The following is a 54253-nucleotide window of genomic DNA, read 5'->3' as shown; positions in this document are numbered from 1 at the left end:
CCCGTTTGCTTTTGTGCCCGGTCATGGCAGCAAGGGGATATGCTGATCCTGCTGAACAAACCCTATGATGTCCTGTGCCAGTTCTCGCGCGACGGGGATAGGGCGGTGCTGGCGGATTACGTAGCCCGGAAGGGGGTCTATCCGGCGGGGCGGCTGGACCGGGATTCCGAGGGGCTGGTGGTGCTGACCGATGACGGGCGCTTGCAGGCGCGGATTGCGGATCCGAAGTTCAAGCAGGAGAAGACCTATTTCGCGCAGGTCGAGGGGGTGGTCGGCGAGGATGCGCTGGAGAGGTTGCGCCTGGGGCTGCTGCTGAACGACGGGCCGACCTTGCCCGCGAAGGCGAAGGCTGTGGCGGAGCCGGGGTGGCTCTGGCCCCGGACGCCGCCCATCCGGGTGCGCAAGTCGGTGCCGGACGGGTGGATCGAACTCACCATCCGCGAGGGGCGGAACCGGCAGGTGCGGCGCATGTGTGCGGCGGTGGGGCTGCCCTGTCTGCGGCTGATCAGGTGGCGCGTGGGGGACTGGACGCTGGAGGGGCTGGCCCCGGGGCAGTGGAGGGAAGCATGAGCGCAGAAGCGATCATCGCGCAGCTGGGCTTGCGGCCGCATCCCGAGGGTGGGTGGTACCGGGAGACATGGGTCGGGCCGGAGGTCGCGGGCCGGGCCTCGGGCACGGCGATCCTGTTCCTGCTGCGCGCGGGCGAGCAGTCGCATTGGCACCGGGTGGATGCCGACGAGATCCGGCTGTGGCACGCGGGCGCGCCCCTGGTGCTGTCGCTGGGAGAGACGGCGGCGCGGGAGGTGCGGGTGCCGGGTGACAGGTCTGCGTCCGGGCGGGGCAAGCGACGGGCGCGCGTGAGGCCCTCAGGACCGCCTGGGTGACGCGGTCGGATGCCTCCGGCGGGAGTATTTCGGAAAAGAGCAAGATGCCTTGGGGCGCGGGGCCGGGATTGTGCGGGGCACAAGATCGGGGTGGTTGTCGGCGGGGGCTTTGGATAGGCAGAGGGCATGAGCGATACCCCTGCCCTGCCCCGCCCAGATGCTGTCCCGGGGGCGACGACCGGTGACAGCCTGTCCGGCTTTCTTTATGCCCTGACGGCTTACCTCATGTGGGGCTTTCTGCCGATCTACATGAAGGCGCTGGCGCATATCCCTCCGGTCGAGGTGATCGCGCACCGGGTGGTCTGGTCGGTGCCGATTGCCGTGGCGGTGATCGCATGGCTGGGGCGGACGGCGGATCTGAAGGCGGCTTTGCAATCCCCGAGGATGCTGGCGATGGGCGCGCTGACGGCGGCGCTGATCAGCGTCAACTGGGGGATCTATGTCTGGGCCATCGGGTCGGGGCATGCGCTGGATGCCGCACTCGGGTATTACATCAACCCCTTGTTTTCGATCTTCCTGGGCGCGGTTCTCTTGGGCGAGCGGATGGGGCGGATGCAGGGGGCGGCGATCGCGCTGGCGGTGGTGGCGGTGGGCATCCTGACCTGGGAGGCGGGGCGGTTGCCGGTGGTGGCGCTGGGACTGACGCTGACCTGGGGGGTCTATGCCTACCTCAAGCGGCGGCTGCCGATCGGGCCGAACCAGGGCTTCACGCTGGAGGTGCTGATCCTCTTGATCCCGGCGCTGGGGTATATCGGCTGGTTGCAGGCGCAGGGAACCGGGCACTTCCTGCAAGGCGTTGCCTGGGACAATGCGCTTCTGCTGGGCTGCGGGATCGTCACGGCGGTGCCCTTGATGATCTACGCCAACGGGGCCAAGCGGCTGACCCTGTCGACCATCGCGATCATGCAATACATCGCACCGACGATGATTTTCCTGACCGCGGTCTTTGTCTTCGGCGAGCCGTTCAGCGGGGTGAAACTGGCGGCCTTCAGCCTGATCTGGGCCGCGCTGGTGATCTATTCGCTGCCGATCCTGATGGCGCGGTTCAGTCGGGCCGGCTGATCTGCCCCCCGCCGACCAGCGCGGGTGCCCCGGTGGTATCGGGGCCCGAGGTCGCCATCTTGCGCAGGACGCGGACCGCAAGGAAGGCGAAGGCCTGCGCCTCCAGCATGTCGCCGTCGAGGCCCTCGGCCTCGACCGGGTCGATCCGCACCGAAATGCGGCGGCGCAGCTCGGCCATCAGCACCGGGTTGTGCCGCCCGCCGCCGGTGACGAGGATGCGCGTCACCGGCGCGGGGAAATGGATCGGGGCGGCGGCAACCGAGGCGGCGGCGATGGCGGTGAGGGTTGCTGCGGCATCGGCGTCGGACAGCATTTCCAGCCGGTCGATCAGGCCGTGAAAATCGTTGCGGTCCAGCGACTTCGGAGGCGGGGCATCGAACCAGGGGGCCTTGAGGACCGAGGCGACGAAATCCTCGTCCACCTCGCCCTGGGCGGCCAGCCGGCCGCCTTCGTCGTGATCGAGACCGAGGCGGTCCCGCATCAGGTCGTTGATCGGCGCGTTTGCGGGGCCGGTGTCGAAGGCCAGAAGCGCACCGGGGTTCTCCGGGCCGGGGGCGGTCGGGTCGATCCAGGTCAGGTTGCCGACCCCGCCGAGGTTGAGAAAGGCCAGCGGCTGTGTTGCGCCGATCCGGCGGGCAAGCGCGAAATGGTAGAAGGGTGCCAGCGGCGCCCCCTGCCCGCCTATGGTCACGTCGGCCGAACGGAAATCCCAGACCGTGGGCAGGCCGAGAAGCTGGGCCAGGACCCCTCCGTTGCCGCATTGGTGCGTGCCCCGGCCCGCGGGGTCATGCGCCAGGGTCTGGCCATGAAAGCCCAGCACCTCGGCCCCGGTGAAGCGGGCGAGAACTTCGGCATGGGCGGTTTCGACCACCTCGGCGGCGGCCAGGGTTTCCGGATCGCCCGGCCAGTGGCCGAGGGCTGCGCGAAGGATCGCCTGTTCCTCGGGCGTGTAGGGGCGATAGGCCGAGGGGCCGAAGGCAAAGACCGCGTGACCGTCGGTCTTTATCATCGCGGCGTCGACGCCATCGAGCGACGTGCCCGACATCGCCCCCAGCGCCCACAAGGCCCCGTCCTTCCGCATCTTCCCTTGCGCCCCTAGCGAAGCTATACCCGCGCGCATCCTAGACCGAGGCGGCCATGCACTACCATCCGAAATCTGACTTCATGCGCGTGATGTTCGAGCGCGGCTTTGTTGCCGATTGCACGGATTATCAGGCGCTTGACGAAGCATTGTTGAAGGGTGTGGTGCCGGGCTATATCGGCTTCGACGCGACGGCCACCTCCTTGCATGTCGGCAGCCTGATCCAGATCATGATGCTGCGCTGGCTGCAGAAGTCAGGCGGAAAACCCATCGTGCTGATGGGCGGGGGCACAACCAAGATCGGCGATCCGTCCTTCCGGGCCGAGGAGCGGCCCCTGCTGACGGATGCGCAGATTGCGGCGAACATCGAGGGCATCAAGCGGGCGTTCTCGCCCTATGTGCGGTTTGGCGAGGGCGCGACCGACGCGATCATGGTCGACAACGCCGAATGGCTGGACGGGCTGAACTACATCGGCTTCCTGCGCGACATCGGGCGGCATTTCAGCGTGAACCGGATGCTGAGCTTCGAGAGCGTGAAGTCTCGGCTGGATCGGGAACAGTCGCTGTCCTTCCTGGAATTCAACTACATGATCCTGCAGGCCTACGACTTCCTGGAGCTGTACCGGCGCCATGGCTGTCTGTTGCAGATGGGCGGGTCGGACCAGTGGGGCAACATCGTCAACGGGGTGGATCTGACGCGGCGGGTGATAGACGGCGAGGTTTACGGGCTGACGTCTCCGCTTCTGACCACGAGCGACGGGAAGAAGATGGGGAAAAGCCAGTCCGGCGCGGTCTGGCTGAATGGGGACCTGTATTCGCCCTACGAATTCTGGCAGTTCTGGCGCAACACGACGGATGCGGATGTGGGGCGGTTCCTGAAACTCTACACCGAGCTGCCGGTGGATGAGTGTGATCGGCTGGGCAGCCTTGGCGGGTCGGAGATCAACAGCGCGAAGATCGTGCTGGCCAATGCGGTCACGACGCTTCTGCACGGGGCCGAGGCGGCGGCGGCGGCGGAAGCCACGGCGCGGGAGGTGTTCGAGAAGGGCGGGATCGGCGAGGACCTGCCTACGGTCAGGCTGGATGTGTCGGAACTGGCCGAGGGGGTGGGGATCGTGCAGCTGTTCGTGCGGGCGGGGCTGGCGGCCAGCGGCAAGGACGCGAAACGGCTGATCGCCGAGGGCGGGGCGAAGGTGAACGACGAGATCGTCACCGACGCGGGCCTGCGCTTCGGGGCAAGCCATCTGCTCGAGCCGATGAAGCTGACGGCGGGCAAGAAGCGCCACGCGCTGGTGGTGATCGGGTAGGTAGGGTGGGCAGATTGCCCACCCTACGCATGTCACTCCTGGACGGTGACCCTGGTCATCACGTCGGGGGCACCGGACACTTCGCCATTCCGGCCGTCGCCGCGCTTGATCGCATCGACGACCTCCATCCCCGAGACGACGTTGCCGACGATGGTGTACTGACCGTCGAGGAAGCTCGCATCGCCGAAGGTGATGAAGAACTGGCTGTTGGCGCTGTTCGGATCCTGGGCGCGGGCCATGCCGACGACGCCGCGCTGGAACGACAGCGCGTTGGTGAACTCGGCCGGAATATCGGGCATCGCCGAGCCGCCCATGCCGGCCATCGACAGGTCCCCGCCGGCCTTGCCGTATTGCACGTCACCGGTCTGGGCCATGAAGCCGTCGATCACCCGGTGAAAGACCACGTTGTCGTAGGCGCCCTGCCTGGCCAGAGCGACGATCTGCGCGACGTGCTTCGGCGCGACCTCGGGCAGCAGGTCGATGACCACGGTGCCATTGGCCTGTCCCGCAATCTCTATCACGAGGTTCGGGCCGGGGCCATCTGCGGCCTGGGCCTGGGCCGGGCCGGTCTGGCTGATGCCGTAGCCGACGACGACGGCGAGACCGGCGGCGAAGAGGCCGCCTGCAAGGATGCGATCAAGCCTGGACATCGGCGGCCACCCTGACAGAGATCATGCGGTCGGGGTTGGCCGGCGGCTCGCCCCGGGCGATCTTGTCCACGTGCTCCATCCCGCTGATGACCCGGCCGTAGACGGTGTACTGGCCGTTCAGGAAATGGTTGTCGCGGAAGTTGATGAAGAACTGGCTGTTGGCCGAGTTCGGGTTCTGCGACCGCGCCGCGCCCAGCGTGCCCCGGTCATGCGGCAGCTTGGAAAACTCGGCCGGAAGGTCCGGGTACTGCGACCCGCCCGTCCCCGCCCGGCGCGGGTTGTAGTTGGGAGAGGCCATGTTTGCGTTCTCCACATCGCCGGTCTGGGCCATGAAGCCGTCGATCACCCGGTGGAAGGCCACATTGTCATAGGCCTTGTCGCGGGCAAGCTGCTTCATCCGTTCGGTGTGCTTCGGGGCCACGTCGGCGAGAAGCTCGATCACCACTTCGCCGTCCTTCAGCGTGAGGATGATCGTGTTCTCCGGGTCCTTGATGTCGGGCATCGGGGTCTCCTTGGTTTTCGTCGGGCGCGACCGTAGCGGCGGCATCCGGCCAAGGGAAGCGCAAAGCGCGAGAAGCGGTTGACGTGGGCGTGATCCCCGCGCCAAAAGCGATGTGCACCCCAAAGGATGGAGAGACGCGGATGGCCTGGAAAACGCTGGACGACATGGAGCTTGGCGGCAAGACCGTTCTGGTGCGTGTGGATATCAACGTGCCGATGGAGGCGGGCCGTGTCACCGACATGACCCGGATCGACAAGATCAGGCCGACGGTCGACGACATCGTGGCGAAGGGCGGAAAGGTCGTGCTTCTGGCGCATTTCGACCGGCCGAAGGGCAAGGTGGTGCCGGAGATGAGCCTTTCGCATGTGGTGGACGCCTTGGCGGGCTCGCTGGGGCGGAAGGTCGTCTTTGCGGCGGATTGCGTGGGGGATGTGGCGGCCGCGGCCATTGCCAAGGCGGGGCCGGGCGAGGTCGTGCTGCTGGAAAACACCCGCTTTCATCCGGGCGAGGAGAAGAACGACCCCGACCTGGCCGCACAGATGGCCAAGCTGGGCGATGTCTATGTGAACGACGCGTTTTCGGCGGCGCACCGGGCGCATGCCTCGACGGAGGGGCTGGCTCGGTTGCTGCCTGCGGCGGCGGGCCGGTTGATGGAGGCCGAGCTGCGCGCGCTGGAGGCGGCTTTGGGCAATCCGCAGCGGCCGGTGGTGGCGGTGGTGGGCGGCGCGAAGGTTTCGACCAAGATCGAGCTTCTGGCGAACCTCGTGACCAAAGTCGATCATCTTGTGATCGGCGGGGGGATGGCGAACACCTTCCTTGTGGCCGAGGGGATCGAGGTGGGCCGGTCCCTGGCGGAACGCGAGATGGCGGAAACCGCGCGCGAGATCCGGCACCGGGCGCAGAAGGCGGGCTGCCAGATCCACCTGCCGGTGGATGTGGTCGTCGCGCGCGAGTTCAAGGCGGGGGCCGAAAGCCAGACCGTCAGCGTGCACAAATGCCCGCCGGATGCGATGATCCTGGATGCCGGGCCCGAGACGGTGGCGCGGCTGGAGGCAGTCTTTGCCGAGGCGCGGACGCTGATCTGGAACGGGCCCCTCGGCGCCTTCGAGATCAAGCCGTTCGATGCCGCGACCAATGCGGCGGCGCAGGCTGCGGCGCGGTTGACGCGCGAGGGCAAGCTGATCTCGGTGGCGGGCGGGGGCGATACGGTAGCCGCGCTGAACGCGGCGGGGGTGGCTGAAGATTTCACCTTCATCTCGACGGCTGGCGGGGCCTTCCTGGAATGGATGGAAGGCAAGGAATTGCCGGGCGTGAAGGCCTTGATGGGCTAGGCCGCAGGGTCTATGCCAGCACGGACAGTCGGGAGACGGACATGACCAACGCGAAGATGACCGAACAGGTGCGCAACGGGCGGGGCTTCATCGCCGCGCTGGACCAGTCGGGCGGATCGACCCCCAAGGCCTTGAAACTTTATGGGATTTCGGAAAGCGAATATTCCGGCGAAAACGAGATGTTCGACCTGATCCATGCGATGCGGGCGCGGATCATCAAGTCCCCCGCCTTCACCGGCGACAAGGTGGTGGGGGCGATCCTGTTCGAGCAGACGATGGACCGCACCATCGACGGCATCCCCACGGCGACCTACCTGTGGGAAAAGCGCGGCGTGGTGCCGTTCCTGAAGATCGACAAGGGGCTGGAGCCGGAAGCGGACGGGGTTCAGCTGATGAAGCCGATCCCGGGGCTCGACGCGCTTTTGGACCGCGCGGTGAAGGCGGGGATTTTCGGCACCAAGGAACGGTCGGTCATCAATGCGGCGAACCGCAAGGGGATCGCCGCCATCGTGGCGCAGCAGTTCGAGATCGGCCGGCAGGTGGCGGCGCATGGGCTGATGCCGATCCTCGAGCCGGAGGTCACGATCTCGATTCCCGACAAGGCCGAGGCCGAGGCGATGTTGCAGGAGGAAATCCTGAAGCATCTGGAAGGGCTTGACGGCCAGGTGATGCTGAAGCTGTCGCTGCCCACGGTGCCGGATTTCTACCAGCCGCTGGTAAGGCATCCGAAGGTGCTGAAGGTCGTGGCGCTGTCGGGCGGCTATTCCCGCGACAAGGCGAACGAGATCCTGGCGCAGAACCACGGGATCATCGCCAGCTTCAGCCGGGCCTTGACCGAGGGGCTGTCGGCCCGGCAGTCGGATGCCGAGTTCGACCGCGTGCTGCAAGGCGCGGTGGACGGGATCTACGCGGCCTCGATTACCTGACGGCTTCGGGCGGACGGCATCGGGGGCCCTAGGCCCCCTGTTCGATCAAGCCTTTGAAGGCTGTGCATTTTCGGGATTCACAAGCGATTCGGTCTGTGCCATGATTCGACGCAGGTCCCCGGCAGAGGGGCCGGAGTAGGGCGCATGTCGGCAGCACACACGCAACGCGGTTATGGCGGGCTGGTCTATCTGGCCTTCGCCATGGTTCTTGGGGTCTATTTCACCTTTGCCGCAGTGCAGGGCGATTACGGCATGTTCGCCCGCGTCGCGATCAAGGCCGAGGCGGCTTCTCTGGAAGCGGAGCGGGACCGGCTGACGGCGGAACTGGCCGAGATGCAGAACCTGACGCACCGGCTGTCGGACACCTATCTGGACCTCGATCTGCTGGACCAGCAGGCCCGCGACGTGCTGGGCTACATGCGAGCGGATGAGATCGCCATCCGCTAAGCCCCTGCGAACGCTGCCATAATCATCGGAACCGGCGCGGACTTCGGCGAATTTCCGGCGTCTGCAAGGCCCATGAGGTCCATTCATGCGCGCGCAGGCGCGATCCGGTGTTGACTTTGTGAGGCGGATCGCATCCCCAAGCCCTGCCCGCCGTGCATGGGTGCCATGTCGCGCGCTGCCAACCTGGCCGCGAGATTTCTTTTGACCCAATAAACACCGATGCTGTATGGATGGTTTAACGCTAAACTATTTTCTGCACCTGCAAAGCCCCAGGGAGGAGCCCGATGGCCAAGAAGCCCGACGCGAGACCGAATGTCTCGAAGGACGACCTGCTGAAATATTACCGCGAGATGCTTCTCATCCGGCGGTTCGAGGAGAAGGCGGGGCAGCTTTACGGCATGGGCCTGATCGGCGGATTCTGCCACCTTTATATCGGGCAGGAAGCGGTGGTCGTCGGCCTGGAGGCCGCCGCGAAAGCGGGCGACAAGCGCATCACGAGCTACCGCGACCACGGACATATGCTGGCCTGCGGCATGGACCCGAAGGGGGTGATGGCAGAACTGACCGGCCGCATCGGGGGCTATTCCAAGGGCAAGGGCGGTTCGATGCACATGTTCTCGAAAGAGAAACATTTCTACGGCGGGCACGGGATTGTTGGCGCTCAGGTGCCGCTGGGGGCCGGGCTCGCCTTTGCGGACAAGTATCTGGGCAACGACAACGTGACCTTCACCTATTTCGGCGACGGCGCGGCCAACCAGGGCCAGGTCTACGAGACCTACAACATGGCGGAGCTGTGGGACCTGCCGGTGATCTTCGTCATCGAGAACAACCAGTATGCGATGGGGACCAGCGTGAAGCGGTCCACGAAATCGACGACGCTGTATGGCCGGGGCCTTGCCTATGGCATCCCGGGCGAGCAGGTGGACGGGATGGACGTGCTGGCGGTGAAGGCGGCGGGCGAGAAGGCCGTGGCGCACTGCCGGGCCGGCAAGGGCCCCTATATCCTGGAAATGATGACCTATCGCTATCGTGGACACTCGATGTCGGACCCGGCGAAATACCGCACGCGCGAGGAGGTCGAGAAGATCAAGACCGAGAAGGACTGCATCGAGCATGTCCGGGACCTGCTGACGCAGGGGGGCCTCGCCTCGGATGAGGAGCTGAAGGCCATCGACAAGGAGATCAAGGCGATCGTGAACGAAAGTGCGGAATTCGCCAAGGAAAGCCCGGAGCCGGACCTGTCCGAGCTTTGGACGGATATCACGGTGTAAGGGGGGAGAGAGACATGGCAACCGAAGTTCTGATGCCCGCGCTGTCCCCCACGATGGAGGAAGGCACGCTGGCCAAATGGCTGGTGAAGGAAGGCGACAAGGTCAAGTCGGGGCAGATCCTGGCAGAGATCGAGACCGACAAGGCGACGATGGAGTTCGAGGCGGTCGATGAGGGTGTCGTCGGCAAGCTCCTCGTGGCCGAGGGCACGGCGGGGGTGAAGGTGAACACGCCGATCGCGGTGCTGGTCGAGGAGGGCGAGTCGGTGTCGGATGCACCGAAGCCTGCGGCGGCAGCCGCTGTGGCGGTGGCGGCGGCGGCCCCGGCGACGGTTGCGGCGGCCCCGGTTGCGGCGGCACCTGCCCCGGTGGCGGCGGCTGGATGGCCGCACACCGACCTGCCCGAGGGTCCGACGAAGACGATGACGGTGCGCGAGGCCCTGCGCGAGGCGATGGCCGAGGAGATGCGCGCCGATCCGACGGTCTTCCTGATGGGGGAAGAGGTCGGCGAGTATCAGGGGGCCTACAAGATTTCCCAAGGGTTGCTGGACGAGTTCGGGCCGCGCCGGGTGGTGGACACGCCGATCACCGAGATGGGCTTTGCCGGGATCGGGGTCGGGGCCTCGTGGGGCGGCCTCAAGCCGATCGTCGAGTTCATGACCTTCAACTTCTCGATGCAGGCAATCGACCACATCATCAACTCGGCGGCCAAGACGCTGTACATGTCGGGGGGCCAGATGGGCAGCCCGATGGTGTTCCGCGGCCCGAACGGGGCGGCAGCGCGGGTGGGTGCGCAGCACAGCCAGGACTTCGCAGCCTGGTATGCGGCGATCCCGGGGCTGAAGGTCTGCATGCCCTATACGGCGGCGGATGCGAAGGGCCTGCTCAAGACCGCGATCCGGGACCCGAACCCGGTCGTGTTCCTGGAGAACGAGATCCTCTACGGGCGGTCCTTCGAGGTGCCGGTGGACGGCGATTTCACCATTCCCTTCGGCAAGGCAAGCATCCTGCGGCCAGGGACGGATGTGACGGTGGTGTCCTTCGGGATCGGCTGTTCGCATGCCATGGCGGCGGCGGAAGAGCTGGCGAAGGAGGGGATCAGCGCCGAGGTCATCAACCTGCGGACGCTGCGGCCCATCGACTATGACACGGTGCTGGCCAGCGTGATGAAGACCAACCGCTGTGTGACGGTCGAGGAGGGCTTCCCCGTGGGGTCGATCGGCGACCATCTGGCGTCGACGATCATGCAGCGGGCGTTCGATCATCTGGACGCTCCGGTCGTGACCTGCACGGGCAAGGATGTGCCGATGCCCTATGCGGCGAACCTGGAGAAGTTCGCGCTGATCACCCCGGCGGAAGTCGTGACCGCCGTCAAATCCGTCTGCTACCGGTGAGGTGAAGCCATGGCGACCGAAATTCTGATGCCTGCGCTGTCCCCGACGATGGAAGAGGGGACGCTGGCCAAGTGGCTGGTCAAGGAGGGGGATGTGGTCAAGTCGGGCCAGATCCTGGCCGAGATCGAGACCGACAAGGCGACGATGGAGTTCGAGGCGGTCGACGAGGGGGTCGTCGGCAAGATCCTGGTGGCCGAGGGGACTGCGGGGGTGAAGGTGAACACGCCCATCGCTGTGCTGCTGGATGAGGGAGAGGATGCTTCGGCTGCGGTCGCGGCGCCCAAAGCCCCCTCGTCCGCCGTTTCGGCCGGGGCCTCGTCGGGCGGCGCGTCGGCACCGGCCCCGGTGGCTGCGCCGGTCGCGGCCCCTGCCCCGGTTGCGGGTGCTGCGCGCGTCTTCGCCTCGCCCCTGGCGCGGCGGATTGCCCGGGAGAAGGGGCTGGACCTGACGACGGTGAAAGGCTCGGGCCCGCATGGGCGGATCGTGCGGGCGGACGTCGAGGGCGCGGTCCCGGCGGCGGTGCAGCCTGCGGCGGCGGCGGCGGTTGCCGAGGCTCCGAAGGCGGCCCCTGCCCCGGCGGCGGCTCCGGCAGCGGCGGCGACGGCGATGCCTGCGGGCATGGCGGCGGAGACCGTGCTGAAGATGTATGCGGATCGTCCTTTCGAGGAAGTGCCGCTGGACGGGATGCGCCGGACCATCGCGGCGCGGCTGACCGAGGCCAAGCAGACCATCCCGCATTTCTACCTGCGCCGCGAGGTGCGGCTGGATGCGCTGATGGCGTTCCGCGAGCAGCTGAACAGGCAGCTGGAAGGGCGCGGGGTGAAGCTGTCGGTCAACGACTTCATCATCAAGGCCTGCGCGATGGCCTTGCAGGCGGTGCCGAATGCCAATGCCGTCTGGGCGGGCGACCGGATCCTGCGGCTGAAGCCCTCGGATGTGGCGGTGGCGGTCGCGGTGGACGGGGGCCTGTTCACCCCCGTCCTGCGCGATGCGGAGAAGAAGTCACTGAGTGCTCTGTCGGCAGAGATGAAGGACCTGGCCGCCCGCGCGAAGTCGAAGAAGCTGGCGCCGCACGAGTATCAGGGCGGGTCCTTTGCGATTTCGAACCTTGGCATGATGGGGATCGAGAATTTCGACGCGGTCATCAACCCGCCGCATGGCTCGATTCTCGCCGTGGGCGCGGGCGTGAAGAAGCCAGTCGTCATGGCGGACGGGACCATCGGGGTGGCGACGGTCATGTCGATGACGCTGTCGGTGGATCACCGGGTGATCGACGGGGCCTTGGGGGCCGAGTTCCTGAAGGCCGTGATCGAGGCGCTGGAAAACCCGATGGTGATGCTGGCCTGAACCGGCGGAGCGGGGGTTTCACACCCCCGCACCCCCGTGGAGTATTTCCGAAAAGAGCAAATGGGGGCCGGAAGGTCCCCTTTTTCTTACCGCGACTTCAGCTTTTCGATGAGGGTCGAGGACCTGCGGAGGATCGTTGCTGCGGTGCCAAGGGCGACGATCCAGAGCGTGACGGTCAGGATCCGCTCGCTGGCGAAAAGTGCTGCGAGGACAGTGCCTGCGGTGAGGATGGCCATGCGCTGCGGCTTGGCGAGGGGGCCGGAGAAGTCGGGCGGGAAGCCCTCGGCGCGGCCAAGCTCGCGGATGTAGGCGGTGGCGATGGCGAGGCTGGCGACAAGGAGGCCGAGGGAGGGGTGCCCGGCGGCGAGGCCCGCGCCGGCGAAGAAGAGGAAATCGGAGACGCGGTCCGGGGCCTCGTTCCAGAAGGGGCCGTCCCTGGCGCCGCGGCCGCCCTCGATGGCGACCATGCCGTCGATCAGGTTGCAGACGAGGCGGGCCTGGATCGTGGCGGCGGCGACGATCAGGAAGACGGACTGTGTCAGCCCGGCGACCTGCGTGGACAGTGCATAAAGGAAGAAACCCGCAGCGGCGAAGCCCATCGAGGCCTGGGAGATCCGGTTCGGCGCGATCCCCCTTGCCACGGCCCGGGAGGCGAGGCGGGCGGCCCAGGCGGAGTTGCGCGAGGTGAGCGGGCGGCGGTTCTGGTCGCTCATGTCGTGGACCAGACCCAGCGGGTGACGTGGAAGAAGATGGGGGCGGCGAAGATCACAGAGTCGAGCCGGTCAAGGAAGCCGCCGTGGCCTGCGATGAGGTGGCCCCAGTCCTTGATCCCCCGGTCGCGCTTGATCGCCGACATGACGAGGCCGCCGAAGAAGCCCATGAGCGTGATGAGGAGGCACATGCCTGCGGCTTCAAGGGGCGAGAACGGGGTCATCCAGTAGAGCGCGGTGCCGATGGCGGTGGCCGAGAGGGTGCCGCCGATCAGGCCCTCCCAGGTCTTGGAGGGCGAGAGGGTCGGGGCGACACTGGTGCGGCCGAGGAGCTTGCCCCAGACATATTGCAGCACGTCCGAAAGCTGCACGACGAAAATGAGGTAGGCGATGAGGATGACGTTGCGGCCCTCGAACCCCGGGATCTGCAGGTAGAGGAGCGCGGGGACGTGGCTGGCGCAGTAGACGCAGATCATCAGCGCCCACTGGGTTTCCGAGACGCGGATCAGGAAATCCCGGGTGGAGCCGCGCAGGGCAGAGGCGACCGGCAGAAGCAGGAAGGCGTAGACCGGGATGAAGATCGAATACATCCCGTACCAGTCCGTGGCGATGAACCAGTACTGCAGCGGCAGGATCAGGAAGAAGCAGGCGACGAGCGACCAGTGGTCGGCGCGGTTGTGGGTGGTCAGCGTCATGAACTCTCGCAGCGCGGCGAAGGAGCAGAGCGCGAAGAGGAGGACGACGCCCGGCTTGCCTGCAATGAAGGCAAGTGCCAGGCAGATCACCATCACCCACCAGGCATTGATGCGGGCGTTCAGGTTCTCGATCACCGGGTTTTCGCCGGCGGGGGAAAGACGGAGGCGGAGGATCTCTCCGATCACCGAGGCGAGGACGAGGATCGTGCCGACGCCGGCCAGAAGCCAGAGGAGATGAGGGGAGGTCATGCCGCCGCCGGGGGGGTCAGGGCGAGAAGCGCCCGGGTGGCGCGGGCGAGGAAGGCGTCCCTGGTCTCCTCGGGCTCGACATGGATCGGAGCGCCGAAGGTGAGGGTGCAGATCAGGGGGACGGGAATGATTTCACCCTTTGGCATGACGCGGTTGAGGTTCGCGATCCAGACAGGGACAAGGTCCACCTGGGGCCGCGCCCTGGCAAGGTGATAAAGGCCTGACTTGAAGGGCAGAAGCGGCGCGTCGGAACTGTTGCGCTGGCCTTCGGGAAAGATGATGAGCGAGGAGCCCTGGTCGAGGGCGGCGACCATCTGGGCGACCGGGTCCTCGGTCCGGGCCTCGGGTCGGCGGTCGATGAGGACCGCGTTGAAGACATCGCGCCCGATGAAGGCGCGAAGGGGCGAGGTCAACCAGTAGTCAAGCGCGGCGACCGGCCGGGTCTGGCGGCGAAGGGGGCTGGGAAGTGCGGTCCAGAGCAGGACGAAATCGCCGTTCGACGCGTGATTGGCGAAGTAGACGCGCTGGCGCGGCACGGGTTCGATCCCGTGCCAGATGGCCCGGGGCGCCGTCATGAAACGGGCAAAGGTCGAGATCGCCAGACCGGTCAGTCTTGCCGCGAAGGAGCGTAGGGACGCGATCATGCCTGGACGGTCATTCGGCCTTCAGGATCTGATCCATGTTGAGTGCCGGCTGCGCGCATCCGGCCTTGCCGACCACGCGAGCCGGAACCCCGGCCACGGTGGTATTGCACGGCACGTCTTCCAGAACCACCGACCCGGCTGCGATCCGCGAGCACTGCCCGACCCGGATATTGCCCAGCACCTTGGCCCCTGCCCCGATCAGGACACCGTCGCCGATCTTCGGGTGCCGATCGCCGTCCTCCTTGCCGGTTCCACCAAGGGTGACGGAATGCAGCATGGACACGTTGTCGCCGACCACGGCGGTTTCCCCGATGACGATGGAATGGGCGTGGTCGATCATGATCCCCTTGCCGATACGGGCAGCGGGGTGAATGTCGACGCCGAAGACCTCGGACACCCGCATCTGCACGAAGTAGGCGAGATCGATGCGGCCAGTCTGCCAAAGCCAATGGCCGATCCGGTAAGCCTGGACGGCCTGGTAGCCCTTGAAGAAAAGCAGCGGTTGCAGGAAGCGGTGGCAAGCCGGGTCACGCTCGTACACGGCCATCAGGTCGGAGCGTGCGGCTGCGCCGATCCCGGGGTCGGCATCATAGGCCTGATCGGCGATTTCGCGGAGGATCTGCTCGCTCATCTCGCCCGAGGCGAGTTTCAGCGAAAAACGGTAGGCCAAGGCGCGTTCCAGCGACGAATGGTGGAGAAGCCCGGAATGGATGAGCCCGCCAAGCAGCGGTTCATTGCGGATGGCTTCGACCGCCTCTTCGCAGACGCGCCGCCATACCGGATCTACCGCGGCAACTCTTGGTCTGGTCTCAAGCATGGCGACGTCTCCGATTGTGGCATAGTCATACCACATCGGTTGCGACATTCGAGATGCATTTCCGTGACCCCAGTCATCACAGCCGGTGATGGAGGCCGGACGACATCCGTCAGCCAAGGTCGTTCACGCTGCGCGGCGGCGGCAGGCCTTTTCAAAACAGCCTGCCGCCTTGCATTTCCCAGGTCCTGGCTGCGGCACTACACGACGACGTTGACCTGTCTGAAAGGCCCCGGCCCGAAACTTGACGACAGCTGGGCGACCGACAGCTGGAACGGCCCGGCAACCATGTCAGCTGCCCGCATCGCGGCAGTATAGGTGAAGGACGGCTGACTGACCGAATATTCTGCCATGGTGGTCGTCCCTTGCAGAACCCGCACCAGATAGCCTTCGGTCTCCTCGCCCAAGGGCACTTCCGAGGATTGCCAACTGTCACCGTCGATCCGTGTCCTGCGTTTCCATGTCAAGGTCACGTCACCGGCAAGGACCGTCGGGCGGAGATGGGCCACCGGATAGGGCCGCAACCCGATCCCGTCGAAGGCCTCGACCCTCAGGACGGTGTTGACATCATCGTAGCCGCGCGACGCCGCCCCCACGCGATAGTAGCGGGCAAGCCCGCGGGCAGAAGCGGCAAGGTCAAGCTGCGAAAGGGCAAGGTCCAGCAGGACCACCGTACTTCCAGTGGGCCAGATGGACGGCATCACGCCGTCCGTGCCAAGCTGCCCACGCAGCCTTTCGGACAACTCATAAGTATCCGGCCCGACGAGATCTGCCGTTCGGAACTGGAAAACTTCCCAGTTGGCGCCGCTGCCATCGCCGATGGCCATCGCATTGGCACCATTCAGCACCGACACCGCACTGGCAGACGTCAACTCTCCTCCGACAAGCCTGACCCGGAGCGGCGGCCCACGGTCCCAGAGCCCAGGCCGGTGTGCTGTCATCGGTGACTCGGTGACGCCAATCACGGCCGAGGCCGCGACAAGGCGGTTGATCTCATACCCTGCATCTTCCGCAGACGACCAGATGGCCACCGTGCCGGGCCAGGGTTGCGCGGCCACGGCGACATGTGGCGCATGGGGGACCTCGGTTCCCGTCAGAAGCGGAAGATCCAGGAACACCGGAACAACCGGGACCGGCGCCGAGAACGCGCGAACCGAGATCGTCTCGTCGATGCGGTCCGAGGGCAGATAGACGCCCGGTTCGACCCGAACGGCTTCCAGTATCTGGCCCTCGGCCTGCTCGACACGGTCCACCCGGAAACGCCGACCGTCATAGCCGACGACGTCGCCGGCCCCGATGGAAAGCCGAGACTTCGGCAAGGAGAACCTGATCGTGTCACGGGCGACGCGCGCTTCGGCCAACCAGCGCTCGACAGCCGTCAGCCCTTCGATGCGCGTCAGGGCCAGTGGCAAGTCAGTCTGCGAAACGGTAAGTGCCTCTTCATCCGGGAACCGGGTTTCGACTGCGCGGACCTCGTAACTCGACTGGGCATCGACAAAACCCAGGCGGATCGTGCCGGCCGTTTCGGACTCGGCCAGGCGCGTCGCTTCGATGCTGCCGTCGATGTCAGGCGACAGGGCAAGGTCATCCGGGCCAAGGCTGGCCTGAAGCCGTGCATCCCTGGTCCGGAAGACAATTTTCCCCTCCCGTTCGAAGGCATCAAAGCCGAAGGCCAGCATCAATGGCTGCAGACTGGAGCGGGCAGTTGCCAGATCGGCCTGCTGGTAGCCCCGGACCAGTCCGAACAGGAATTGCACATCGATCTGGTCTGCGCCGGATCGGTGACAGATTTCGCTCACGACGGACGCGAGCGGCTGGTTCGAGGCCCGACCATTCAGCCAATGACCGCGCGCGTAATTGTCTCCGTCATTCCAGATGTCGGACTGCCCGGGGAATTCCGGGAAAGGCCGCGCATCCCAGGCCCAGGCATAGGCATGACTCGTGTCGACCATTTGCCCAGCATAGACTGGCGAGACCGGGTTGTTTTCGGCCTTTGACCAGAAAGACCCCATCGCCAACAGATACTGCATCTGGATGAGATCGTCCCGCCGACCGTTCGACCAGGCAGGCAGACCGGATTCCGAAGACTTCACGTCCACGAACTTGTTCGGCTGGTTTGTGCCCTTGTCCACCGCAGCACAGCCATATTCGGTGAAACGGATCGGTTTGGACGCAGGACTCCAGGCCGTAGGCTCTGACAGGCGCTCGCCATTCCGCCGTTCGTAGTGCAGGTTTGACCACCACGACCGGATATCCTTGTAGCGAAAGACCCAGGGCTCGCCGTATTCGCCATCCGTGATCGGTAGGCGCCGCTGGGCAAGCGCCCCTTCCGTGCCGTCATAGTACCAGTCGTAGCCCTCGCCGCCCGCGATGTTGGACATCAGGTAAGCCGGGTTGTAGATCGAGCCGAAACCGGCATCGGCATGATCCTCGCCGTCACGCCAGTCCGACAGGGGCATGTAATTGTCGATGCCGACAAAATCGATGTTCGGGTCTGCCCATAGCGGATCAAGGTGGAAATAGATGTCCCCGTCCACGTGGTATCCGAAATATTCGGACCAATCCGCCGCGTAGCTGATCTTCACGTTCGGCCCAAGGATCGACCGGACATCCGCCGCCAGAGACCTCAGCGCCACCACCGCCGGAAAGACATCGCCCGCCCCCCGGATCTGCGTCAGAGACCGCATTTCCGATCCGATGCAGAAGGATTCCACACCTCCCGCAGCGGCACAGAGATGAGCGTAGTGCAGAATGAACCGCCGGAACCCCCAGTCGTTCGGTCCGGCATAGGTGACGCTTTCGCCGCTGACGACGAAGTCACCAGGCTGCGCCGCGCCGAAGAAAGCCGCAACCTCTGCAGCAGCAGCCGCAGTGCGATCGGGCGAGCCCGGACGACCAGGAGCCGTCGAAAGCGTCACGCGTCCGCGCCATGGCAAGGCAGGTTGCGTCACCGCGCCCGACCACGGATCGGGCAGAACATTGCCTGGAACCTGGTCCATCAGGATGAACGGGTAGAACATCACCTCCTTGCCGCTGTCCCTCAAGGCCCTGATGGCCTCGATCACCGATGCGTCCGATGGGGTTCCCCCATAGACAGAGACACCATCGACCTTCGGCACCTCCTGCGCATGGGCGCGCGTGATGCCGCCCGACCGCCACGGCATTCCGACACCGTCTCGAAGCGTCTGCTCGACTTTCGGACGGATCGTGCAGGATGAGCAGCGCAGGTCGTCCCCGAACCACGATACGACCAGCGAGACCGCCCCGACGTTCGGCAGTTCTTCGGTCAGCTGGCTCAGACTGGTCGCAAAATCCGTCATTCCGGACGGAGAATGGACATTCGCCGTCCGATTTCGGCCAAGCCCCTCGGCATAGTGCACCGGCGTCGTTGCCAGCCCGTATTCGCCGGTTCCGGGAATAAGCGCCACACCTCTGACCACCTGATCCAGTGTCTGCGAGGACTGGACCGCCGGCCCCTGCGCGGCGCGAACGACTTCAAAGCTGAACTGCGGCACCCGATTGCCATAGGACGACAACTCCAGGTCCTCGATCACAACGTAAGCTACACCGCGATAGGCGGGTGCCTTTCCGCTCCCCTCGATTGCCTCCAGCAACGGGTCGGGAAGCTGGGTCTCACTCCCGGTATAAACACGCATGTTAAGGTCACGGGCCGAGATCTCGTTGCCGTCCGCCCAGATCCGGCCAACCCGTAGGATCTCCCCCTCGCAAAGCGCGATCGCGAGGCTGACAGAGTAGCTGTACTCGTTCACCTTCGGCTTTGGGGCGCCCTTGCCGGTCCTGCGGCGACGGATCGTTTCGACGAAATTGGTTGCCCAGATGACCTGCCCGGACACGCGCATCCGTCCCCAGATCTGCCCGATTGCCGCACCTTCCCCGGCGCCGGTCAGGCGCAGGCGCTCGATGCGGCCGATGTCAACCGGCTCGGACCCTGCGCCAAGAACGCGCTGGTCGATTGCCCGACCGATCGTCGCACCGATCGCCCGGCCGATGACCGCCCCCGAAAGCCCAAGCACCGAACCGCCGAAACCGGCGCCAAGCGCCGCGCCTGCGGCAGAAAGAAGCAATGTCGCCATTCATCTGGCTCCTTCTGGAAAGCAAAACCGCGCCGCGATCCGGCGCTGCCAGGGGGCTGACAACGAACTCTCGATCACGCCGTGGCCTGTGTAAGAGTGGATGAACCGCGGATGCGCCCCGATCCGGGACTGCAAACCCAGATGCTTGGCGATACTGCCGTCCCTCATGCGGAAGACCAGAACGTCGCCGGGCGCCTGCCGGGCCAATTCCTTGGCAATCAACCACCGCGAGGCCGCTGCCAGAAGCACCTCGCAATGGGTCGGCTCTGCCCAATCCTCGGTGTAGGCGGGAACCTCTTCCGGTTCCGTTCCGTAAAGTGCCCGCCAGACACCTCGCAACAGGCCAAGGCAATCGGTCCCAACCCCCTTGACGCTGGCCTGGTGCTGATACGGCGTGCCGATCCAGGCCCGCGCCTCGGCCAGCGCACGCTCTGCCACGGTCATGGAACACTCCCGCCCACCCGCGTCGCTCCGCTGGCGGCACGGTCCGGCACCGGATACGACGCCAGCCAGTCCTCACCCGGAATGTGCGGAAAACCCCGGAAGTTGAGGAAGTTGGCAAACTTCGTCCGACAAGTGGTCGTCGTCTTGTCGCAGCCCGCCTGGAGCCTGACCGTGTCACCGGCAACCATCGCTGCCCCAATCGACTGCCACAGGTCGATCAGGCGCCTGCTTCCCTCTTGCCGATCATTCTTGACCACACCGAACAGACCAGCTGCGGCGCCGGTCAGGACTTCAAACCGACCGCCCTCGAACCAGCGATCATCAAAACCGCTCACCCCGGTCAGGACAAATCCGCGCTCCTCGTCGACAACGTCCACCGTGGCAACGACGGAAAAGCCGGGTTGCCCCAGATCGAAGCGACAGCGCGCGTCCCCCAGAACTGCCGAACAGCCCGGGGTGTAGGCCAAGCCGTGGGGGCGGTTCAGCCGCTCGCTCAGGCCCCGCAACTCGGCCTTGAACGCGCCGCCAGACCGCGACACCTCACCCAGATACCCGCGGAACTGCTCGATATAGTCGCCCGGCGACTGCCAGTTGACCAGAAAGGCCCTCACTTCTGCCCCGTCGAACCGACCCGCCAAAAGGTCGGCTTCGGTGATCGAACTTGCACTCAGTGCACCGAAGGCCTCGGTATTGTCCACTGACAGACCTGTGGTCTGGTTCAGAACCCGCGCCGTCATCCCGGTGTCCGCGCGACAGAGGATGCCATCGACCTCGATTTCGCGGTCGTGATCGGTGAATCCCAGCACCAGACCGTCGCGGCGCGTGATGGTCCAGGCACGGCAGACCGTGGTCACTCCGCTTGCCAGATGGTCAAGAAGCGCGTCTCGCGTCATAGCCTGATCTCCACCACCGGAACGGTCGGCACGTCGCCCGCCTGGAACGACGCGACCGAAGTCTGGATCGCGTCGGCGTCAAATCGCACCGGAACGTCGAACTCGAAACCGGCGGTGACCCGGGTCCCCAGGTCCGGGGGCAGCACGAATGCCACTTCCCCAGTCGCCACATCGACCGAGAACTCAAGGCTTTCGATCTTCTGGTCCCCGGCCACGGCGACAAGGACCGTGCCCGCGACCGGTTTCCGGATCGGCCGGGTATAGCTTTGCAGGCCCGAAACATAGGTCTTCTGCAACTGGAAGACGGTCGTGACGCCGTCACCGATCCCGATCAGCTGATCCTCTGGCGTGGGCGTCGCAAGAGGCAGGCATGACTTGTAGTCGGACCAGTCCTTCCAGCGAAATCCGTGCATCTGCCCGGCCCGCGCCTCGAAGAAAGCGATCAGCGTCTCGATATCGTTCAATGACCGCAAACCCACACCCGCATCATACCGGCGGCGCGAGTGCTGCCAGGGCGTGTTCCTCTCCTCGAAACCGTTGGCAAGGGTGACGATCTCGGTCCGGCGCTCGGGCCCGCCGACCGAGCCAAAGCTCAGGTTTGCGGGAAAGCGTACTTCATGAAAGGCCATGTCTCGTCCTCACCTGTTCCGCTGGCCGCGCGACAGCGCGCGACTGACCTGGGCAGCCACCTGGCTTTGACTGCGTTGAAAGCCCTGGACATCCGGGGTGGTGATGTTCATCACCACGTTCACCGCCCGGCCTCCCGCCGTCTGAACGCCTAGCCGGCCGTCCGGCCCGCGTGCCAGCGGCATGATCGCCTCGGGGCCCGCCTCGCCCATCAGGCCCATCCCGCCCCGCATGGGAAACGTTGTCGGAGAGCCGACGATCCCGCCTTTGGCAAAGGGCATCACCTTGCCCTGACTGAACGTGCCACCCTTGGCAAAGGGCATGCCCCCGCCCATCAGCCCGGCCACGCCCTGCGCCAGAAAACCGCCAAGCGCGTTCGTCACCGGCTTCAGCGCGATCGAGTAGACCGTGTCAACGATGGTGTTGGCCACGGTCTTCAGGGCGTCGTTCAGCTTCATCCCGTCGAAGACCAGCCCGTCGAAGGCCTTTCGCAGGCCCCCGCTGATCCCGTTCGACAACGTGTTCACTTCGCGCCCGGTGAAGACCATCGTCTCCTTCATCCGGGCCAGTTCGCCGTCGAACGCCGCCACCATCGACACCGAAGACCCCAACTGCGCTTCAAGCGCCCTCAGCTGCTCCTGCATCGTTCCGATATCCGCCATCGCCCTGTTCCTTCCTCACATCCGGGAACGCTGCCGCCAGCTCGGCCAACCGCGCGCGTGTCAGGGGCGGGACCAGACCTTCCCGCCCCAGCATGATCTTCAGTTCGACCGGCGTGAGCCGCCAGAAAACCGCAGGCTCCAGCCTCAACCCATGCAGGCCCGCCTGCATGAGACCGCGCCAGTCGATCCCGCTCATGGCTCGCCGGGCAGCGAGAAGGCCCGGGCCAGGAGTTCGGCTGCCGCCCGCGCCGCCTCGACCGGCCCGCCGCCGATTTCGACGCGCAACAGGTCCGCCGCCGTGCCCTGCCAGCCACCGCCTCGCAGCCCCGCGACGATCAGCGCCAGCACGTCCCGCGTCGAAAACCGTCGCTCCTCGAACCGCTGCACCAGGTCCAGAAGCGACCCCGTCTCCAGCGCCTCCTCCAGCTCGGCCAGCGCGCCCAGCGTCAGCTTCGCCACATGACGCTGTCCATCGAGGACGATGGCGACCTCACCTGCCCAGGGGTTCGCCATGTCAAAGCGCCGTGAAGGTCAGCGCCCCGGCCGAGGCCATTGCCATCTCGTAGCTGGCCTCGTCGTTGTGGCTGCCCGAATATTCGATCGAGGTGATCTGGAACGGGCCCTCGATCACTCCGAAACTCGGGATCACCACCTGAAAATCCGGGATCTCGCCGTTGAAGAACACCTGCCGCGCGCGTTCGTCGGTCGCCTCGTCGCGGAACACGCCCGACCCCGAGATCGCGGCGGACTTGACTCCCGCCCCGGCCAGAAGCTCACGCCAGCCGCCCTGGCTTTCCAGACTGGTGACGTCCACCGATTCCGTGTTGAAGCTGATCCGCGTTGCCCGCAGGCCCGCGATGGTGACGAACTGGCCGTCCCCCGTCTGGTCGATCTTGATCAGCAGATCCTTGCCGCTTTGCACAGCCATCTTCGCTCTCCGTCATGATGGGATAGGTGGCGCCTGGCGCCCCCCTCTCCCGCAGGGGGAGAGAGGATGGGGATAATGGGCGCTACAACTGAACCCGCGCCCGGAACGTCAGGTCGATGCGTCGGGTTTCGCCCTCTTCGATCCGACGGGCGATGGCCCGCAGGAAGAACATGCTGACCAGGGCGCCCCGGCTCAGGGTCAACGGCGCTCCGATCAGCGCGTCCGAAATGTCGGCAGCGATGGTCTTGATCGACAGAAAACCCGTGGCATCGGTGATGACACTGATGACCATCTGATGCTCGGCGCCCGCGCCCGACTTGTCGGACTGGTCGCGCGCCTCTTCCGGCCCCAGCAGGACGAAGGTCCCGGTCACGTTCGGCGGCACCGCATCGTAGATCGCCACCCCGGCCAGGGCAGGCCAGGTCGACAGCCGCTGGAACACCGCCGTTTGCAGGGCGGGCGCTGCACCATAGCTCATTTCGGCACCTCCTCGCGGGCAAAACAGGTCAGGAAACGGCCAAACGGGTCGCGCTCGGTGACCGCCTGGATCAGGAACAGCCGCGTCCCCTCACGGAACCGCTGCCCCGCCACCGGGCGCGACCCCGACCCGACCGGAGCCCCGCGGACCGTGATCCGGTAGGGGACGGCCGAAAGAAGCCGCTCTTCGCCCGGGGTGTCGCCGCCCGACCCCGGCAGGACCTCGGCCCAAAGCGTGCCCAGCGGCGTCCAGGACAGCGTGAAGCCGCCTGCGCCGTCCGGGGTCCGGACAACCCCCTCCAGCACCAGCGACCGGTTCAGATGGGGGGCGTTCATTTCTTGCCCCCGCCCAGGATGCGGACCGTCCGCCCGCGCTCGATCAGGGTGACGACGCCGAAAGGCAGCCCGGCAGCCTGCGCGCCGTCGTCATGCCGGTGCTCATAGTATTCGCCCGCCAGCAGCAGCACCGCCTGCCGCAGGTCCACCGGAACATCCGTCCAGGCCGCACCGAACCCGGCGTCGAAAACGATTTTCACCAGACCTTCGCTCGGGATCGTCGGCAGTCCCGTGCCCTTTCCCGCAAGACGCGGGCGATGCAGGTCGGGGACAAGCCGATACGCCGTGGCAGGCACCACGACCTCACCGCCCGCCGCGTCGACCAGCGTGACGCTCACGATCCCCGACACCGGCGACACCGGCAGCGCCTGCTCGTCGTCGCGCCAGCAGTCCAGCACCCACAGAAACCGGCGCTGGAACAGCATCTTGCCGATCCGCCCCTCGATCGCCGCCATCGCGGCGCGAAGATAGGTCTCTATCAGCCCGTCCTGCAGACCGTCATCGGCAAAGCCGGACCCCATCCGCAGATGGTCCTTCATCTCCTCCACCGGCAGCGCCACCAAGGGCACCTGGGTCTCTTCGGTCAACATCATGGGTCACTCTCCGCCAGCGGCCGCGTCTGATTGGGGCACAGGGTCGGCCCGGCCCCTCAAGGGACCGGGCCAGCAGGTCACGACACCGCGACCTTCAGCAGCTTGATCGCCGCAAAGTCGGTGATGTCGCCGCCCACGCGCTTGTTGGCGTAGAACAGGACATTGGGCTTGGCGCTGAACGGGTCACGCAGGATCCGCAGGTCAGGGCGTTCCGCGATGGTGTAGCCGGCGCGGAAGTCGCCGAAGGCGATGGGATAGGCGTTGGCCGCCACATCCGGCATGTCCTCGCTGACCACGACCGGATAGCCCATCAGACGCGACGGCTCGCCCGCCGCCAGGCCATCCGACCACAGGAAGCGGCCGTCCGCGTCCTTCATCTTGCGCACCGCGCCCACGGTCTTCGAGTTCATCAGGAAGGTGCCGTTGGCCCGGTAGTCCGCGCCAAGCGCATAGACCAGGTTGACGATGCAATCGGCCGGGTTGGTGGTGGCAAAGTCCGAGGCCGCCCCCGTGGGCACATAGCCGATGTTGCCCCAGGTCCAGGTCGCATCCGCCACCTTGGTCGGCAAGAGGATGCCGCGCGGCTTGTCCACGCCGTCGCCGTTGATGAAAGCCGCAGCCTCGGCACGGGTGAAACGGGTGGCGATCTTTTCGGCCAGCCAGCCCTCGACGTCGAAGGCGCTGTCGTCCAGCAGGCGCTGGCTGGCCTTGGGCATCGCCGCCAGCTCGTGCAGCTTGATCGAGATGCGCTCGATGATCGGGGTCGCGGTCTCGGTCGTGGCCGCCGTTTCGGTGGCCCAGCCCGAGCCAACTTCCGACCGGTCCACGATCACGTCGAAGCTGGTCGCCTCGACCTGCACCACATTCGCCACCGACCGCAGGCTGGAGGTGGACAGAAGCAGCGACTGGATGCGGTCGGCCGTCTGCGGATCGACCAGATAGCCACCATCGGCGGCCACGGCGGTGGACATCGCCTTGCCTTCCAGGGTCAGGCCGCGCAGGCCGTCATCGTCCCCGGTCCGCAGATAGGCGTTGAACGCCTTCTGATGCGGCGCCTCGGTTTCCGCGCGGGCCGAAAGTGCGGGGCGGCCATAGGCCATCGTCTTTGCGTTCAGCATGGTCAGTCGCTCTTCCTGATGTTTCAGCGTGGATTTCACTTCGTCCTGAAAGCGTTTGAATTCGTTCAGGAACCCGGTCATGGCCGCCTTCGCCTCGGCGGCCGGAGACGGGTTGGTCAGAGTCTGGGCACGGGGCAAACCTTCCCCGGCCCGAGCCTTCGTCTCGGTCATCTCTTCATCCTTCTTCTGTCACTTGGGACGCCGCGCTATCGCCCGGCCAGACTGCGGCGCGCGTCCTCGAAGACCGCCGCCATGTCGCGCCAGTCGTCGTCCAGGGCATCCGCCTTGGCCGCGACCCGCGCCTCGGGAAGCATCGGGAAGGTCACCAGCGACACTTCCCAAAGCTCCAGCTCCGACAACAGGCGCTTGCCCTTGCCGTCGCGTTCCGCCTTGACCGTGCGATAGCCGATGGAGAGCCCGTCGATCGCCCCGGCCTGAACCAGCGCCGCCACTTCGCGGCCCCGCTCCACCTCGGTCAGGATGCGCCCCTTGACCCAGAGGCCGGTGGCATCCTCGCGCACCTCGTCCCAGACGCCGATGGGCTGGCCCGGATCGTGCTGCCACAGCATCTTGACCCGCCCGCCCCGCGCAGCCAGCCGCTTCAGGCTCGAGGCATAGGCGCCCTTCTGCACGATGTCGCCACCCTGGTCGGTCTTGCCGAAAAGGGACGCATAGCCCTCCACCACATGGCCCTCTGTCACCACCAGGCCCGCGTCACTCTGCTGGAACTTCCGCTCCGGCGCTCCGTATTCGCTCATCGCCTCACCTCATCGCTGCCCTGATGACCGTCTCGGCCATCTGCGCCAACAGGAACGCCGCCACACCGTAGACGCCGACCCAGATCCGTTTTTCCAACCGCTCCAGCGTGGCCTCGATCAGCCCCAGCCGATACTCCAGCGCCGCCCAGCGCTCGTTCGCCACGCGCTCGTTCGCCTCGATCCGCGCCGCAGCCGCATCGAAACTGTCGTAGACAAAGCGCGATCCGCCCTCGCTCCGTCGCGCGGTCATTCCGCCTCCGTCAGCTTCGGCAGACCCAGCAGCATCCGCTTTTCCGCCACCGTCAGAAAATCGGCCGCCGCCACCCGCGCCCATTGCTGGTCCCGCTCGCTTGCCAGCGCGGGCACCTGATCCAGATCGGGTTTCAGGTCCACCTCCTCGCCGGCGAACCGCGACAGCCAATGCGCGAGGTCCGCCAGGACCTTGGTCGCCAGCGGCAACACGGTCAGCCGGAAGAAGGCCCGGTTGGCCTCCTGATAATTGGCATAGGTCGCGTCGCCCGGGATGCCCAGAAGCATCGGCGGCACGCCGAAGGCAATGGCGATCTCCCGCGCGGCGGCTTCCTTGGTCTTCTGGAACTCCATGTCGCTGGGGCTGAACCCCATCGGCTTCCAGTCCAAGCCCCCTTCCAGCAGCATCGGACGGCCAGCGTTGCGGGCCCCCTGATGATGCGCCTCCATCTCGGCTACCAGCCGCTCGTACTGGTCCGACGACAGGCTCGCCGCCCCGTCCGCGCCCTTGTAGACGATCGCCCCCGAAGGCCGCGCGGCGTTGTCCAGCAGCGCCTTCGACCAGCTGGAAGCGCTGTTGTGCACATCCACCGCCACCGCCGCCGCCTGCATCGGCGAAAAGCCGTAGTGGTCGTCCTGCGGATGGAAGGTCTTGAGGTGACAGATCGGGCTCATCTCCCCCGTCACGTCATAGCGATGCGTCCGTCCGCTGACCGTGTAGTCATAGGCCACCGGCCAACCATCCGCTCCGGGGACCAGGTTCATCCGGTCCGACCGCAGCACATGCAGCTCGCCCGGCATCGCGCCGACGCCCGGCACCGCCTCGACATAGGCGTTCCCGGACAACAGCAGATAGCCATAGACCGCCTCCAGAAACTCCGCCCGCCCCTGCGCGCCATTGGGACGCGAGATCAGGTCCATCACTGGATGGCTTTCGAACCTTTGCTCATGTGTCTGGCACACCAGAGGCAGCGCCGCCGCCGCCTCGGCGATCAGCCGCACGACGCGGAACCCCACCGGATTGCCCTGAAACCCCGTCCGCGTCAGGCTGACCGTGTCCCGAGGGCTCCAGGCCACGCGGCCCGCGGCTCCCCAGGCGATCACCCGACCCACGGCCGAAGCCTTGCGTTCCGGAACCGCCGCCACCGGCGCCTTCCGCAGAAAATCGAAGACCATCCTCGCACTCCTTCATGCCCCGGGCCGTGCCCGACCGTCCGGGCTGCCTGATGCGCCCGGCCATATGACCCGCAATTCCTCTGGATCCGCTAAAGCGACCGAACGCTGGGTCGGCCGCCGTGCAACGGCATCAGCATCAGGTCCGTCAGCGCCCAGACCAGCGCGTCCAGCCGGTCCGGCGACCCCGCCCCCTGCCAGCCCACCGCCGTCATATTGCCCATCTGCTCTTCCAGCGCGCCCAGGCCTCGGACATGGCGAACCCGGCCCTGCTCGTACAAGGCCGCCACCGGCTCGGCGCGCAGCCATTTCGCCCGTGTCGCATGGACCGCCCGGAACGGCACCAGCGGGTCGATCATCCGCACCATCTGCTCCACCAGATCGCCGCCCTGGTTCACCTCGGCCACCAGCCGGTCCGCCCCGTGCCGCTCCATCGCCGCCAGCGCCGCCCGCGCCCAGCCCTCCGGCGTCGCGCCCTTGACCGAGGCATCCTCCAGCACCACCGCGCGCCAGTCCTTCGGCTCGCCCCGCGTATCGGCGCCGACCACGATGATCCCGCACTCGTCGCTCGACTTCATCGACGTGACCGGAGGGTCCACCGCCACCACAACCCGGTTGAACACCGGCACCTCGTCCACCCGCGCCGCCTCCAGCATCTGGTGCGTCCACAGCGCCCCGTCCGCCTCCTCGATCAGCACGCCCTCCAGCTCCTGCCGGCCGAACTTCGTCCCGCCATAGCGCGCCTGCACCTCCGCAAGGAAACTTTCCGCCAGATAGGCCCGGTTCGCCTCGGTCGGCGCATGGGTGATGACTGTCGAGGGGTTCTTCAGGATCGCCTTCAGCACCGCCACATTGCGCGGCGTCGTCGTCACCACCTGCTGCGGGTTCCGCCCCAGCCGCAGCGCGAACTGCAGCTGATCCCAGGCCTCCGCCCCCTTCTTCCACTTGCCCAGCTCATCCGCCCAGGCCGCATCGAACTGCGGCCCCCGCAGCGCCTCGGGCTCATGCGCCGAGAACACCTGCGCCACCGCCCCGTTCGGCCACAGAAGCTGGTTCTTCGACGCCTGCCACTCCGGCTTGCGGTCGGGCGGAGAGCAGGCGACGATCCCGCTTTCCCCCAGCACCATCACGTCGCGCACCTGGTCGATCGTCTCACCCACCAGCGCCACCCGCTTGCACTTGCCCGGGTCGCCCGGCCCTGCACCCTCGACCTGCGCGCGCACCCATTCCGACCCGGCCCGCGTCTTGCCCGCGCCGCGCCCGCCCATGATGACCCAGGTCTTCCAGGCCCCCCGTGGCGGCAACTGATGCGGCAGCGCCCAGAACTCGAACACCCAGGGCAGCGCCAGCAGCGCGTTCTGGCTCAGGCCACCCAGAAACTCATCCACCTCCTCCGGCGTTGCGGAGGCAAGCCAGGCGGCGCCCGATTTCAGCTCGGGCACTGTCAAGGTCGAGTGCCCCCCCGGCTCCGACGTGGCCGGCAATCTGCTTGCGGAGTTTGTCAACTTTGCCCCTTTCCTCCAGCACCTGGACGGCGGTCGCGCGAAGATCGCGGATCGCTGTCTGCGCTGCCCTGACTTCTGCGAATTCCCCGGCCCGCAGGGCTTCGATGGTGCGCTCCAGCTCCATCACCGCAAGGCCGTAAAACTTTTCCGTGGCCGCCAGCACCTCTTCAGGCGTGGGGCCTTCCCCCGAAAACCTCACTGTCATTCCAGATCCGTTCACCCCTCATGCTGCCCCCGCACGAAGGAAATGGAAAAGCGGCCTGCGGGGAGCCACCCCGGGCCGCTTCGACACTTCTTCCAGCATGCCACGATGTCTACATCAGACCGCGCGGAAAGTCAAGATAAATACTTTATTATCAATGGCTTGAAGGGCGCAGGCTTAACCTTCGGTTAACCTTCACTCGCCCTGCACGCCGCCTTCTTCCGCCGCTCCCTGCGCCGCTTCGATCTTGCGCCAGGCGGCCACGTTGCGGTTGTGCTCTTCCAGGGTTGCGGCAAAGGCATGTCCCCCGGTGCCATCGGCCACGAAGAACAGATAGTCGGTCTTGTCGGGATTGACCGCCGCCTTGATCGCCTCGACACCGGGATTGGCGATCGGGGTCGGGGGCAGGCCAGAGATGACATAGGTGTTGTAGGGCGTCTCGCGGCGCAGTTCGCTTTGGCGCAAACCGCGCCCCAGCACGCCCTCGCCCTTGGTGATGCCGTAGATCACCGCCGGGTCGGTCTGCAACCGCATCCCCTTCCGCAAGCGGTTGATGAAGACGCTGGCCACCCTGCCGCGCTCCTCGGGCACCCCGGTCTCCTTCTCGATGATCGAGGCCATGATCAGCGCCTCTTCCGGTGTGTCATAGGGCAGGCCCTCGGCCCGGTTGGCCCAGGCCTCGGCCAGGATCGCCGCCTGCTTCTCGGTCATCTTTGCGATGATCGAGGCACGCTCCGTCCCGCGTTCGACTTCGTATCCGCCCGGCGCCAGCGAGCCCTCCGGCGGCACGGTTTCCAAAGAGCCGCGCAGGAAATCCGCCTTTTTCAGCGCATCGACGATCTGCCAGCTGGTCACGCCCTCGGCCACCGTGATGCGGAAGACCAGCGCCGGGTCGTCCGAGACCTCCAGATACTCCGGCGGCAGGGGATCGGCACCGGGAACAAAGCGCACGACCTCGGCATAGGAATTCGTCGTCAGGTCCAGCTCGCTCAGCACCACTTCGGCCGTCGTGACGCCGATGCGGAAATTCAAGTCGCGCCCGCAGGTGGACCGTCCGGTCGCGGTGATCGCCTCCAGCACCTGCGACATGCTGGCCTGGGCCGGAACCGTATAGCTGCCGAATTTCAGGTCATCCGCCAGATCGGCATATTCCGCCCCGATGCGGAAGATGCGCGCATCGGTGATGACGCCGCGCTCCTCCAGGTTCCGGCTGACCGCTGACAGACTCGCCCCGCGCTCGACTTCCAGACAGATCGGCGCGGCAAGCGGTCCGGGCGCGACAAACTCGTTCCGCCCCCAGGCCACCAGCGCCGCCACCGCGACAAGGATCACGATGAACAGCGTCAGCGCGTTCGAGGCGATGGACCGCCACATCCCTAGCGCACCTTGCCCAGGACAAGGCTTGCGTTCGTCCCGCCGAAGCCGAAGCTGTTGGACAGCGCCACGTCGATCCTGCGCTTCACCGCCCTGTTGGGCGCCAGATCCAGCTTCGGCTGGACGGCCGGGTTGTCCAGGTTGATCGTCGGCGGAGCGACCTGATCCCGCAACGCCAGCACGCAGAAGATCGCCTCCACCGCGCCCGCCGCCCCCAGCAGATGCCCGATCGACGACTTGGTCGAAGACATGGTCGCGTTCGGCGCGTGGTCGCCCAACAGCCGCTCCACCGCGCCCAGTTCGATCGTGTCGGCCATGGTCGAGGTGCCATGCGCGTTGATGTAGTCGATGGCCGAGGGCGCGAGCCCCGCCCGCTTCAGCGCCGCCGACATGGACCGGAACCCGCCATCGCCGTCCTCGCTGGGCGCGGTGATGTGGTAGGCATCGCCCGACAGGCCATAGCCCAGCACCTCGGCATAGATCTTCGCGCCGCGGGCCCTGGCGTGTTCCAGCTCCTCCAGCACCACCACGCCGGCGCCTTCGCCCATCACGAAGCCGTCGCGGTCGGCGTCATAGGGACGGGAGGCCTTTTCCGGCTCATCAGCCCGCTTCGTCGACAGGGCCTTGCAGGCGTTGAACCCGGCGATCCCGATCTCGCTGATCGGGCTTTCCGTCCCGCCCGCGATCATCACGTCGGCATCGCCCCACTGGATCAGCCGCGCCGCATCGCCGATGGCATGGGCGCCGGTCGAGCAGGCCGTCACCACCGCATGGTTCGGCCCCTTGAAGCCGAACCGGATCGAGACCTGCCCCGACGCCAGATTGATGAGAGCGCCCGGAATGAAGAAGGGCGAGACCCGCTTCGGGCCCTTCTCCTTGATGAGAAGCGCCGTCTCGGCGATCGAGCTCAGCCCGCCGATGCCCGAGCCGATCATCACTCCGGTGCGCAGCTTTTCCTCTTCGGACGGGTTCTCCCATCCCGCATCCCGCACCGCCTGCACGGCCGCCGCCATCCCGTAGATGATGAAGTCGTCGACCTTGCGCTGTTCCTTCGGCTCCATCCAGTCGTCGGGGTTGAAGGTGCCGTCGCTGCCGTCGCCCTTCGGGATCTCGCAGGCATATTGGGTGACGACGTTCGAGGTATCGAACCTGGTGATCGTCCCGGCCCCGGACTGACCGGCCAGAAGGCGGCTCCAGGTCTCTTCCACCCCGCAGGCCAGAGGGGTGACCATTCCAAGACCGGTGACGACGACACGCCGCATTCTCTTCTCCCTCACGGATCAGGCTTTGCCCCGGGTGATACACGGCCCCCCTGCCCCGCGCAACCTTGGGGCGGGCGGATCGGCGGGGCGAGGGGCGCGCCGCGCGCGGCGCCTTTTTGGGATGCAGCGAAATCAAAGGCTTGCCTGTGGGCGTTCAGGATCGGTTAACTCTTACCCCTGCCGCGCCACGATGCCCATGACGGCGGCCAGAAGCTGCGCCGCCACCGCCGCACCCTGCCCGTCGATATCGCGGTCGGGCATGAACTCCACCATGTCGAACCCCACGATCCGCGCCTTTTCTGCCACGCCCGCGATCAGCTCCAGCACCTGCCAGTAGCCAAGCCCTCCCGCCGTCCGCCCGATCACGGCAGGCATCACGGAAGGGTCAAGCGCATCGAGGTCGAGGCAGACGATCACCTCGGCCCCGTCCGAGATCAGGTCCAGCGCCCGGACGATCCCGTAACGCGCGACTTCTCCGGCGGGAACAAGGCCCACCCCCCAGGCCTCTGCATCCGCCACATCCTGCACCCGGGCCGAGCCGATGCCGCGCTGGCCGACCTGGATGATCGCCTCGACATGCTCCATCTCTGACGCCCGCCGCATGGTCGAGGACAGGCCCAGCCGTTCGCCCTGCACCTCGTCGCGCCAGTCGATATGCGCGTCGATCTGGAGGATCGTGCAGCCCCGCCCCCGCGCGCCATAAGCCTCGATCATCGGGATCGGCAGGCTGTCGTCGCCACCGATCAGCATCGGCACCCCGCCCCGGTCCAGCACCTGGCTGACCGCCCCGAAGATCCGCGCCCGGTTTCCCGCCGGGTCCGCGATGTCCTGCGGCAGGTCGCCCGCATCCACGGCAGAGACGCCACCGGGAAAGACCGGCCCGCCCAGATCGAAATTCATGTGCCCGAGGTTCGCCGCATAAGCCGCCCCCGCCGCCCGGATCGCCGCCGGGCCGCCCGCACAGTAGAAACCGACCGAGGGGTAAGGCGTGCAGCCGTCCGCCCCGATCAGCGCCATCCCGGCGGTCATCCGCGACAGGTCGCGGGTGCGCGGGATGCCCATGAAGGTTTCGACGCCGGACGCGCCGAACATGGTGCCAAGTGCGCTGTTGCCGGTCATGCGCGCCTCCTCATCCCGACCTCAATCTGCGGGTCGGCTGACAGGCTGGCAAGGCCATAGACGGGCGCAGCGGCGCACCTTCGCCGATACGGCGCGGCCGGGCCAAAATCCTTCGAAGGATTTTGCAAATCTTTTCGAAAAGATTTGCACCGCGCTGCCCGACCCTGAACGCAAAAGGCACCCCGAAGGGTGCCCTGCGGTCCGAAACCGGACGAAAGCGCCTTAGGCGGCTTCCGAGATGAACTTCACCGCGTCGCCGAAGGTCTGGATGGTCTCGGCGGCGTCATCGGGGATCTCGATCCCGAATTCTTCCTCGAAAGCCATGACCAGCTCGACCGTGTCGAGCGAATCCGCACCCAGGTCGTCGATGAACGAGGCCGATTCCGTCACCTTGTCGGCTTCGACGCCCAGATGCTCGACGACGATCTTCTTCACGCGATCAGCGATGTCGCTCATGTCCGTTCCTCTATCTTGGCGCGGGCTCACTCCCGGCCTTTACCGTTCTTCCCGGCTTCCCGGGCCTCAATCCTGCGCGCCTATAGCAAGGGTCGGCGCGCATGGCAAACGCTTTAACCCGACTTGCGCGGGGCGCGTGTCAGACCATGTCCATCCCGCCGTTCACATGCAACGTGGCGCCGGTCACATAGGCCGCTTCCATCGAGGCGAGATACAGCACGGCAGCGGCGATTTCCTGCGGCGTGCCCATCCGGCCTGCGGGCACCGAGGCGAGAATCGTGGCGCGCTGCTGGTCGTTCAGCTTTTCGGTCATCGCGGTTTCGATGAAGCCGGGCGCCACGCAGTTCACCGTGATGCCGCGGCTGGCGACTTCCTCGGCCAGCGACTTGGACATGGCGACGAGGCCGCCTTTCGAGGCGGCATAGTTCGCCTGTCCCGCATTGCCCGCGCGCCCCACGACCGAGGAGATGTTGACGATCCGCCCCCAGCGCGCCTTCATCATGCCCCGGATCGCCGCGCGGCAGAGGCGGAAGGGTGCGGTCAGGTTCACGTCGATCACCGCTTGCCAGTCCTCGTCCGACATCCGCATGGCCAGCCCGTCGCGGGTGATGCCTGCGTTGTTGACAAGGATATCCACCGCCCCCATCGCCTCGGCCGCGCGTTTCACCAGGCCCTCGACCTCTTCGGGGTTCGACAGGTTGCAGGGCAGGACATGGGCGCGGGAGCCCAGATCGGCCGCCAGCGCCTCCAGCGGTTCGACGCGGGTGCCCGAAAGGCCGACGGTGGCCCCGGCGGCGTGCAGCGTGCGGGCGATCTCGGCGCCGATCCCGCCGCTTGCGCCGGTGACAAGGGCAGATTTGCCGGTCAAGTCAAACATGGGATGTCCTTTCAGCCCTTCAGGGCGGCAATGTCTTCGGGCGTGCCGATGGCGCGCGTGGCGGCACCCTGGGCGATGCGCTTGATCATGCCCGACAGCGCCTTGCCGGCGCCGATCTCCCAGAACTCGGTGACACCCGCCTTTTCCATCCAGAGGACGGATTCGCGCCAGCGGACCGAGCCGGTGACCTGGGCGATGAGCAGATCCTTGATCCGGTCGGGCTCCATCACCGCTTCGGCGCGGACGTTGACCACCACCGGGACGGCGGGCTTCAGGATCGGGACGGCGGCCAGCGCCTCGGTCATCACCCGGGCGGCGGGCTGCATCAGGGCGCAGTGGAAGGGGGCGGAGACGGGGAGCAGCAGCGCGCGTTTCGCGCCCCTGGCCCTGGCGATCTCGACCGCGCGTTCGACGGCGCCCTTGTGGCCTGACACGACGACCTGCGCGGGGTCGTTGTCGTTGGCGGCCTGGCAGACCTCGCCCTGGGCGGCCTCTTGCGCAACGGCGGTCGCGGTTTCGAAGTCCAGGCCCAGAAGCGCGGCCATCGCGCCCACGCCCACGGGCACGGCCTCCTGCATCGCGCGGCCGCGGATGCGCAGAAGGCGGGCGGTGTCGGACAGGGTCAGCGAACCGGCGGCGCAGAGGGCGGAATATTCGCCTAAGGAATGCCCGGCGACGAAGCTGGCCTGATCGAGGCCGAAGCCCTCGGCCTCCAGCGCCCGGAGCGCGGCGATCGAGGTGGCCATCAGGGCCGGCTGGGCGTTCTGCGTCAGGGTCAGCTCGGCGATGTCGCCCTCCCAGATCAGCGCAGAGAGTTTCTCGCCCAGCGCGGCATCGACCTCGTCGAAGACGGCCCTGGCGGCCGGATAGGCCTCGGCGAGCGCCTTGCCCATGCCGATGGTCTGGGCGCCCTGCCCCGGAAAGACGAATGCGCGGCTCATGTATCCCCCATGCGTTTTGTCGGGGATAGCGCGGCAGGGCGGGTCATGCAATCACCCCCACATTCCGGGCCGAAGGTCAGCGCAGCCGGACCCGCACCCGGCCACGGCCCAGAACGCGGTCCTTGACGCGCCCGCGCAGCGACCGGGGCGGCAGATGCTCGCGGTCCTGCAGGAACACAAGGCCATTGATCGCGCGGTCGCGGATCAGCGCAAGGTTCGCGCCCCATTCGGCGGCGACACGCGGATCGACGCCATCCGGGATGCCCTTGCGCGGGGTGTGGGTGCCGGGGACCCAGTCGGTGATGACGATGCCGGGGAATCGGTCGCCCAGATCGGCCACCAGCGCGCGGGTCAGGATGCGCAGCGCGCCTTTCGACACCGAATAGCCCGCCGCCAGGGGTGCGGGCATCACATCGGCGAAGGTCACGATGTTGATGATGCGGCCCTGCCCCCGCGCCACCATTTCGGGCAGGACGGCGTGGCAGCAGTTGAACGCCCCGCCCAGGTTCAGTTGCACCGTGTCCATGAAACTGGACGGCGTTTCCTCGAGGATGTCGCGGTGCGGATAGGTCTCGGCGCCGTTTATCAGGATTGTCGGAGCGCCCAGGATCTCGCGGATCCTGTTGAAGGCCTCCGTCACGGCCACCGGGTCGCGGACATCGGCGAGGACGGGGATCACGCCCTCATGCCCGGGCTCGAAGGGCGTGGCCGAGATGCCCGCGACCGCCAGCCCGCGCAGGGCAAGGGCTGCGGTCAGCGCGCGGCCCAGATCGCTGCCCGCGCCGGTGACCACGGCGACCCCGTCGGGGGCGTCCGGCCTGATCGGGCTGTCCTGCATCATACGGCTTTCCGCCTTTCGGCCCGGTGGCGGGCCACGATCACGTCGGCGACCCGCAAGGCATTGGCTGCGATCGTCAGACTGGGGTTCACCCCCATCGACGTGGGCAGGAAGGACGCGTCGGCGACATAGAGGTTGTCAAGATCATGCGCCTTGCAGTTGGCATCCAGCACCGAGGTCCTGGGGTCAGCCCCGAACCGCAGCGTCCCGCAGGAATGGCCGTAGTTCAGCGCCGGGCCGAAGCCTAGCAGCAGCGTGCGCCAGCGGCCAAGCCGGTTGCGGATCACACGGCGGAAAATGGCGCGACGCTCCAGAAGCTCGGGGTTCAGACGGTAGTCGATCAGGGGCATCTCCGGGTCGTCGGGATGGCAGAGCACGCGGTTCTCGGGATAGGGCAGGTCTTCCAGGATGCCCACGAAGACCGTCGCCTTGCCGAAGACCACCGCGGCCAGCCGCGCCGCCAGCGTCGCCATCCGCCCGATGCCCGGCACCCGCCGCAGCCCGGTCCGGGAGATCCTCTCCTTCAGATGACTTGCGATCTGACCGGCATCGGCGGCGACACCCATCGACTGCACCAGCCCCAGCCGCCGGCCCTCATGCGCATAAAGGTCGCGGAACGCCACCGACCGCGTCGCGCCTGCGGCCGGCGAACCCCGGCGCGGCCATAGCGCCAGCATCTCGCTGAGGTGGAACATCAGCCCCCGCCCGACCCAGCCGCTGGAATTGGCGCAGCCCTCGGCATGGGTCCCGGTGGAAGCCAGCAGGATGCGCGGCGAATGCAGCGCGCCCGCAGCCAGAACCACCACCTGCCCGGTCAGGACCATGTCGCGCCCGCCCCGGCGCACCCTGACCTGCGTGATCCGCCCGCCGGACTCGATCAGTTCCTCGACCGAGGTATCCGCCAGCAGCATCACCCGGCCCGTCTCCATCGCCGGTTCCACCCCGGCCGAGCGCCCGTCCATCTTGCAGGGCAGCGGGCATTTGCGGCCCAGACAATCCGTGCAGCCCGGCACCCGGCGCAGGGCCTCATGCGCGCGGTAGGGGTGAAGACCCAGACTGCGCAGGTCGTCGAACAGCGCCGCCTCGGCCCCGGTCAGCGGCGGAGCGGCCAGACAGGGCGCAGGCAGTCCCGAGGCCGGGTCGCCCTCGCCCCGGATCGACAGCAGCTCGGCCGCCTGGTCGAAATAGGGGGCAAAGGCGTCATAGCCGACCGGCCAGCCCCCGGTGGGGTGCTGCATCTCGCCGACGGTTTCCATGTCATGGCGTTCGGGCCGTTCCACCGCCGCGGCGTAGAAGACCGAGGTGCCGCCGACGCCGCTGCCGATCGGGGCAAAGAACTGCTGCGGCCGCCCGCCATCCAGCCGCACCTCGATCCTGGTCGGCCAGAACCCCCGCATCTGCCGGGTGTGGTAGTCATTCACGTCACTGCGCAGTTCCTGGTTTTCCGTGCGATAGCCCAGCGGTCCCTTTTCCACGAACAGCACCGACAGCCCGCTTTCGGCCAGCCTGCGCCCGGCAAGCCCGCCGCCGATGCCCGTGCCGATGACGATCGCGTCCCAGACGCGGTCGACCGCCTGCTCATCGACGGCGCGCCCGGCCACGACCGAAGGTTTCCACGACCGCAGCATCAGGACCGGATGTCCCGAAATCCGTCGGACCCTGGCCCTGACATCCGCACCGCAGGGAACCCCCGCCCGGATCGCCACGTCCCGGTCGGATCCTGCCGGATCGCCGTGACGCCATCATGGCAAGCGGACAGCCCTGCCCCGACGACGCTCAGGGCCGAACCGACCCCGAACGAGCCAAGCCACAGCAAGCCACCTGCGCCAAAGCCAGCCAAGTTGTCCATGGTTCCCGATCGTCGCCCTTCCGGCGGTCGGGCACAGGTTGCGCGGAACGCCGGAGGTTTCAAGCCCTTTGTTGACACGACCGGTCGGTCTGGCAAGTCGATGCCGGTGTCCCGCTGCCGTCCTGATGCCGCGCGGGCCTGCGCGCGGGTCAGACGCGCGGCAGCGGACTGACGACAGCTGATGGACGGGGTCCATGCTTCGGTCATGAATCTGTAACGCCACGGCCGCCTCGGCGTCATCCGGCGATGGTATGCCTGTCGCAATCTTCGGTTCACTCGGGTCCCGTCGTGCAAAACCTGCAAGCCTTCGGTCGAATCGTGCCCTCTCCGGCAAAGCGCGGTCCGCAGACGGGAGCCGCCCTGTCGTGAGCGACCTCGACAGGATGGCCGCGCCATGGCGCGTGACAGGGCCGGTTCAGGCCCCTTCCCGGATCATCGCCGCGCCCGACCATCCTTGCTGCCAGCACCGCGCCCAAGACCCGCGACCGGAACGCTCTGGCCAGCAACGGTCGCCCCGGCGTTCCGGCCGGACCCTGCACTCACATCCCGCGATGAGGACCCAATGTTCACCGACCTTCTGAGCGACGCGCCCCTGCCGCCCCCTGCCCCTGTCGTCGATTTCAGCTATGCCCATTCCGGCCAGTCCTGGTTTCGTCAGGGTCTGATCCGCGCGGTCGAGGCGCTGACCGGCCAGCCCTACCTGCGCCGGCTTTATCTCGACTGGGTCAACTTCGACCGCTGGGCCGGAGAACCCGTCTTTGCCGCCGCGCTGCGCAAGCTGCGGATCGCGCTGCGGATCACCGAGGGCGCGCAGCATCTGGACCGCCTGCCCCGCACGGGCGGAGTGCTTCTGGTCGCCAACCATCCCTTCGGCGTGGTGGACGGGCTGGCGCTGGGCCATCTGGGGATGGACCTGCGCGGCAATGTGCAGATCCTGACCAACAGCCTTCTGTGCCGGGTGCCGGAAGTCGATCCCTACCTGCTGCCGGTCGATTTCTCGGGCACGCCCGAAGCGCGGCGGCTGACCGCCGAGACCCGGCGCCGGGCGGCGTCGCTTCTGATGGCGGGCAAGGTCGTCGCGGTCTTTCCGGCCGGAGGGGTCGCCACCGCCAACCGCCCGCTGAAGGGCCGCGCGGTGGATGCACCCTGGCATCCCTTTGTCGGCCGCCTGGCCACCCTTCCCGGGGTGACGACGCTGCCGGTGCATTTCTCCGGCCAGAACTCGCGCCTGTTCCAGCTGGCCAGCCACAGCTCCTACCCGCTGCGCGTGGCGCTGATCTTCCGCGAGACCCGCCGCCTGATCGGCCGTGCGGTGGAGCTGCGCATCGGCGCCCCGATTTCGGCGGCCGATCTCGCCTTGCTCGAGCGCGACGAGATCGCCCTCCATCTGCGCCGCCGCTGCATGGCGCTGGCTGCCCCCGCGCTGGCCGACCCGGACGAGACCTACATCTGGCCCGCCCACGTCAAATGGTAGCCCGAGGCGTCACATAACCTTCACCCAGCCTTTTACGGCCTGTCACATCCGCCCGCTACGACGCGTCCAGACCAAGGGGAAGGGACCACCGATGCTGGATGTGCGGGGCGTGACGCGGATGTTCGGCCAGAAGGCCGCCGTGGACAACATCAGCTTTGCCATCGACCGCCCGGCCTTTGTCGGGATCATCGGCCGGTCCGGCGCGGGGAAATCCACCTTCCTGCGGATGATGAACCGGCTTCTGGACGCGACCTCGGGCGAGATTCTGGTCGAGGGCCGCAACGTGCTGGCGCTGAAGGGCGCCGAGGCGCGGGCCTGGCAGTCGCAATGCGCGATGATCTTCCAGCAGTTCAACCTGGTGCCCCGGATGGACGTGGCCTCCAACGTCCTCCACGGCATCCTGAACCGCCGCTCCACCCTTCAGACCATGTTCAACCTCTGGCCCCGCGCCGACATCCTGCGCGCGCTTGCCATCCTCGACCGCCTCGGCATCGCCGAACAGGCCCCCAAACGCGCCGAGGCGCTGTCGGGCGGCCAGCAGCAGCGCGTCGCCATCGCCCGGGCGCTCATGCAGGACCCCAAGATCATCCTGGCCGACGAACCCATCGCCAGCCTCGACCCGATGAACGCCCAGATCGTCATGGACGCGCTGAGGCAGATCAACGTCGAGGACGGGCGCATGGTCATCGCCAACCTCCACACGCTGGACACCGCGCGGCGCTACTGTGACCGGGTGATCGGCATGCGCGACGGCCGCATCGTCTTTGACGGCACCCCCGACCAGCTGTCCACCAGTGTCGCACGCGAGATCTACGGCGCCGACGACAGCTTCAACGAGGCCGCCACCTCGACCTCGATCCCCACCGACACCGCAGCCGACCGGTCCTACGCCGACCTGATGCTGTCGTGACCCCCGGCCCAACGGCCACAACCTTCATGGAGCTCCCATGCAAAAGCTGCTGACTGCAACTGCCCTTGTCTCGCTGATGGCCACCTCGGCCTTCGCGCAAGAGATCAAGGAATTCAACATCGGCATCCTGGGCGGCGAGAACGCCCAGGACCGTCTGGCCTCGACCGAATGCCTGCGCGTCAAGACCGAGGAACTCCTCGGCGTTCCGGTCAAGCTCTTCACCCCTGCCGACTATGACGGCGTGATCCAAGGCCTCCTCGGCGGCACGCTCGACTTCGCCTGGCTCGGGCCGTCAGCCTATGCCAAGGTCTATCTGACCAACCCCGAAGCCGTCGATGTCGTGCTGACCAAGCAGAACGTGGACGGCTCGACCGGCTACTATTCCATCGGCTTCGCCAAGGTCGATTCGGGCATCAACTCGATGGACGACGCCAAGGGCAAGGTCTTCGCCTTCGCCGACCCGAACTCGGCTTCGGGCTATCTGATCCCCGCCGCCGAACTGACCGAGAAATACGGCAAGCTGGAAGACTATTTCGGCCAGGTGAAGATGTCGGGCGGGCACGAGCAGACCATCGTCGGCGTCGCCAATGGCGATTTCGACGCGGGCGTCAGCTGGTCGGACGGCCTGGGCAACTGGGAAGACGGCTACAACTCGGGCGCCTTCCGCAAGGCCGCCGATGCGGGCCTGATCGACATGTCCACGATCAAGGAAATCTGGCGTTCCAAGCTGATCCCCGAAGGCCCGATGGTGCTGCGCCGCGCCCTGCCGCAGGAGGTCAAGGACAAGATGGTCGCCATGCTCGACACGATGTGGGCCGACGATCCGACCTGCGCCTACAACGTCGCTGCCGGCGAGGCCAAGGACTTCGTCCCGGTCAAGCACGAGGACTATCTCGGCGTCATCGCCGCACGGAAACTTCAGGAAGGCATGTAAGCCCCCCGGCCGGACCCCGCCGCTCCCCGGGGTCCGGCTTTTTCATACCCGGATGATCCCATGGTCGATGTCGCCTTCGGACCAGGTCAGGGCCAACGCCCCGATCTGTCCAACCGCAATGAAGCCTATCTCGACATGGTCCGCCGCAAGCGGATGTATGGCGGCATTCTTCTGGTCGTGTTCGTCGCGCTCATGGCCTCGGGCTGGAAACTTGCCGAACACCGCAACGCGGGCGGCTTCCTGAACGGCCTGCACCAGGTCTTCGACTTCCCCTCCGAGGTGCTGTCCGAAGCCTGGACCAACCGCGCGAACCTGCCCGGTCTGTTCTGGGACCACGTCCCCGCCCTGATCGAGACGGTGAACATCGCCGCCGTCGCCACGCTGATCGGCGCGCTGGCCGCGATGTCGCTGTCGCTTCTGGCCACGCGTGGCCTCGCCCGCTGGCCCGCCCTGATCCCGGTCTTCCGCCGCACGATGGACGGCCTGCGCGCCATTCCCGAAATCGTCATCGCGCTGGTGCTGATCTACATCCTCGGCGGCGGCCCGGTGCCCGCCGTCATCGCCATCGCGCTGCATACCGGCGGCGCGCTTGGCAAGCTCTTCTCGGAAGTCGCCGAGAACGCCGACCTCAAACCCGTCGAGGGTCTGCAATCGGTGGGCGCCAACTGGTCGCAGCGCATGTGGCTGGGCGTCATCCCGCAGGTGGCCCCCAACTGGCTGTCCTACGCGCTTCTGCGGTTCGAGATCAACGTGCGTGCCTCTGCGATCCTCGGCTTCGTGGGTGAGGGCGGCATCGGCCACGACCTGAAACTCGCGATGCAATGGGGCCAGGGCCGCTATGACGAGGTGGTGGCGATCTTCGCGCTTCTGTTCCTGGCCATCGTGGTGATCGACCATGTGTCGGACCATTTCCGCCACAAGCTGGTGAAGGGGCACTAGACCATGACGATGACCGCAACCGCCCCCTCGCTGGCCGAGACCGTCACCGCCAGCTTCGCCCGCAAACGCCGCATGGCCTTTGCCATCCCGGCGGCGATCCTGGCCTACCTCATCTACGCCGCGATCAGCTTCGACCTTGCCGGGCTCGCCCAGCGCGCCCGCTTCGACAACGCCGCGATCCTTCTGTCCGACTTCTGGATGCACAAGACGCATGTCACCCGCGACAACCGCACCGACACGGTGACCGTCGCCATCGAGGGCGAGACCAAGGGCACCTATCCGCCGGGCCTCCTGCCCGACTGGGTGCGCATCGACGGCGACGTGACCACGATCGACCTCGGCCGTGGCCACATCGTCACCTATGACGGCGACGGCGCACGCTATGTCGTGCCCGGCTACGGCACCATCGACATCCGCCCCGAAGGCGGCAAGCCCGTCGTGACCGCGCCGGAACCGATCCCGGACTGGATCAGCATCTCGGACAACAAGGTCGCCGTGACCACCGATGCGGGCCGCTTCAACTACAGTCGCGCCAAGGTCGAGACCTTCAAGTACGAGCCCGGCTGGGAGCTGTGGTTCTTCACCCTCGACAGCCCCTTCCACGGCAAGTCCTTCGCCGAGCTTGCGCGCCTCGCCCTGTCGGGCGACCGGATCGACCCCAGCCGCTCGAACCTCGGCTACATGCTGTCGGAATTCTGGACCAACAAGATGTGGCGGCATGGCGACGTGGCCTGGGCGATCTTCGAGACGATCCTGATGGCCTTCCTCGGCACGATGACCGCCGCGCTCATCGCCCTGCCGCTGTCGTTCCTCGCCGCGCGCAACTTCAACCCGCTCGGCCCCCTGCGCTTTGCCGCCCGCCGCGTCTTCGACTTCGTCCGCGGCGTGGATGGCCTGATCTGGACCATCGTCCTCTCCCGCGCCTTCGGCCCCGGCCCGATGACCGGCGCCATCGCCATCGCGCTGACCGACAGCGGCAGCTTCGGCAAGATGTTCTCGGAAGCCCTGGAAAACATCGACGAAAAGCAGGTCGAAGGCATCCAGTCCACCGGCGCCAACTCCCTGCAACGCGCCCGGTTCGGCGTCATTCCCCAGATCACCCCGGTCCTGCTCAGCCAGGTCCTCTACTACCTTGAATCCAATACCCGCAGCGCCACCGTGATCGGCGCCATCGTCGGCGGCGGGATCGGGCTGCTTCTGACCCAGGCGATCATCACCCAGAAGGACTGGGAGGAGGTCGCCTATTACATGGTCCTCATCGTCCTGATGGTGATGCTGATGGACAGCCTCTCTGGCTGGCTGCGGAAGAAGCTCATCAAGGGCAGCTAGGTCAAGCCCCCGCCCCTCCTTGCTCTTTTCGGAAATACTCCGGGGAGTTTGAGGGGCAGCGCCCCTCATCCACCGAGGAGGAGGCGAAGCCCGACGACGAGACAAAAGCCTTGCGCCGCAGGCGCTCCATTCAGGAAACCGCCGCGGCACGGCAGACCGCCACAGGTCAAGAAAAGATGAACGCCCACACGGAAGCCCTTGAAAACACTGGCCCCGACTCCCTGCCCACGCGTGGGCAGCGCCTGTCCCCCGACGGCGCGGTGATCCACCCCACCGCCCAGGTCCACAACTCCACGTTCGAGCCCTGGACCGAGGTCGGCGAAGGCGCCCGCATCCTCAATTCCACCTTCGAAGCCTATTCCTACTGCGACCGCCTTGCCGACATCGCCAACACCACCGTCGGCCGCTTCTCCAACATCGCGGCGATGACCCGGATCGGTCCGACCGACCACCCCTTCACCCACGCCGCCCAGCACCATTTCCTCTACCGCTCTTCCTACTACTGGGACGACGTCGAGGACGACCCGGACTTCTTCGCCGCCCGCGCCGCGCGGCGCACCACGCTCGGCCCCGACTGCTGGATCGGCCATGGCGCCATCATCAAGCCCGAAGTCACCATCGGCGCCGGGGCGATCGTCGCCTCGGGGGCTGTGGTCACGAAGGACGTCGCCCCCTTCACGATCGTCGCGGGCTCCCCGGCCCGGCCGCTCCGCGCCCGTTTCGATGCCCGGACCATCGACCGCCTGATGGCCCTGTCGTGGTGGGACTGGGATCACGCCCGCCTCCGCGCTGCGCTGACCGACTTCCGCTCGCTGCAGGCCGAGGCCTTCCTCGACAAGTATCAGGGCTGATCGGCCACCGTCAGCGTCACCCTCTCGCCCGCGAACCAGGTCGTGCCCAGTTCCACCGGCACACCCTTCGGGTCCACGTTCACCGCCACCGACCGCATCACCGGCGCACCCGTCCTTACCGCCAGCGCCAGCGCCAGCACCGGGTCGGCCAGCTGCGCCGTCAGCCGCGTCTCGGCCCGCGTGTAGTCGGTCAGCCCCAGGGCCGCGAGCGCCTGCGTGATCGACCCCGTCTCCTGCACCGCCTCGGAAAGCCCCGGGAACCGCGCCGCCGGAAAGATCGACCGGAAGGCCGCGATCGGCTGTCCATCCGCAAGCGACACCCCCTCGACAACCAGCACCGGGTCGCCAGCCTTCAGCCGCAACGTCCGCGCCTCCTCGGCATCGCTTGCCCGCGTCTCGCTCCGGCTGATCCGGCGCGAGGGCGTCTGCCCCGCCGCCAGCACGTTCTGGTGGAACCGCACCCTCCGGCCCAGGGGATAATCGGTCGGCCTCTGCGCCACGAAGACCCCCGCGCCCTGCCGGGAATGGACCACCCCCCGTTCGGCCAGCGCGGCCAGCGCATGCCGGACCGTGTGCCGGTTCACCCCGAAGCGCGCGGCCAGCGCCGCCTCGGTCGGGAGCCGATCACCGGGGCGGTAATGCCCCGCCGCGATGTCCCCCGAAAGGCCTTCCGCAATCGCCGCCCAGATCGCCTGCTTTGCCAAACCTGCCTCCCGTCATGAAAAATTCACAACACTCCGGTTGGCCCCACGCCGCGGATCAGGTATGATTTGTATAGTTGTCTAGTAAACTATACAACCCCCTCAACCTGTCGAGATGCCGATGACCGACGCCTCCCCTCTGGCGCGCAAGTCCTGGATGGCCACGCTGGCCAAGGCGCCGCCTGCCCGCCTCGCGGCCCTTTTCCCCGACCTGCCGCCGCACCACGTCCTCCGCCAGCCCGAGATCGGCGCGGTGATGGTCCGGGGCCGGGTCGGCGGCACCGGGGCGGCCTTCAACCTGGGCGAGATGACGGTCACCCGCGCCTCGATCCGGCTGGCGACGGGCGAGGTTGGCCATGCCTGGGTGCAGGGCCGCGACAGGGCCCATGCGCTGCGCGCGGCGGCGGTGGATGCGCTGATGCAGACCGGGGCGGCGGCGGACCTTGCAATGCGGGTCCTGAAGCCGCTGGCCGCCGAGGCCGAGGCCGCCCGCGCCGCCCGCGCCGCCAAGGCCGCCGCAACCAAGGTCGATTTCTTCACCATGGTCCGGGGAGAGGACAAATGATCGCCACCCGCCCTGCCGACACCGCCGATGCCCTTGAAGGCGGCTTCACCGAAGCCCCCATCCAGTCCGCCCGCGCCTTCCGCGAAATCCTCGAGGCGATGGCCCGCCCCGGCACCATCCGCCGCGTCCAGGGCGCCCGCCCGCCCGAGCCCCTGTCCGTCGCCGCCGGGGTCGCGCTTCTCGTCCTGACCGACCCGACGACGCGCCTGCACCTGGCCGGGCGCGCCGACTGCGCGGAGGTGCGCGACTGGGTCGCCTTCCACATCGGCGCGCCTTTGACCCGGGCCGAGGAGGCCGACTTTGCGGTCGGCACCTGGGAGGCGCTGCACCCCGTCAGCCGCTTCAGGATCGGCCAGCCCGATTATCCCGACCGCTCGGCCACGCTGATCGTCGAAGTCGACCGGCTGGTGAACCACGGGCCCGCCCTCACCGGGCCGGGGATCGAGACGGCGACCTGGCTGAACCTGCCCGAAACGGCCGCCTTCCGCGCCAACCGGGCGCTGTTCCCGCTGGGCTTCGACACGCTTTTCACCGCCGGCGACCGCATCGCCGGTCTGCCCCGGTCCACCCGCGTGGAGGCGATCTGATGTATGTGGCCGTCAAGGGTGGCGAACGCGCCATCGACAATGCGCACCAGTGGCTGGCCGAGGAACGCCGGGGCGATCCTGCGGTGCCCGAACTGACCATCCCGCAGATCCGCGAGCAGATGGCTTTGGCGGTCAACCGGGTGATGGCCGAGGGCTCGCTTTACGACCCCGATCTGGCCGCGCTGGCGATCAAGCAGGCGCGCGGCGACCTGATCGAGGCGGTGTTCCTGATCCGCGCCTACCGCACCACGCTGCCGCGCCTTGCCGGGTCGCGCCCCGTGGATACCGGCGCGATGGCCGTGGACCGGCGCATTAGCGCGACCTTCAAGGACCTGCCCGGCGGGCAGGTGCTGGGGCCGACCTTCGATTACACGCACCGCCTGCTGGACTTCGCGCTGATGGCCGAGGGCGAGGCCCCTGTGGCGCGCGAGCTTCCCCCCGAGGCCCCTGCCGCGCGGGTCCCCCATGTCACCAGCTTCCTCAACCGCGACGGGTTGATCGAAACCGCCACCCCTTCGGATGCCACCCCCCCCGACCTGACGCGCGAGCCGATGGAGCTTCCCGCCGACCGCGCCTTGCGGTTGCAGGCGCTGACCCGGGGGGATGAGGGGTTTGTCCTGTCGCTGGCCTATTCCACCCAGCGCGGCTATGGCCGGACCCATGCCTTCGTCGGCGAATTGCGCATCGGCACGGTTGCGGTCGAGGTCGAGATCCCGGAACTGGGCTTCGCGGTCGAGATCGGCGAGATCGAGCTGACCGAATGCGAGACGGTGAACCAGTTCAAGGGCAGCCGCACCGAGCCGCCGCAGTTCACGCGCGGCTATGGCCTTGTCATGGGCCAGTCGGAACGCAAGGCCATCGCGATGAGCCTCGTGGACCGCAGCTTGCGCTGGCAGGAACTGGGCGAGGACTTCACCGGCGCCCCGGCTCAGGATGAGGAATTCGTCCTGATGCACTGCGACAACATCCAGGCCACCGGGTTCCTCGAACACATCAAGCTGCCGCACTACGTCGACTTCCAGGCGGAGCTGGAGCTGGTGCGCAGGCTGCGGGCCGAGGCGGCGGCAATGCGGGAGGCGGCGGAATGACCGAACATATTGAAGCCGGGGCCTACACCTTCGCCTATCTCGACGAACAGACCAAGCGGATGATCCGCCGCGCGATCCTGAAGGGGATCGCGGTGCCGGGCTATCAGGTGCCCTTCGCCAGCCGCGAGATGCCGATGCCTTACGGCTGGGGCACGGGGGGGGTGCAGGTGACGGCGGCCTGCCTTGTGCCCGAGGACCGGCTGAAGGTCATCGACCAGGGCGCGGACGACACGACGAACGCGGTCAGCATCCGCCGTTTCTTCCAGCGCACCGCCGGGGTGGCCACCACCGAAGCCACCACCGAGGCGACCGTGATCCAGACCCGCCACCGCATCCCCGAGACGCCGCTGAAGGCGGGCCAGATCCTCGTCTATCAGGTTCCGATCCCCGAACCCCTGCGCTTTCTGGAGCCGCGCGAGACCGAAACGCGGAAGATGCACGAGCTGGAGGAATACGGGCTGATGCATGTGAAGCTGTATGAGGACATCGCCCGCCACGGCCAGATCGCGACCTCTTACGCCTATCCGGTCAAGGTCGAGGGGCGCTATGTGATGGACCCCTCGCCGATCCCCAGGTTCGACAATCCGAAGCTCTCGGGCAATCCGGCGATACAGCTGTTCGGCGCGGGGCGCGAGCAGCGGATCTATGCCCTGCCGCCCTGGACCGAGGTGGTCAGCCTCGATTTTGACGACCATCCGTTCCAGACCTCCAAGGCCCCGCATGACTGCGACCTCTGCGGCGCGCAGGACAGCTATCTGGACGAGGTCATCACCGACGATCAGGGCGGGCGGATGTTCGTCTGCTCGGACACCGATTTCTGCGAAGGGCGGCGGGCGAAGGGTCATGCGGGACGGCTGGGCGGGGATCAAAAGTCTTCGAAGACTTTTGCAAATTCCTTCGAAGGAATTTGGCCCGGGACGGAGGGCGCGCGATGACGATGCTGGAGCGCATGGCCGTGACCGATCAGCCGCTCTTGCGGGTCGAGGGCCTGACGAAACGCTACGGCCCCCGGATCGGATGTGCCGACGTCAGTTTCGACCTCTACCCCGGCGAGGTGCTGGGCATCGTCGGCGAAAGCGGCTCGGGCAAGTCGACGCTACTGTCCTGCCTTGCCGGCCATCAGCGCCCCGACCTTGGCCGCATCAGCTATGACGGGCGCGATGTGCTGGCGATGAGCGAGACCGACCGGCGGCGGCTGTCGCGCACCGACTGGGCCTACGTCCACCAGAACCCGCGCGACGGGTTGCGCATGGGCGTTTCGGCGGGCGGCAATGTGGGCGAACGCCTGATGGCCGTGGGCGCCCGGCATTATGGCGAGATCCGGGGCAAGGCCACCGACTGGCTGGGCCGGGTGGAGATCGCCGCCGACCGGATCGACGACCGGCCCTCGGCCTTCTCGGGCGGGATGCAGCAGCGGTTGCAGATCGCGCGGAACCTCGTCACCTCGCCCCGCCTCGTGTTCATGGACGAACCCACGGGCGGCCTCGACGTCAGCGTGCAGGCGCGGCTTCTGGACCTGTTGCGTGGGCTTGTCCGCGACCTCGGCCTGTCGGTCATCATCGTCACCCACGATCTTGCCGTGGTCCGCCTGCTGGCGCATCGGCTGATGGTGATGAAGTCGGGCCGCGTGGTGGAACAGGGCCTGACCGATCAGGTGCTGGACGACCCGCAGCACGCCTATACCCAGCTTCTCGTGTCGTCCGTCCTTCAGGTGTGAGATGGCACAGCGGGGGGCCAGCCCCCCGCACCCCCCGGGATATTTCTGGACAGATGAAGGAACGTCCGATGATCGAGGTGCATGATCTGGCCAAGAGCTTTACCCTGCACAACCAGGGCGGCGCGGTGATCCCGGTGATGGCGGGTGCTGCGCTGACCGTGGCGCCCGGGGAATGTGTCGGCCTTGTCGGCCGGTCCGGTGCGGGCAAGTCCACGCTGATGCGGATGGTCTATGGCAATTACCTGGCAGGCTCGGGCAGCCTGATCGTCGCCGGGGTCGATGTGGCAACTGCCTCTCCGCGCGAGATCATTGCGCTGCGCCGCCATACCCTTGGCTATGTCAGTCAGTTCCTGCGCGTCGTCCCCCGCGTCCCCACGCTGGAGGTGGTGGCGGAACCCCTGCTCGCCCTCGGCACGCCCGCCGACGAGGCGCGCAACCGCGCGGCAGACTTGCTGAGACGCCTCAACATCCCCGAGCGGCTCTGGACCCTTTCGCCCACCACCTTCTCCGGCGGCGAGCAGCAGCGCGTCAACATCGCCCGCGGCTTTGCCCATGCCTATCCCGCGCTTCTATTGGACGAGCCCACCGCCAGCCTTGACGCCGCCAACCGCGAGGTGGTGCTGACCCTGATCGAGGAGGCCAAGGCGCGCGGGGCGGCGATCCTGGGAATCTTCCACGACGAGGCCGCCCGGGCGCGCGTCTGCGACCGGCTGGTCGATGTGACCGGCTTCACCCCACGGCTCGCAGCATGATCGTCGCGATCGTCGGGCCTTCAGGCGCGGGCAAGGACACGCTGATCCGGGGCGCGCTGCTGGCACGACCCGACCTGCGGCTGGTCCGGCGCGTCATCACCCGCCCGACCGAGGCGGGGGGCGAGGACTTCGAGGGCGTCACCCCCGCCGACTTCGCCTGCCGCGAGGCGCGGGGCGACTTCGCGCTGACCTGGCAGGCGCATGGCCTGTCCTATGGCATCCCCCGGGATCAGGTCACGGGACCCGGCCCGGTCCTGTTCAACGGCAGCCGCGCCGCCCTGCCCCGGGCCGCGCAAATCTTCTCCGACCTGCGCGTCATTCTGGTCACCGCCCCCGACATCGTGCTGGCCGCCCGCCTTTCCGCCCGGGGCCGCGAAACCGCCGAGGACATCCGCGCCCGGCTGTCGCGCGCAGCGTTCGATATGCCGCCGGGGATCGCCTTCCAGACCGTGGTCAACGACGACAGTCCCGAACTCGGCACCGCGCGCCTTCTGGCCGCGCTTCAGCCGGTCAGCGCGTAGCGGTGCAGCAGATGGAACCGACCCGACGCATCCTCGCCGAACAGGCAAAGGTCCTCGATGACGAAGGGCTGCGGCAGCACGGGCGTGAAATGCGCTTTCAGAGCCGTCGCGACAGGGCCAACCTGGTCAGCGGGCAGCCGGTCGGTCAGGGTCAGGTGAAAGCGGAACTCTTCCATCACGAAGGGATAGCCCCAGCGGTCCAGCAACTCGCGCTGGCGGGAAGTGAGGGTCTCGGGGCGACGGCGGGCGATCTCGGCCTCGGTCAGGGGCGCGCGGAGCGGGTTCGTCCCCTCTACCACCTGGGCGCCCAGCTCCAGAAGTGCTGCCTCGCAGCCCTGGGGGGTCAGGGCCAGAAAGCCGTGCAGGGTCTCAAGCGCAAGCCCGGTGCAGGAGACGGGTGCCAGACGGGCGGCAAGGCGGGCGACGCCGTCCCGAAGCTGATCGGCGTCCAGCCCCTCGGCCAGCCGGAACGGCGCGCGGATCGTGCCGTGAAAACCGTAGCGGCGCGGCTCGACAGTGATCGCCGCCGGATCGGCGATGCCTGGCAGCTCCGGCTGCGGCAGGGTCTGGCCAAGCACCGGGTCCCAGCCCAGCCAGCGGGCGGTGCGGTCGGCAAATGCGCCCGGTCGGGGCGCGTAGTAGACGGCAAAGCGTTTCATCCGGTCCATGCGCGCGGCCTAGCGGGGTTCTGTCACATGCATGTGACGGTCCCGTGTCAGCAGACGCCAGCCGCGCCCGGGCCGCAAGACAAGAGAAGCTGAGATGACGACCGAAACGATCCTTGCAAACGCCATGCTGGTCCTGCCGACCGAGACCCTGCGCGGTCAGGTCCGGCTTCTGGACGGGCAGATCAGCGACATCGCCGAAGGAACGACGGTCCCGCCGGGCGCGGTGGACTGCGAGGGCGATCTGGTGCTGCCGGGCCTGATCGAGCTGCATACCGACAACCTGGAACGCCATATCGAGCCCCGCCCGAAGGTGAACTGGCCCCACGCCGCCGCGATCATCGCCCACGATGCCGAGCTTGCCTCGGTCGGGATCACCACGGTCTTCGACGCGCTGCGCGTGGGGTCGGTGGTGTCGAACGCGAAGATGAATTACGGCGAATATGCCCGGGCGCTGGCGGACGAGATTCTGGGCCTGCGCGATCAGGAGGCGCTGAAGATCAGCCATTTCCTGCACCTGCGCGCCGAGGTCTGTTCCGAAACGCTGATCGAGGAGCTGGACAAGTTCGGCCCCGAGGACCGCATCGGCATCGTCAGCCTGATGGACCACACCCCGGGTGCGCGGCAGTTCCGCGACATGTCCAAGCTGAAGGAATACTACGTCGGCAAGCACGGCATCTCGGACGCCGACTGGGACGCCCATGTGGCCCGGCAACTGGACCTGAAGGACCGCTTCGGCGCCGCGCACGAAGCCGCCGCCGTCGCCGCCGCCCGCCGCTATGGCGCGGTGCTGGCCAGCCATGACGATACCGAGCCCGACCATGTGCAGCGCTCGGCCGAGCACGGCGCGCATTTCGCCGAGTTTCCGACCACGATCGAGGCCGCCCGTGCCTGTCAGGACCATGGGATCCTGGTGATGATGGGGGCGCCGAACCTGATCCGCGGCGGCAGCCATTCCGGCAATGTCGCGGCTCAGGACCTGGCCGAGGCGGGCCTTCTGGACATCGTCTCGTCGGATTATGTGCCCTCGTCGCTGTTGTCGGCGGCGCTGCGGCTGGGCGATCTCTGGGGCGACACCGCGCGCGGCATCGGCACGGTGACCGCGGCACCGGCGGATGCGGCAGGCCTGACCGACCGCGGCCGCCTGACCCCCGGCGCCCGGGCCGACCTGATCCGCGTCACCCGCATCGGCACCGCGGGCGCCGTCCGGGGCGTCTGGGTCCGGGGCCGCCGGGTGGCCTGAAGCCGGACCTGGCCCTGCGCTCCAAGGTCAGGCCTCGTTCTCGCCTCATGGCCAGACCATGACGGCTGCGGCGCGTGCGACGGCTGAGGGGAAGGTTCCGGCGCATCTGTCGTTGCGGGTGGCGATACGCCGCCAGTCCTTCAGCCTGCCGAACACGATCTCGATCCTGTTGCGGCGGCGATACGGGACGCGGATGACGATGATCTGAAAAGCTTCGTCGCAGCAATCAATTTCGGGATGCGGTGTCATTTCGCGGGGAAGGTCGACCATATCCGGTCCACCATTTTCCAGGTGCAGCTGAACGGGATGACCACCGTTCGCAGCCTTTACCTCTACGATTCCGTCCCAGGCGTGTCTGGCTGTCTTCGCCAGATAGCGGAGCACCCGAGCACGATGCGCGAGGTTGGCAGCCGCGCGGCGGAGGCGCTCCGGGACTGCCCCTGCAACCAGGAGCCGGACCGGAACGGGTGTTTCCGCGGCGTCAAGCCCTATGGGTCACAGTTCGGGCCAGGCGAGCCTGATCGGGATCGCGCGCGCCAGATGATGGAGGCGATCCTTCAGAAATGGGACAGCGTGACCCAGACTGAGACCGGGATCGACGCATCAATCCGGGGGGCGCTGGTCGAGATCGTGCTGGAGAAGCGGCTTCTGCGCCCCCTCTCCGGCTTCTACGCAGACGGGGCGCTGATCCCGCAGGTGCTGCCCGGCGGACGGCGTGGGTTCGTGCTGCGCGCGGGTCGACCGGACGCTCCGCGCCTCTGGACGATCGAGCCGCAGGTGCAGATTGACGCGCGGTTCCGGGGCTTGCCCTGCAAGCATGTCGACTTCCTGCTCACCCCGGTTGGCCGCAGCAGCGGCCTGCCGATCGTCATCGAAATGGACGGGATTGAGTATCACGCGGGTACGGTCGCACAGGACCTATTGGGCCGGATGTTGATGATCCGGTCCGGTCAGGTGCGGGTCGAGAGCCGCTCGGGCTGCTGGTCCCGCCCGCGCTGGAGACCACGGCCGAGAAGTGGCTGGCGAGCATCGCGCCCGCGACGGCGGCCGACGTGAACCCGTTCTCGGGGTCGCTCTCGCTGGTGGTGGAACCGCGCCTGTCCTCGGCCACGCGCTGGTATGTCACCGCCGAACCCGGCGAGATCGACGGACTGGAGTTCGCCTATCTCTCGGGCGCCGAAGGCCCGCAGGTCGAGAGCCGTTCGGGCTGGGACGTGGACGGCGTGGAGATCCGGGTGATCCTCGATTTCGGGGCCGGGTTCATCGACCATCGGGGCTGGTTCATGAATGCCGGGGCGTGAGCATGACCGACCTCGCCCAGCTCACCGCCTGGCGGGACGCCCTGATGGCTGCGCGCTATCAGGGCGTCCGAACCGTCGAATACGACGGCAAGCGCGTCACCTACGCGAGCGACGGCGAGATGGCCGCGGCGCTCGCGGACCTCAATCGGCAGATCGCTGGGGCGACCGAGCGCATCTCGGTCGTCCGCATCCAATCCTCGAAAGGGCTCTGAGATGAAGAACTACCTCCAGAACGGCCACATCGTCCGCGTCACCACGCCCGCGGGCGGCATCGCCTCTGGCGACGCGCTGATCGTGGGCAGCATCTTCGGTATCGCCGCCTATTCCTCGGCCGAGGGCGACCCGGTGGAGCTCTCCACTACTACTGGACCGCAAAGACGGATCAAGCGGAAGTTGACGAGGCTGAAAAAGAGGGAGCTGATGCCACTCTCGTATCGGGCGCAACCTCGATCAAGGAATTTGACCTGTATCCAATTGTGTCTGAATATCTCTGGTCTGAGCTTGGCATCTAGGGTCAGGACCCATTGATTTTGTGGGCTCGGCCTGATTCAAGCTCCGCAAGGAGACTGACCGATGAGCAACCTTTTCTG

At 67.0% G+C, this 54253-nt stretch carries 60 protein-coding genes and 2 pseudogenes; 28 read left to right on the top strand and 34 right to left on the bottom strand.

Annotated elements, in window-relative coordinates; genetic code table 11:
• Positions 1–39 precede the first annotated feature (39 nt).
• The 3 genes and pseudogenes from D5084_RS10995 (at position 40) to rarD (ending at position 1946) form a co-directional block, all read left to right on the top strand.
• Positions 40–570, top strand: coding sequence for a pseudouridine synthase (locus D5084_RS10995; protein ID WP_128515537.1), 531 nt, complete (start codon positions 40–42; stop codon positions 568–570).
• Positions 567–809: pseudogene (locus D5084_RS10990) on the top strand (cupin domain-containing protein); the annotation flags it as partial. The gene D5084_RS10995 and the pseudogene D5084_RS10990, both read left to right, overlap by 4 nt.
• A 201-nt stretch (positions 810–1010) precedes the next feature.
• The gene (rarD, locus tag D5084_RS10985) at positions 1011–1946 is read left to right on the top strand and encodes an EamA family transporter RarD (RefSeq protein ID WP_128515535.1); all 936 of its coding nucleotides are present in this window, start codon (positions 1011–1013) and stop codon (positions 1944–1946) included.
• On the opposite strand, the gene D5084_RS10980 is transcribed toward rarD, so the two are convergent.
• On the bottom strand, positions 1930–3027 hold the full coding sequence (locus D5084_RS10980; protein ID WP_128515534.1) for an anhydro-N-acetylmuramic acid kinase: 1098 nt from the start codon (positions 3025–3027) through the stop codon (positions 1930–1932). The genes rarD and D5084_RS10980 overlap by 17 nt on opposite strands.
• Positions 3028–3083: 56 nt before the next feature.
• Here D5084_RS10980 and tyrS point away from each other — a divergent pair, with 56 nt between their 5' ends.
• Positions 3084–4334, top strand: a complete 1251-nt coding sequence (gene tyrS, locus D5084_RS10975) for a tyrosine--tRNA ligase (protein WP_128515533.1) — start codon at positions 3084–3086, stop codon at positions 4332–4334.
• A gap of 32 nt (positions 4335–4366) precedes the next feature.
• Here tyrS and D5084_RS10970 read toward each other — a convergent pair whose 3' ends face one another.
• Positions 4367–4984, bottom strand: coding sequence for a peptidylprolyl isomerase (locus D5084_RS10970; protein ID WP_128515532.1), 618 nt, complete (start codon positions 4982–4984; stop codon positions 4367–4369).
• Positions 4971–5486 (bottom strand): peptidylprolyl isomerase, encoded by a 516-nt coding sequence (locus D5084_RS10965; RefSeq protein WP_128515531.1) that lies wholly within the window; start codon positions 5484–5486, stop codon positions 4971–4973. The genes D5084_RS10970 and D5084_RS10965 overlap by 14 nt, the downstream gene beginning before the upstream one ends.
• Before the next feature lie 140 nt (positions 5487–5626).
• Between D5084_RS10965 and D5084_RS10960 the strand changes: the two genes are divergently transcribed.
• From D5084_RS10960 to D5084_RS10935, 6 genes are all read left to right on the top strand, one after another.
• The gene (locus tag D5084_RS10960; RefSeq protein WP_128515530.1) at positions 5627–6817 is read left to right on the top strand and encodes a phosphoglycerate kinase; all 1191 of its coding nucleotides are present in this window, start codon (positions 5627–5629) and stop codon (positions 6815–6817) included.
• Positions 6818–6858: 41 nt separating this feature from the next.
• Positions 6859–7743: a fructose bisphosphate aldolase gene (locus D5084_RS10955; protein ID WP_128515529.1), complete on the top strand. Its 885-nt coding sequence runs from the start codon at positions 6859–6861 to the stop codon at positions 7741–7743.
• A gap of 201 nt (positions 7744–7944) precedes the next feature.
• Positions 7945–8190 carry an FtsB family cell division protein gene (locus tag D5084_RS10950; protein ID WP_238382611.1) on the top strand — a complete coding sequence of 82 codons (246 nt, stop codon included), beginning with the start codon at positions 7945–7947 and terminating at the stop codon, positions 8188–8190.
• A gap of 284 nt (positions 8191–8474) precedes the next feature.
• Positions 8475–9461: a pyruvate dehydrogenase (acetyl-transferring) E1 component subunit alpha gene (gene pdhA / locus D5084_RS10945; protein WP_128515527.1), complete on the top strand. Its 987-nt coding sequence runs from the start codon at positions 8475–8477 to the stop codon at positions 9459–9461.
• 14 nt (positions 9462–9475) lie between these two features.
• Positions 9476–10852, top strand: a complete 1377-nt coding sequence (locus D5084_RS10940) for a pyruvate dehydrogenase complex E1 component subunit beta (RefSeq protein ID WP_128515526.1) — start codon at positions 9476–9478, stop codon at positions 10850–10852.
• A gap of 9 nt (positions 10853–10861) precedes the next feature.
• Entirely contained in the window at positions 10862–12199 is a 1338-nt protein-coding gene (locus tag D5084_RS10935; RefSeq protein WP_128515525.1) for a pyruvate dehydrogenase complex dihydrolipoamide acetyltransferase, read from the top strand.
• An 86-nt stretch (positions 12200–12285) separates the two neighbouring features.
• On the opposite strand, the gene D5084_RS10930 is transcribed toward D5084_RS10935, so the two are convergent.
• The 28 genes from D5084_RS10930 to D5084_RS10790 all read right to left on the bottom strand — a co-directional run bounded on the left by D5084_RS10930 (position 12286) and on the right by D5084_RS10790 (position 37865).
• Complete coding sequence (locus D5084_RS10930) at positions 12286–12912, bottom strand: CDP-alcohol phosphatidyltransferase family protein (protein WP_128515524.1); 627 nt, start codon at positions 12910–12912, stop codon at positions 12286–12288.
• Positions 12909–13853 carry a phosphatidate cytidylyltransferase gene (locus D5084_RS10925; protein ID WP_128515523.1) on the bottom strand — a complete coding sequence of 315 codons (945 nt, stop codon included), beginning with the start codon at positions 13851–13853 and terminating at the stop codon, positions 12909–12911. Before D5084_RS10925 ends, D5084_RS10930 begins: the two co-directional genes overlap by 4 nt.
• The gene (locus tag D5084_RS10920) at positions 13850–14497 is read right to left on the bottom strand and encodes a lysophospholipid acyltransferase family protein (RefSeq protein WP_128515522.1); all 648 of its coding nucleotides are present in this window, start codon (positions 14495–14497) and stop codon (positions 13850–13852) included. Before D5084_RS10920 ends, D5084_RS10925 begins: the two co-directional genes overlap by 4 nt.
• A gap of 10 nt (positions 14498–14507) precedes the next feature.
• Entirely contained in the window at positions 14508–15314 is an 807-nt protein-coding gene (gene cysE / locus D5084_RS10915) for a serine O-acetyltransferase (protein WP_128515521.1), read from the bottom strand.
• Between the two features lie 197 nt (positions 15315–15511).
• Complete coding sequence (locus D5084_RS10910; protein ID WP_128515520.1) at positions 15512–19405, bottom strand: baseplate multidomain protein megatron; 3894 nt, start codon at positions 19403–19405, stop codon at positions 15512–15514.
• A complete protein-coding gene (locus tag D5084_RS10905) occupies positions 19406–19849 on the bottom strand; it encodes an NlpC/P60 family protein (protein ID WP_128515519.1) in 444 nt (147 codons plus the stop codon).
• Positions 19846–20742: a phage/gene transfer agent baseplate hub protein gene (locus D5084_RS10900; RefSeq protein ID WP_128515518.1), complete on the bottom strand. Its 897-nt coding sequence runs from the start codon at positions 20740–20742 to the stop codon at positions 19846–19848. The genes D5084_RS10905 and D5084_RS10900 overlap by 4 nt, the downstream gene beginning before the upstream one ends.
• Complete coding sequence (locus D5084_RS10895; protein WP_128515517.1) at positions 20739–21371, bottom strand: DUF2460 domain-containing protein; 633 nt, start codon at positions 21369–21371, stop codon at positions 20739–20741. The genes D5084_RS10900 and D5084_RS10895 overlap by 4 nt, the downstream gene beginning before the upstream one ends.
• Positions 21372–21380: 9 nt before the next feature.
• The gene (locus tag D5084_RS10890; protein WP_128515516.1) at positions 21381–22031 is read right to left on the bottom strand and encodes an RcGTA-type gene transfer agent tail tape measure protein; all 651 of its coding nucleotides are present in this window, start codon (positions 22029–22031) and stop codon (positions 21381–21383) included.
• Positions 21988–22227: a rcc01693 family protein gene (locus tag D5084_RS10885; RefSeq protein ID WP_128515515.1), complete on the bottom strand. Its 240-nt coding sequence runs from the start codon at positions 22225–22227 to the stop codon at positions 21988–21990. Before D5084_RS10885 ends, D5084_RS10890 begins: the two co-directional genes overlap by 44 nt.
• Complete coding sequence (locus D5084_RS10880) at positions 22224–22544, bottom strand: gene transfer agent family protein (protein ID WP_128515514.1); 321 nt, start codon at positions 22542–22544, stop codon at positions 22224–22226. The genes D5084_RS10885 and D5084_RS10880 overlap by 4 nt, the downstream gene beginning before the upstream one ends.
• 1 nt (position 22545) lies before the next feature.
• Complete coding sequence (locus tag D5084_RS10875) at positions 22546–22959, bottom strand: phage major tail protein, TP901-1 family (protein ID WP_128515513.1); 414 nt, start codon at positions 22957–22959, stop codon at positions 22546–22548.
• Between the two features lie 82 nt (positions 22960–23041).
• On the bottom strand, positions 23042–23437 hold the full coding sequence (locus D5084_RS10870) for a DUF3168 domain-containing protein (RefSeq protein ID WP_128515512.1): 396 nt from the start codon (positions 23435–23437) through the stop codon (positions 23042–23044).
• Complete coding sequence (locus tag D5084_RS10865) at positions 23434–23772, bottom strand: head-tail adaptor protein (RefSeq protein ID WP_128515511.1); 339 nt, start codon at positions 23770–23772, stop codon at positions 23434–23436. Before D5084_RS10865 ends, D5084_RS10870 begins: the two co-directional genes overlap by 4 nt.
• Positions 23769–24365 carry a head-tail connector protein gene (locus tag D5084_RS10860; RefSeq protein WP_128515510.1) on the bottom strand — a complete coding sequence of 199 codons (597 nt, stop codon included), beginning with the start codon at positions 24363–24365 and terminating at the stop codon, positions 23769–23771. The genes D5084_RS10865 and D5084_RS10860 overlap by 4 nt, the downstream gene beginning before the upstream one ends.
• 77 nt (positions 24366–24442) lie before the next feature.
• A complete protein-coding gene (locus tag D5084_RS10855; RefSeq protein WP_128515509.1) occupies positions 24443–25654 on the bottom strand; it encodes a phage major capsid protein in 1212 nt (403 codons plus the stop codon).
• Positions 25655–25689: 35 nt separating this feature from the next.
• A complete protein-coding gene (locus tag D5084_RS10850; protein WP_128515508.1) occupies positions 25690–26241 on the bottom strand; it encodes an HK97 family phage prohead protease in 552 nt (183 codons plus the stop codon).
• Between the two features lie 4 nt (positions 26242–26245).
• Positions 26246–26491, bottom strand: a complete 246-nt coding sequence (locus tag D5084_RS10845) for a GTA head formation protein, RCAP_rcc01685 family (protein WP_128515507.1) — start codon at positions 26489–26491, stop codon at positions 26246–26248.
• The gene (locus D5084_RS10840) at positions 26488–27666 is read right to left on the bottom strand and encodes a phage portal protein (protein WP_128515506.1); all 1179 of its coding nucleotides are present in this window, start codon (positions 27664–27666) and stop codon (positions 26488–26490) included. Before D5084_RS10840 ends, D5084_RS10845 begins: the two co-directional genes overlap by 4 nt.
• A gap of 89 nt (positions 27667–27755) precedes the next feature.
• Entirely contained in the window at positions 27756–29096 is a 1341-nt protein-coding gene (locus tag D5084_RS10835; RefSeq protein ID WP_494337064.1) for a DNA-packaging protein, read from the bottom strand.
• Between the two features lie 469 nt (positions 29097–29565).
• Positions 29566–30744 (bottom strand): endolytic transglycosylase MltG, encoded by a 1179-nt coding sequence (gene mltG, locus D5084_RS10825; protein ID WP_128515504.1) that lies wholly within the window; start codon positions 30742–30744, stop codon positions 29566–29568.
• Between the two features lie 2 nt (positions 30745–30746).
• Positions 30747–32006, bottom strand: a complete 1260-nt coding sequence (gene fabF / locus D5084_RS10820) for a beta-ketoacyl-ACP synthase II (protein ID WP_128515503.1) — start codon at positions 32004–32006, stop codon at positions 30747–30749.
• Positions 32007–32177: 171 nt separating this feature from the next.
• Complete coding sequence (locus D5084_RS10815) at positions 32178–33125, bottom strand: arginase family protein (RefSeq protein WP_128515502.1); 948 nt, start codon at positions 33123–33125, stop codon at positions 32178–32180.
• A gap of 222 nt (positions 33126–33347) precedes the next feature.
• The gene (locus D5084_RS10810) at positions 33348–33581 is read right to left on the bottom strand and encodes an acyl carrier protein (protein ID WP_128515501.1); all 234 of its coding nucleotides are present in this window, start codon (positions 33579–33581) and stop codon (positions 33348–33350) included.
• 139 nt (positions 33582–33720) lie between these two features.
• Positions 33721–34458: a 3-oxoacyl-[acyl-carrier-protein] reductase gene (gene fabG, locus D5084_RS10805; protein WP_128515500.1), complete on the bottom strand. Its 738-nt coding sequence runs from the start codon at positions 34456–34458 to the stop codon at positions 33721–33723.
• Positions 34459–34469: 11 nt separating this feature from the next.
• Positions 34470–35399 (bottom strand): ACP S-malonyltransferase, encoded by a 930-nt coding sequence (gene fabD / locus D5084_RS10800; RefSeq protein WP_128515499.1) that lies wholly within the window; start codon positions 35397–35399, stop codon positions 34470–34472.
• A gap of 76 nt (positions 35400–35475) precedes the next feature.
• Complete coding sequence (locus D5084_RS10795) at positions 35476–36240, bottom strand: SDR family oxidoreductase (RefSeq protein WP_128515498.1); 765 nt, start codon at positions 36238–36240, stop codon at positions 35476–35478.
• Entirely contained in the window at positions 36237–37865 is a 1629-nt protein-coding gene (locus D5084_RS10790) for a GMC oxidoreductase (RefSeq protein WP_128515497.1), read from the bottom strand. The genes D5084_RS10795 and D5084_RS10790 overlap by 4 nt, the downstream gene beginning before the upstream one ends.
• Positions 37866–38648: 783 nt before the next feature.
• On the opposite strand from D5084_RS10790, the gene D5084_RS10785 reads away from it, so the two are divergent.
• The 6 genes from D5084_RS10785 to D5084_RS10760 all read left to right on the top strand — a co-directional run bounded on the left by D5084_RS10785 (position 38649) and on the right by D5084_RS10760 (position 44523).
• Positions 38649–39560, top strand: coding sequence for a lysophospholipid acyltransferase family protein (locus D5084_RS10785; protein WP_162302422.1), 912 nt, complete (start codon positions 38649–38651; stop codon positions 39558–39560).
• A gap of 91 nt (positions 39561–39651) precedes the next feature.
• Positions 39652–40470 (top strand): phosphonate ABC transporter ATP-binding protein, encoded by an 819-nt coding sequence (gene phnC / locus D5084_RS10780; protein WP_128515495.1) that lies wholly within the window; start codon positions 39652–39654, stop codon positions 40468–40470.
• Positions 40471–40507: 37 nt separating this feature from the next.
• On the top strand, positions 40508–41404 hold the full coding sequence (phnD, locus tag D5084_RS10775; protein ID WP_128515494.1) for a phosphonate ABC transporter substrate-binding protein: 897 nt from the start codon (positions 40508–40510) through the stop codon (positions 41402–41404).
• 60 nt (positions 41405–41464) lie between these two features.
• The gene (gene phnE / locus D5084_RS10770) at positions 41465–42343 is read left to right on the top strand and encodes a phosphonate ABC transporter, permease protein PhnE (protein ID WP_128515493.1); all 879 of its coding nucleotides are present in this window, start codon (positions 41465–41467) and stop codon (positions 42341–42343) included.
• 3 nt (positions 42344–42346) lie between these two features.
• The gene (gene phnE, locus D5084_RS10765) at positions 42347–43672 is read left to right on the top strand and encodes a phosphonate ABC transporter, permease protein PhnE (RefSeq protein ID WP_128515492.1); all 1326 of its coding nucleotides are present in this window, start codon (positions 42347–42349) and stop codon (positions 43670–43672) included.
• Positions 43673–43848: 176 nt separating this feature from the next.
• On the top strand, positions 43849–44523 hold the full coding sequence (locus D5084_RS10760; RefSeq protein WP_128515491.1) for an LbetaH domain-containing protein: 675 nt from the start codon (positions 43849–43851) through the stop codon (positions 44521–44523).
• Here D5084_RS10760 and phnF read toward each other — a convergent pair.
• Positions 44514–45227, bottom strand: coding sequence for a phosphonate metabolism transcriptional regulator PhnF (phnF, locus tag D5084_RS10755; RefSeq protein ID WP_128515490.1), 714 nt, complete (start codon positions 45225–45227; stop codon positions 44514–44516). The genes D5084_RS10760 and phnF overlap by 10 nt on opposite strands.
• Before the next feature lie 118 nt (positions 45228–45345).
• Between phnF and phnG the strand changes: the two genes are divergently transcribed.
• From phnG to phnN, 7 genes are all read left to right on the top strand, one after another.
• On the top strand, positions 45346–45789 hold the full coding sequence (gene phnG / locus D5084_RS10750; RefSeq protein WP_128515489.1) for a phosphonate C-P lyase system protein PhnG: 444 nt from the start codon (positions 45346–45348) through the stop codon (positions 45787–45789).
• A complete protein-coding gene (gene phnH / locus D5084_RS10745; RefSeq protein WP_128515488.1) occupies positions 45786–46376 on the top strand; it encodes a phosphonate C-P lyase system protein PhnH in 591 nt (196 codons plus the stop codon). The genes phnG and phnH overlap by 4 nt, the downstream gene beginning before the upstream one ends.
• A complete protein-coding gene (locus tag D5084_RS10740) occupies positions 46376–47464 on the top strand; it encodes a carbon-phosphorus lyase complex subunit (protein ID WP_128515487.1) in 1089 nt (362 codons plus the stop codon). The genes phnH and D5084_RS10740 overlap by 1 nt, the downstream gene beginning before the upstream one ends.
• Complete coding sequence (locus tag D5084_RS10735) at positions 47461–48399, top strand: alpha-D-ribose 1-methylphosphonate 5-phosphate C-P-lyase PhnJ (RefSeq protein WP_128515486.1); 939 nt, start codon at positions 47461–47463, stop codon at positions 48397–48399. Before D5084_RS10740 ends, D5084_RS10735 begins: the two co-directional genes overlap by 4 nt.
• Before the next feature lie 2 nt (positions 48400–48401).
• Positions 48402–49181, top strand: a complete 780-nt coding sequence (gene phnK, locus D5084_RS10730; protein WP_435532676.1) for a phosphonate C-P lyase system protein PhnK — start codon at positions 48402–48404, stop codon at positions 49179–49181.
• A 68-nt stretch (positions 49182–49249) separates the two neighbouring features.
• Positions 49250–49933 (top strand): phosphonate C-P lyase system protein PhnL, encoded by a 684-nt coding sequence (gene phnL / locus D5084_RS10725; protein ID WP_128515543.1) that lies wholly within the window; start codon positions 49250–49252, stop codon positions 49931–49933.
• Positions 49930–50454 carry a phosphonate metabolism protein/1,5-bisphosphokinase (PRPP-forming) PhnN gene (gene phnN / locus D5084_RS10720; RefSeq protein WP_128515484.1) on the top strand — a complete coding sequence of 175 codons (525 nt, stop codon included), beginning with the start codon at positions 49930–49932 and terminating at the stop codon, positions 50452–50454. The genes phnL and phnN overlap by 4 nt, the downstream gene beginning before the upstream one ends.
• Here phnN and D5084_RS10715 read toward each other — a convergent pair.
• Positions 50436–51113: a DUF1045 domain-containing protein gene (locus D5084_RS10715; protein WP_354001222.1), complete on the bottom strand. Its 678-nt coding sequence runs from the start codon at positions 51111–51113 to the stop codon at positions 50436–50438. The genes phnN and D5084_RS10715 overlap by 19 nt on opposite strands.
• 103 nt (positions 51114–51216) lie before the next feature.
• Between D5084_RS10715 and D5084_RS10710 the strand changes: the two genes are divergently transcribed.
• On the top strand, positions 51217–52362 hold the full coding sequence (locus D5084_RS10710; RefSeq protein WP_128515482.1) for an alpha-D-ribose 1-methylphosphonate 5-triphosphate diphosphatase: 1146 nt from the start codon (positions 51217–51219) through the stop codon (positions 52360–52362).
• 45 nt (positions 52363–52407) lie between these two features.
• Here the strand turns inward: D5084_RS10710 and D5084_RS10705 are convergent.
• A pseudogene (locus D5084_RS10705) lies at positions 52408–52545 on the bottom strand (IS5/IS1182 family transposase); the annotation flags it as partial.
• A 54-nt stretch (positions 52546–52599) separates the two neighbouring features.
• On the opposite strand from D5084_RS10705, the gene D5084_RS10700 reads away from it, so the two are divergent.
• The 4 genes from D5084_RS10700 to D5084_RS18755 are packed head-to-tail and all read left to right on the top strand — an operon-like array spanning position 52600 to position 54191.
• On the top strand, positions 52600–53418 hold the full coding sequence (locus D5084_RS10700; RefSeq protein ID WP_354001221.1) for a Zn-binding domain-containing protein: 819 nt from the start codon (positions 52600–52602) through the stop codon (positions 53416–53418).
• Positions 53340–53663, top strand: coding sequence for a phage major capsid protein (locus tag D5084_RS10695; protein ID WP_494337063.1), 324 nt, complete (start codon positions 53340–53342; stop codon positions 53661–53663). The genes D5084_RS10700 and D5084_RS10695 overlap by 79 nt, the downstream gene beginning before the upstream one ends.
• A 2-nt stretch (positions 53664–53665) precedes the next feature.
• The gene (locus D5084_RS10690; protein ID WP_128515480.1) at positions 53666–53875 is read left to right on the top strand and encodes a phage head-tail joining protein; all 210 of its coding nucleotides are present in this window, start codon (positions 53666–53668) and stop codon (positions 53873–53875) included.
• 1 nt (position 53876) lies between these two features.
• Complete coding sequence (locus D5084_RS18755) at positions 53877–54191, top strand: DUF2190 family protein (protein WP_238382609.1); 315 nt, start codon at positions 53877–53879, stop codon at positions 54189–54191.
• Positions 54192–54253: the final 62 nt, after the last annotated feature.

The organism is Tabrizicola thermarum, assembly GCF_003574395.1.
GTDB classification, from domain to species: domain Bacteria; phylum Pseudomonadota; class Alphaproteobacteria; order Rhodobacterales; family Rhodobacteraceae; genus Tabrizicola; species Tabrizicola thermarum.
Note: the sequence above shows the minus strand (reverse complement) of the source record. Positions and strands in the feature narration are given on the sequence as shown.

What these genes read in the sequence shown, in the direction of transcription:
- D5084_RS10995 (WP_128515537.1), top strand. Translation starts at nt 40, where the DNA reads ATGCTGATCCTGCTGAACAAACCCTATGATGTCCTGTGCCAGTTCTCG.
- rarD (WP_128515535.1), top strand. Translation starts at nt 1,011, where the DNA reads ATGAGCGATACCCCTGCCCTGCCCCGCCCAGATGCTGTCCCGGGGGCG.
- D5084_RS10980 (WP_128515534.1), bottom strand. Translation starts at nt 3,027, where the DNA reads ATGCGGAAGGACGGGGCCTTGTGGGCGCTGGGGGCGATGTCGGGCACG.
- tyrS (WP_128515533.1), top strand. Translation starts at nt 3,084, where the DNA reads ATGCACTACCATCCGAAATCTGACTTCATGCGCGTGATGTTCGAGCGC.
- D5084_RS10970 (WP_128515532.1), bottom strand. Translation starts at nt 4,984, where the DNA reads ATGTCCAGGCTTGATCGCATCCTTGCAGGCGGCCTCTTCGCCGCCGGT.
- D5084_RS10965 (WP_128515531.1), bottom strand. Translation starts at nt 5,486, where the DNA reads ATGCCCGACATCAAGGACCCGGAGAACACGATCATCCTCACGCTGAAG.
- D5084_RS10960 (WP_128515530.1), top strand. Translation starts at nt 5,627, where the DNA reads ATGGCCTGGAAAACGCTGGACGACATGGAGCTTGGCGGCAAGACCGTT.
- D5084_RS10955 (WP_128515529.1), top strand. Translation starts at nt 6,859, where the DNA reads ATGACCAACGCGAAGATGACCGAACAGGTGCGCAACGGGCGGGGCTTC.
- D5084_RS10950 (WP_238382611.1), top strand. Translation starts at nt 7,945, where the DNA reads ATGGTTCTTGGGGTCTATTTCACCTTTGCCGCAGTGCAGGGCGATTAC.
- pdhA (WP_128515527.1), top strand. Translation starts at nt 8,475, where the DNA reads ATGGCCAAGAAGCCCGACGCGAGACCGAATGTCTCGAAGGACGACCTG.
- D5084_RS10940 (WP_128515526.1), top strand. Translation starts at nt 9,476, where the DNA reads ATGGCAACCGAAGTTCTGATGCCCGCGCTGTCCCCCACGATGGAGGAA.
- D5084_RS10935 (WP_128515525.1), top strand. Translation starts at nt 10,862, where the DNA reads ATGGCGACCGAAATTCTGATGCCTGCGCTGTCCCCGACGATGGAAGAG.
- D5084_RS10930 (WP_128515524.1), bottom strand. Translation starts at nt 12,912, where the DNA reads ATGAGCGACCAGAACCGCCGCCCGCTCACCTCGCGCAACTCCGCCTGG.
- D5084_RS10925 (WP_128515523.1), bottom strand. Translation starts at nt 13,853, where the DNA reads ATGACCTCCCCTCATCTCCTCTGGCTTCTGGCCGGCGTCGGCACGATC.
- D5084_RS10920 (WP_128515522.1), bottom strand. Translation starts at nt 14,497, where the DNA reads ATGATCGCGTCCCTACGCTCCTTCGCGGCAAGACTGACCGGTCTGGCG.
- cysE (WP_128515521.1), bottom strand. Translation starts at nt 15,314, where the DNA reads ATGCTTGAGACCAGACCAAGAGTTGCCGCGGTAGATCCGGTATGGCGG.
- D5084_RS10910 (WP_128515520.1), bottom strand. Translation starts at nt 19,405, where the DNA reads ATGGCGACATTGCTTCTTTCTGCCGCAGGCGCGGCGCTTGGCGCCGGT.
- D5084_RS10905 (WP_128515519.1), bottom strand. Translation starts at nt 19,849, where the DNA reads ATGACCGTGGCAGAGCGTGCGCTGGCCGAGGCGCGGGCCTGGATCGGC.
- D5084_RS10900 (WP_128515518.1), bottom strand. Translation starts at nt 20,742, where the DNA reads ATGACGCGAGACGCGCTTCTTGACCATCTGGCAAGCGGAGTGACCACG.
- D5084_RS10895 (WP_128515517.1), bottom strand. Translation starts at nt 21,371, where the DNA reads ATGGCCTTTCATGAAGTACGCTTTCCCGCAAACCTGAGCTTTGGCTCG.
- D5084_RS10890 (WP_128515516.1), bottom strand. Translation starts at nt 22,031, where the DNA reads ATGGCGGATATCGGAACGATGCAGGAGCAGCTGAGGGCGCTTGAAGCG.
- D5084_RS10885 (WP_128515515.1), bottom strand. Translation starts at nt 22,227, where the DNA reads ATGAGCGGGATCGACTGGCGCGGTCTCATGCAGGCGGGCCTGCATGGG.
- D5084_RS10880 (WP_128515514.1), bottom strand. Translation starts at nt 22,544, where the DNA reads ATGGCGAACCCCTGGGCAGGTGAGGTCGCCATCGTCCTCGATGGACAG.
- D5084_RS10875 (WP_128515513.1), bottom strand. Translation starts at nt 22,959, where the DNA reads ATGGCTGTGCAAAGCGGCAAGGATCTGCTGATCAAGATCGACCAGACG.
- D5084_RS10870 (WP_128515512.1), bottom strand. Translation starts at nt 23,437, where the DNA reads ATGAGCTATGGTGCAGCGCCCGCCCTGCAAACGGCGGTGTTCCAGCGG.
- D5084_RS10865 (WP_128515511.1), bottom strand. Translation starts at nt 23,772, where the DNA reads ATGAACGCCCCCCATCTGAACCGGTCGCTGGTGCTGGAGGGGGTTGTC.
- D5084_RS10860 (WP_128515510.1), bottom strand. Translation starts at nt 24,365, where the DNA reads ATGATGTTGACCGAAGAGACCCAGGTGCCCTTGGTGGCGCTGCCGGTG.
- D5084_RS10855 (WP_128515509.1), bottom strand. Translation starts at nt 25,654, where the DNA reads ATGACCGAGACGAAGGCTCGGGCCGGGGAAGGTTTGCCCCGTGCCCAG.
- D5084_RS10850 (WP_128515508.1), bottom strand. Translation starts at nt 26,241, where the DNA reads ATGAGCGAATACGGAGCGCCGGAGCGGAAGTTCCAGCAGAGTGACGCG.
- D5084_RS10845 (WP_128515507.1), bottom strand. Translation starts at nt 26,491, where the DNA reads ATGACCGCGCGACGGAGCGAGGGCGGATCGCGCTTTGTCTACGACAGT.
- D5084_RS10840 (WP_128515506.1), bottom strand. Translation starts at nt 27,666, where the DNA reads ATGGTCTTCGATTTTCTGCGGAAGGCGCCGGTGGCGGCGGTTCCGGAA.
- mltG (WP_128515504.1), bottom strand. Translation starts at nt 30,744, where the DNA reads ATGTGGCGGTCCATCGCCTCGAACGCGCTGACGCTGTTCATCGTGATC.
- fabF (WP_128515503.1), bottom strand. Translation starts at nt 32,006, where the DNA reads ATGCGGCGTGTCGTCGTCACCGGTCTTGGAATGGTCACCCCTCTGGCC.
- D5084_RS10815 (WP_128515502.1), bottom strand. Translation starts at nt 33,125, where the DNA reads ATGACCGGCAACAGCGCACTTGGCACCATGTTCGGCGCGTCCGGCGTC.
- D5084_RS10810 (WP_128515501.1), bottom strand. Translation starts at nt 33,581, where the DNA reads ATGAGCGACATCGCTGATCGCGTGAAGAAGATCGTCGTCGAGCATCTG.
- fabG (WP_128515500.1), bottom strand. Translation starts at nt 34,458, where the DNA reads ATGTTTGACTTGACCGGCAAATCTGCCCTTGTCACCGGCGCAAGCGGC.
- fabD (WP_128515499.1), bottom strand. Translation starts at nt 35,399, where the DNA reads ATGAGCCGCGCATTCGTCTTTCCGGGGCAGGGCGCCCAGACCATCGGC.
- D5084_RS10795 (WP_128515498.1), bottom strand. Translation starts at nt 36,240, where the DNA reads ATGATGCAGGACAGCCCGATCAGGCCGGACGCCCCCGACGGGGTCGCC.
- D5084_RS10790 (WP_128515497.1), bottom strand. Translation starts at nt 37,865, where the DNA reads ATGCTGCGGTCGTGGAAACCTTCGGTCGTGGCCGGGCGCGCCGTCGAT.
- D5084_RS10785 (WP_162302422.1), top strand. Translation starts at nt 38,649, where the DNA reads ATGTTCACCGACCTTCTGAGCGACGCGCCCCTGCCGCCCCCTGCCCCT.
- phnC (WP_128515495.1), top strand. Translation starts at nt 39,652, where the DNA reads ATGCTGGATGTGCGGGGCGTGACGCGGATGTTCGGCCAGAAGGCCGCC.
- phnD (WP_128515494.1), top strand. Translation starts at nt 40,508, where the DNA reads ATGCAAAAGCTGCTGACTGCAACTGCCCTTGTCTCGCTGATGGCCACC.
- phnE (WP_128515493.1), top strand. Translation starts at nt 41,465, where the DNA reads ATGGTCGATGTCGCCTTCGGACCAGGTCAGGGCCAACGCCCCGATCTG.
- phnE (WP_128515492.1), top strand. Translation starts at nt 42,347, where the DNA reads ATGACGATGACCGCAACCGCCCCCTCGCTGGCCGAGACCGTCACCGCC.
- D5084_RS10760 (WP_128515491.1), top strand. Translation starts at nt 43,849, where the DNA reads ATGAACGCCCACACGGAAGCCCTTGAAAACACTGGCCCCGACTCCCTG.
- phnG (WP_128515489.1), top strand. Translation starts at nt 45,346, where the DNA reads ATGACCGACGCCTCCCCTCTGGCGCGCAAGTCCTGGATGGCCACGCTG.
- phnH (WP_128515488.1), top strand. Translation starts at nt 45,786, where the DNA reads ATGATCGCCACCCGCCCTGCCGACACCGCCGATGCCCTTGAAGGCGGC.
- D5084_RS10740 (WP_128515487.1), top strand. Translation starts at nt 46,376, where the DNA reads ATGTATGTGGCCGTCAAGGGTGGCGAACGCGCCATCGACAATGCGCAC.
- D5084_RS10735 (WP_128515486.1), top strand. Translation starts at nt 47,461, where the DNA reads ATGACCGAACATATTGAAGCCGGGGCCTACACCTTCGCCTATCTCGAC.
- phnK (WP_435532676.1), top strand. Translation starts at nt 48,402, where the DNA reads ATGCTGGAGCGCATGGCCGTGACCGATCAGCCGCTCTTGCGGGTCGAG.
- phnL (WP_128515543.1), top strand. Translation starts at nt 49,250, where the DNA reads ATGATCGAGGTGCATGATCTGGCCAAGAGCTTTACCCTGCACAACCAG.
- phnN (WP_128515484.1), top strand. Translation starts at nt 49,930, where the DNA reads ATGATCGTCGCGATCGTCGGGCCTTCAGGCGCGGGCAAGGACACGCTG.
- D5084_RS10715 (WP_354001222.1), bottom strand. Translation starts at nt 51,113, where the DNA reads ATGAAACGCTTTGCCGTCTACTACGCGCCCCGACCGGGCGCATTTGCC.
- D5084_RS10710 (WP_128515482.1), top strand. Translation starts at nt 51,217, where the DNA reads ATGACGACCGAAACGATCCTTGCAAACGCCATGCTGGTCCTGCCGACC.
- D5084_RS10700 (WP_354001221.1), top strand. Translation starts at nt 52,600, where the DNA reads ATGCGGTGTCATTTCGCGGGGAAGGTCGACCATATCCGGTCCACCATT.
- D5084_RS10690 (WP_128515480.1), top strand. Translation starts at nt 53,666, where the DNA reads ATGACCGACCTCGCCCAGCTCACCGCCTGGCGGGACGCCCTGATGGCT.
- D5084_RS18755 (WP_238382609.1), top strand. Translation starts at nt 53,877, where the DNA reads ATGAAGAACTACCTCCAGAACGGCCACATCGTCCGCGTCACCACGCCC.